Raw genomic sequence first — 57,671 nt, forward strand, 5'->3', positions numbered from 1 at the left:
CACAAACGAATGAAGGCAAAATTAAAAGACCTAAGCCCGGTGGAGTACCGAACTCAGGTTTTAGAAGTTGCTTAACTAAATATGTCTAACTTTTTTGGGTCAGATCAAGAAGGGCGTGTTTTTTTATTGACGTAATGGTGATAAAAATTCTGCGGGAAGATTTCCCTTATCAATTACAAAGCCCTCAGAAATATGAACTTCATGCATTTTGTCATTATAGGTGAATTTGAAAATACCGTTGTCAAAGTCGGTGCCAATTTCTTTGAAGAAAATACCTTCGATTGAAACATATTTAGGACATGTAAATGCCACCTTAAAGTCATCGTTCTCTTTAATTAAGTAAGCACGTACTCCTTTTTCATATGTATCATTTGCATCGTCTTCAGTTGGGCGTTGTACTGCAACGATGTGGAAATCTACAAAAGGTACTTCTTTTAAAAGAACGTTTAGGAAGGAGCCCTTCGTAATTTCTTCCCAGCGACTTTGAGCACTTTGACCTACAATGATTTGTGAAATACTGTAATTCTTTGCCACTTCTGCAATAACCTTTTGTATGGGACGTTTCTCATTATCTAACAAAATGAATTTTTCAACCTCAAGCTCTTCTGATAGATCTTTCCATTGATCAATGTAACTGGATTTCTCCACGTCAAATGCATCAAGGGGTTGCGAATCGACTGAAAGAATATAGAGCGGGCAATCGAGCATCGTTGCCATTTTATGGCCACGTCGAATTAAGCGCTCACCATTAAGTCCGTAGTAAACGCAAACTAAAATACTTTCGTCTAATCTCCCTTTTACATGTTTCATAAAAAAATCACACCTCTTATTCTGTTGTTATTTTGTTGTTTCTATTGCCGATTTCGAAAAAATTATCCTAAAACAGCTAAAACCGATGCAGTTACAGTGCATTATGCACATTTATAATGTATACTTATTAGTGTATAAAAATTATTTACGATATATCGGAAAACCTTTGAAGAAATAGGCTTATCTCCATGCTCTACAGTTATTTGATTTATGCATTACGTGCATTTAAACCAATTGCCTCTATATGCCACATTATTATGCAGTGAGTTAAATAGATAGTCAAGTGTCAGGATAAATAGAAACTTTAATTGATAAGGATTTGTGTCATTCCCATCATTTTCAGTTGAATTATCTGGTACTTACGGATGCTTAAACGTCCGTTTACTCTTCGTCTTGTAGTTTTAGTCTTACAACCATTAGTACGAGATACCAATCCAATTTTAAGAGAAATTCTGATATGTTAGTTCAGTTAGTAGGAGGTCTTCCTTTGGTTATAGTTCTCATTATGATACTTTTCCCATTTGTTTGTGCTGCCCTGATTCCACTGCTTTACAGGCGACTAAGGCGCGTAGCACATCTTGGCTGGTTTGTTTTATCCGTTCCAATCATATTGTTTCTTTTACTCGCACGGTATATTCCTCAAATTGCCGAGGGTAAAACGTTTATCCATACATATGAGTGGATTCCCTCTTTTGATATAAATTTCACAACGTACCTTGATGGACTCAGTATGATTCTTGGTTTGCTGATTACAGGTGTAGGTAGTCTAGTCATTTTATATTCTATTTTTTATTTATCAACGAAAGAATCACTTCATCATTTTTATTGCTACTTACTACTATTCATGGGCGCAATGCTTGGCGTCGTCTTTTCAGATAACTTAATGGTGCTGTATACCTTTTGGGAATTAACGAGTGTGTCGTCGTTCCTACTAATTGCGTTTTGGCATCATCGTAAAGCTTCACGAGCGGGTGCACGAAAAGCTATGACCATTACTGTTTTTGGTGGGCTTGCCATGCTAGCAGGATTCCTTATGCTTTATGTTTCATCAGGAACGTTTAGTATTCGTGAAATTGTAGCTAACGTAGAGGTAATACGTGAGCACACATTGTTTGTTCCTGCATTATTGCTTATTTTAATTGGGGCTTTTACAAAGTCTGCACAATTTCCATTCCATATTTGGTTGCCAGATGCAATGGAGGCGCCAACACCGGTTAGTGCGTATCTACATTCTGCGACAATGGTAAAAGCAGGGATATATATCGTTGCACGTTTTTCTCCCGTGTTTGGCGGAGAAGCGGTCTGGTTCTGGCTAGTAAGTGGCATTGGCCTTGTGACATTATTCTGGGGCTCTTTCAATGCGGTACGTCAAACAGATTTAAAGGCGTTGCTGGCCTATTCAACGGTCAGTCAGCTAGGTTTAATTATGAGTTTATTTGGTCTTGGCTCAGTCGGACATTATTTTGGTTATGCAGAAAGTTCCATTCTATATACACAAGCAAGTTTTGCGGCGTTGTTCCATCTCATTAATCACTCCACGTTTAAGGGTGCGTTATTCATGATGGTCGGCATAGTCGATCATGAAGTAGGAACACGCGATATTCGGCGTTTAGGTGGTTTGATGGCATTGATGCCAGTAACCTTTACAATTGCGGTCATCGGTGGCTTTTCCATGGCTGGATTACCACCATTTAATGGTTTCCTAAGTAAAGAGATGTTTTTTACTGCGGTTCTAGCCATCCGTGATGTCCAAGCCTTTTCAATTGCTGATTTGGGGCTATTATTCCCAATTGTGGCATGGGTGGCAAGTATTTTCACCTTCGTCTACAGTATGATTTTAATTGGTCGGACGTTTTTCGGAAAGTTACAGCCCGATAAAATAGACAAGAAGCCGCATGAAGCGCCACTTGGTATGCTGATTTCACCAATAATACTATGTTTGTTTGTTGTTGGTATTTTCTTTTTTCCAAACGTGCTGGGACATTATATTTTAGCGCCTGCAATGGCAAGTATTTATCCTACATTTCCTACCACAAGTGAATTAACGCCACATATTCACGCGTGGCACGGTATAAATGCAGAGCTGCTAATGACACTTGGTGTAGTTATTATCGGTATTATATTATTTAAAACTTTAGAAAAGTGGAAACCTCTATATCGAGTATTTTCGCAAAAATATGCATTTAATGCTTATTACAATCGAATGATTGATTTTGGCGAAAACAGCTCAACAAAGATTACAAAGCGTTATATGACAGGCAATCTAACGCATTATTTTGTTTATATTTATGTCTTCTTTGTAGCTCTTATTGCGGGCTACTTTATATGGTCGGAAGCATTTACTTTTAACTTTGTACAGGATTCAGCAGTTGAGTCGTATGAGCTTATTTTAGTATTTGTCATGATGTTTGCAGCAGTATGGATGATTTTCGCTAAAAGCCGTGTAACTGCCATGCTGTTAAATGGCGTGCTTGGGTATTCCATAGCGTTCTTCTTTGTGATATTCCGTGCACCTGACTTAGCACTGACACAATTAGTCGTTGAATCTGTGACAACAGCATTATTTCTTCTATGCTTTAAATATTTGCCTGATTTAATGCCTGAGTTCACGCGCAAGCGAGTTAAATGGTCGAATGCCATTATATCTATTTTTGTTGGGGCAACAGTGACATTAGTGGGCTTAGCAGTTGTGCATTATGACAAATTTGAACCAGTGTCTTTGTACTTTAATGATGCCTATAAATTAGCAGGCGGTTCGAATATCGTTAATACAATTTTAGGGGATTTCCGTGCATTTGATACGATGCTTGAGGTTGTGGTTCTTCTAATTGCAGGCTTAGGTGTGTATACACTGACGAAGCTCAAGCCGCGAAAGGAGGAGACAGATCATGAAAATCAATGATGTTATTTTACGCACGGTCACGAAATCTGTCGTATTCATTATTTTGACACTCGGTGTGTATCTATTCTTTGCAGGACATCATGCACCAGGTGGGGGCTTTATCGGTGGCCTTGTGCTTGCCTCAGGTATTGTTCTACTGTACTTAACGTATGACATTGAAACGGTGCACAAAGGGATGCCATTTGATTTTAAAAAAGTAGCGGCACTAGGGGTTTTGCTTGCTACAGGGACAGCAGTCGGTTCATTATTCTTCGATGTGCCATTTTTAACGCAGACCTATACGTATATTGATGTGCCGATTTTTGGGCAGATGGGTTTTTCGACAGTCACTATATTTGAAGCAGGGGTTGCTTTAACTGTGGTTGGTGTTGTTGTAACAATTATTTTAAGTATAAGTGAGGATGAGTAGCCTATGGAGTCGTTAATACTAGTTTTAGTTGGTGTATTAGTAGCTGTGGCTACTTACTTAATCCTCTCGAAGCAGTTATTACGTGTCATTTTAGGGACAGCTGTATTATCACATGCAGCGCATTTACTCATTTTAACGATGGGTGGTCTGAAAAAAGGTGATGTGCCACTGCTTGATGAATCAGAAGGTCCTTATACAGATGCACTTCCACAGGCATTAATATTAACAGCGATTGTCATTAGCTTTGCAGTGACGGCGTTCGTGCTCGTTCTCGGCTACCGGGCCTATAAAACGAATGGTTCGGGGAACTTTGATGAATTGAGAGGTACACCGGATGAGTAATATTATAGTTTTACCATTAATCGTGCCAGTCATTACGGCTATTTTATTAGTATTTATGCGAAAGAATATTTTATTACAGCGCATCATCAGCTTATTAACGCTGATCTTTGTCGCGATTATTAGTATTGTACTTTTGATGGAGATTCAGGTGCAAGGTGTGATGCGCATTGATTTTAGTGGCTGGCTACCACCATTTGGGATTTCGTTTGTTGCTGACTCATTTGCTGTATTACTGGTTTTAGTGGCCAATATTGTTGCAGCAATTTGCTTGTTATATGCATTCTTTACGATTGGTGAGCGTTATGAAAAAATGTATTTTTACTCATTTGCCTTACTAATGATAGCAGGGGTGAATGGTTCATTTTTAACTGGCGATATTTTTAACCTGTTCGTGTGTTTCGAAGTGATGCTACTCGCTTCTTACGCCCTTATAACTTTAGGTGGTGAGAAAATCCAGCTACGTGAGGCGTTGAAGTATGTGCTCATTAACATTGTCGCATCGTGGATTTTCTTAGTAGCATTGGCGTTTCTATATGGGACGGTCGGAACTTTGAATATGGCGCATATTTCGGTTCGTGTTATGGAGGCGGGCAATGATCCATTGATAACGACGGTTGCACTTATTTTCTTAATTGTCTTTAGCCTGAAGGCAGGTCTATTATTATTCTTCTGGTTACCAGGTTCATATAGTGTACCTCCGACTGCTATAGCCGCATTATTTGCAGCTCTTTTAACAAAAGTAGGAATTTATGCATTGGTACGTACTTTTACATTGTTATTCACAAATAATACAGAGGTGACACATACAGTCCTCGGTGTTATGGCAGGAATAACAATTATTGCTGGCTGTATGGGGGCACTTGCTGGTCGAGATGTGCGAACAATTGCTTCCTATAATGTTATCATTGGGGTTGGTTTTATAGTAGCAGGTCTTGCAATTGGTACAGAATCTGCCTTACAGGGCGTTACGTTCTATTTAATGCACGATATGGTGGCAAAGGCCATGTTATTTTTAGCAGTTGGCATGATGATATATGTAACTGGTGAGACTAGTCTGGATAAAATGAGTGGGCTTATTCGGAATTATCCAGTATTTGGTTGGATGTTCTTTATAGTAATGTGCTCGCTAGCAGGGATTCCACCACTAAGTGGTTTTTTAGGAAAGGTATTGATTGGACAAGGGGCTATTGAAGGCGGTAACTTTGTGCTATTAGGTCTTGGTTTCTTATCAAGCTTAGTTGTCTTATATTCATTACTACGTATCTTTTTGGCGTCATTCTTTGGCGAAACAATCATAAGTCTAGAGGATGAAAAGCCATTGCCAAAACGAATAGAGATGCCTGTGATATTGCTGGCAGCTTGTACAATAGCTTTAGGCATTGGGGCAGAGTGGATATCACCATATATTACAGATGCAGCTGACACACTACATACGCCTTCGATATATATAGATGCAGTGTTAGACGGTGCAACATGGCAAGGCGAGGTGAATGAGTAATGGCAATGCAATTTATATTGAACTTATTCATTGCAACACTTTGGTTACTGCTACAGGATGAAATTACACCACAATTTACAACATTTCTAATGGGCTTTATCGTGGGGATGGGTATTTTATATGCGATGCACCGCTTTTATGGTACGCAGTTTTATCTGCGTCGCGTAGTTTCTATTATTAAATTACTATGGCTCTTTAATTGGGAGCTCTTATTATCGAGCTACAGTGTGTTAAGACAAATTACGACACCGAAGTTAAATATTACGCCAGGCATTTTCACGTATAAAACAGAGCTCAAAGGAGACTGGGAAGTAACGGCACTTGCGCTCTTACTAACGCTGACACCTGGATCAGTTGTGATGGAGGTTTCTGAGGAGGGAGATTTGTTCTATATTCATGCTATGGATATTGAACAATCTAAAGATGCTGTCATTCGTTCAATAGGGAAGTTTGAACAAGCAATAATGGAGGTGACACGCTAATGATTGAAAATATTTTACTATTAGCTCTTGCTTTATTTAGTGTATCGATTGCGCTGTCACTGTACCGGGTTATTCGAGGACCATCGATGCCAGACCGTGCTATTGCACTTGATACGATTGGTATCAACCTACTTTCGTCAATCGCCATTGTCTCGATTATCTTACAAACGAAGGCTTATTTGGAGGCAATTCTAATCTTGGGCATATTAGCCTTTATAGGAACAATCGCCTTTACGAAATATATAGAAAGAGGTGTGATTGTTGAACGTAAATCAAATGATTGAATGGACAGCAGCCATCCTCATTCTAATTGGCTCGATTGTTAGTGTTATTAGTGCTTTTGGGATGATTCGCCTGCCTGATGTTTACACGCGTTCGCATGCTGCAACAAAAAGTTCTACATTGTCTGTTTTAACATGTCTATTGGGCACATTTATTTACTTTTGGGTGCATGATGGTTATGTGAGTGTGCGGTTAATTTTAGGAATTATGTTCGTCTTTGTTACGGCTCCTGTAGCAGGACATTTAATATGTCGTGCTGCCTATCGCTCACGTGTACCTTTAGCAGAGGGCTCTGGTGAAGATGAACTGAAGTCCAAACTGTTTTCAGATGAAAAATAAGTAACAGATCTCCCAATTCGGAGGTCTGTTTTTTTTTAATTTAGAATTATTTCAAAGCAAGGGAAGTATTGGAATTCACTTAAAGCAGGCATAAATGTTTAAGAGAAGGAAAATAGTATAGTAACGCTAATTTTCTGTAAATGGAGTAATGCAACATTAACGGAAAAATAAAAATAAATTGATTTGTTTGAAAATTTAGTTTACAATATTTTTTAAAAATTTTTAAAGTTAAGCTTGAAAATTATTTTGAAAGAGTATATCTTAATTAGCAGATAGATTTTTTATTCTGCAATGTGAATAAATATCCAATTTGCTATTTTGGAAAATTGGATTCTAATACACATTAAATACAAAGGAGTTTTGAATATGAAGAACAAATTTTGCATACTTATGTTTGTGCTAGTTATTGGTGTACTGGCAGCATGTGGTACAAAAGATGATAAAGCAAGTGATACAGGTTCAAACGCTGGTACAGGAACGGAAGAGAAACAAATAATAAAGGTGGGTACATCTGCAGACTACGCACCATTTGAATATGTTGATGCTGCAAAAGGTGAAGAAATTATTGGTTTTGATATTGATTTAATTAAATTAGTCGGTGAAAAAATTGGTGTAGAAATGCAAGTTCAAGATATGGATTTCAACAGCCTAGTGCCAGCTTTACAAGCAGGTAAAATTGATATTGTTATTTCTGGGATGACACCAAATGAAGACCGTGAAAAAGTTGTAGATTTCTCAGATAAATACAATCAAACAGAGCAAGTGATCGTTGTGAAAAAGGATAGCGGCATTAAAAAGGAAGCTGATTTAGCTGGTAAAAAAATTGGTGTACAAACAGCTTCGATTCAAGAAAATTTAGGAAACGCCATTGCAAAAAAAGTAGATGTAGCAGTAGAAGGACGTACGCGTATTCCTGAGATTATTCAAGACATGATGTCTAAGCGTTTAGATGGAGCAATTCTAGAAGGAGGCGTAGCGAAAGGTTATCTGAAATCGAATGATAAATTAGCAGCGTTTCCAGTAGAAGAACAACCTGAAGACTTTAAAGCAATTGCTGTTCAAAAAGGTAGTGACCTAAAAGATAAAATTAACCAAGCTTTAAAAGAATTAGCGGATGAAGGCAAAATTCAAGAGCTTGAAGAAAAATGGTTAGAAAAAGCTGAATAATACAATTGAAATGCGATAGCTCTATATAGGGCTATCGCTTGTACTTTTCATGTTAACTAAATTCAATCCAATTTTAAGATTTAATCGATAAAAAGAAAGGAGGGAACGCTGTGAATTTGGATTTTACAGCTATAATTCCCTCTATTCCTTACATATTAAAAGGAATAGGTGTTACACTTCAAATTACTATTGGTGCAACCATCATTGGTTTTATAGTAGGTATTTTATTAGCACTATGCAAAATTGGTAAGATTACAGCTCTTCGCTGGTTTGCCGATATTTATACGTCCATTTTCCGTGGGACACCGCTTGTCCTACAATTAATGATTATTTACTATGCAGTACCACAATTATTAGACATTCAGATTGACCCTGTACCAACCGCAATTATTGCTTTTGGTTTAAACTCTTCTGCATATATCTCTGAAATTATTCGTGCTGGCATTAATGCAGTCGATAAAGGACAGCAGGAGGCAGCAATGGCGCTTGGCGTACCTTACACAAAAATGATGAAGGACATTATTATTCCCCAAGCACTGAAAAATATTTTACCTTCATTAATGAATGAATTCATAACATTAAATAAAGAATCAGCAGTTGTAACAGTTATTAGTGCGCTTGATATTATGCGCCGTGCCTATATAGTTGGTGGAGCAACATATCGTTATCTTGAGCCATTATTAGTTGCTGGTTTAATCTACTATATTATGACGCTTGTTTTAACGTTCCTTGGTAAACGAATCGAGAAAGGAATGAGAAAAAGTGATTAAAATTGAAGATTTACACAAATCATATGGACAAAATGAAGTATTAAAAGGCATTTCTACAGGGGTAAAGGAAAAGGAAGTTATCGCAATTATCGGTCCCTCAGGCTCTGGGAAATCTACATTTCTTCGTTGCTTGAACCTATTAGAAGAGCCGACAAGTGGGACAATAACAATTGCTGGTGATGAGTTAACTAGTAAAGGGACAAACATTATGAAAGTGCGCGAAGAAGTCGGTATGGTATTTCAGCATTTTCATCTATTCCCACATAAAACGGTGCTTGAAAATTTAACGTACGCGCCAATTAACGTTAAAGGCATAGATAAGGCGACAGCAACGAAAAAAGCTGAAGATTTACTGACGCAGGTTGGCCTTTTTGAAAAGCGGAACGAATATCCAAGTCGTCTATCTGGAGGTCAAAAACAACGTGTTGCAATCGCTAGAGCACTTGCAATGGATCCAAAGGTAATGTTATTTGACGAGCCAACTTCAGCACTTGATCCAGAGATGGTAAAAGAGGTATTGGCTGTTATGAAAAACCTAGCAGATACAGGCATGACGATGTTAATCGTCACACATGAAATGGGCTTTGCACGTGAAGTAGCAGATCGTATTTTATTCCTGGATGGTGGTAAACTGATTGAGGATGCATCACCTGAAGAGTTTTTCTCGGCACCATCCACAAAGCGTGCAAAAGATTTCTTAGAAAAAGTACTATAAATCTATTTCAGGTATTCCCTATAGAGGCATAAAACGCATTTAGACTTGCTTATGAGAGCAGCTAAATGCGTTTTTTCATTGTTAATGATGCTTAATGTCCACAGTAGGTATATCAAATTGTTCTTCTAATACCTCAAGATTAAAGAGCTCCTCTATATGATATGTGCCTGATGGATGCTTTTGTTCAAGCATTTTCCGGGCGACTAATGCCGCTATTTTTGCCGTAACTAAGGATTCATCATTTTCAACAAAGGTTAACGATACTGAAATTTCTTCTTGCTGTTTTTTGCCGGTAGCTTCAATTTTGAGAGCACATATAGAAGAACCAATCTTAGTCTTTTGAATAAGAGAAGCAAGAATATTCTTCAGCCATTGCCATTTCAATACTATGGAAAGACGACTCTTTTGTATTAAGGATACAAGTAGATTGAGCCATTCAACATCAAATCCCAGCCTAGTAATGATACGACTAGAGGGTAAATGTTTAGATAGTATATGTTGATCAGAAAAATTAAATTGATACAAGCTACGATTACCTATACCCATAAAGTCTACTACACGTTTATTGGTAAAATTAGTTATTTCTTGTTTGTCATTTTGATGAGCGATGGTGTAGCTGTTATTTAATTGATTTAAAATCCAATGAATGGCAGTTGCACCATGGGAATCTCCTGCGCCAAGTAAAATAGAAATATGAAGTTTCTCCAGCGAGGAAAATTGTTGGGCTACATGCATGGCCATTAAATTTGTCAGTCCCGGAGCTAAACCCACACTAAGAACTGCTGTAGTGTTGTGTTTAACAGCTAGAGGATTGAGCAACTCTAACTTCTGCAAAAAGGAGTAGCTTGCTGAAATATCGATATACTTAATGCCTTCTTGGAGACAAAGTGCAGCAAATTGAGTGTTTTCTTGCTCTAAGCACATGATGACAAGGGCTATGTTGGTTAATTGATGACCATTGATTGCCTTCGTAACATCAAGTTGAATAGGCGTAGCTAAATTATTTTGCTGTGCACAAAATTGTCTAGCTTTTTCTATGCTTCTACCAGCGATCCATACTCTATTTTGGTATTTTGGAAGTAGTAATTTCGCAATTTTTCCACCGACTTCTCCATAACCGCCTACAATTAAAATATTTTCTTTGTGCATTTAAAAACCTCTTTTAGCATCTTCTTTAATAGCAACTAAAGCATCAATCATATGTGATTTAAAGTAAGGAATCACTGTCGGAAATCCAACTTCTTGTAATAAGTTAACAAGGGTTTCCATATCAATTGGATGGGTAGTCATGCCAAATGATTGCTCAAAGCGTTGCCAATCATCTTGAGAAATGCCATTTTGGCGCATCGAACTTTGCCAATAGCTTAGCTGTTGTTTAAAAGTAAGTGCAGTTAAATCAGCATTAATGGAGGATAGGAATAAAACAGAGCCATCCTTTAAATTTTCTGCGATTTTTTTTAGCAAAGCTTTCTTTTCATCAAAGTCTTCAATAAAATGCAACACTAAATGACAGGTAGCTATATCGAATGGCTCATCAATCTTTAGTGAAAGTAAATCTGTTGGATACCACTCCACATTGAGTGGAACATTTAACTGATTAATATGCTGTTCGGCTAATTGCAACATTGAGCTTGAAGTATCTACTGCTATAAATTTAGTGGATGGGAATGTGCTGCCTAGCGTTAAAAGCTCCTGCCCACCCCCTGCACCAACGATGAGCATGCGATCTGTACATGGGTGATTTTGAAGCATATTTGTCATTACATCATATATTAGGTCGTAGCCTATAATTTTTTGGCGAATGGTTTGTTGATATGTGTAAACAGTTGGATTATGCCAATTTTGCAATTGTTCCTTCATAAAATGACCTCCTAAAAATTTTTATTTCACAGCACGTGTATCGAACTGTATTTCTTCATGTGTACTCTTGTACAATATCATTAAGAACTATTCTCAATTATAGTTTGTTATCGAAAATGTACTATCCCATAAATCTGGGGGGCCTTGTCTCCTACGGTAAGCGTAAGTGACAAGGCGGCCCTGTACCAAGAAAATGGTTGAGTGCCAAATGTTGAAACGAATTATAAGTGATTTAATTTTGGATGTATTGGAGAGGAGGGATAAGTTGATGAAAGATATACAGTATTGGCGTAGAAAATCGAAACAATGTTTAAAGGAAAGTCAGAGTTCATTTACGTACAGACAATCGATGATTGAAGTGCTTCAACAGCATGTGAATTTTGATGCATACTGTTGTACATTAACAGATTGCCATACGCTTTTTTCAGTAGGTGCAGTAACAGAGCATTCAGTAGAAGCTATTCATCATAAAATAATGTCTTTAGAGTATGATTCGACAGATATAAACAACTATGAATATTTGGTACAAAGTGGACAGCTAATAGGCAGATTAAGTGACGCTATCAATAATCATTTATCGCAAAGTATTCGCTTTATAGAGGTACTTCAACCAAATGGTTTTAGTGATGAAATAAGAGCTGCACTGATGTTTCAAGGACAATGCTACGGCTTTTTAACGCTCTTTAAAAAAGCTAATAATACACAACCATTGTTTCAAGATGCAGAACTGGCACAAGTAACAATGCTGATTTCAGTGATGGGGGAGGCATTAAAGGCATATCATCATTTTATTATTGAGGAGCGGATTCTTTATGAAGATGGTGAAAAAGGCATTATTATTTTTGATAAGGAATTAAGTGTTATTTCCATCAATACCAAGGCTTCAAAAATGCTATCAATTTTAAGAAAAAATGAACGATTAACACAATGTCAAATACCTAAACCTATACAAGCGATTTGTGCGAAGCTCTTGGCTGACAAATTGCATGCTAATACATCGTTACTAGTACCAATCAAAGATACGGGTTATATTGCCATTCGAGCGTCCTTTGTGATGACAAGTAGCAATGAAAAGCAGTTAGCTATATTTTTAAATGAAGCCTCTTCTAAAGAAATGTTAGCCTTTTTAATTACTGCCTATAATCTTACTTTGAGAGAGAAGGAGGTAGTATTTGAAGTGATTAAAGGTATTCCAACAAAAGAGATTGCCCACAATCTTGCTATTTCAAACTACACGGTACAGGATCATTTAAAGCTTATATTTCAAAAAGTTAATGTTTCAAACCGCAATGAATTAGTATGGAAAATATTTTCACGATTTCAATTAGATTGTTAAATGGAAAATAAGTTTAGATTAGAAGTGGATAAACTCAATCCAGTTACATTTTGTGTACAAGCGCTTAATGTTCAATTGACAATTTGCACGTCAGGCGGTAACAGAAGTACTTACAATGAAGTTTTCACACATACCAAGTAGTCACGGGGCTTTCTTTGAGATTCAAGAAGCCCTATAGGCGAGGACTATAAGCTGGAATAAGTTGCCGATAATTGGAAGAAAAAAGCAAATGATGTGTAAATGATTGCATCCCGTCCCGGGAAATATGTTAAAACTAACTTCAAAGTCACTTCCTCAGATAGTCTTTTTCTGCAACCTATTGGATTTTCGGAGTATGTACTTACAATCGGGTTGGTTTTTGCTTATAATAGTAGATGCAGAAGATTTTCTGAATAACTAGCCACGAAGTGAGCGATTGCGATTGAAAAAATTATTATACTTAGGTTTTTTTCTTGTCTTTATAGTCATTTTTTTGTACGTAAACAATCACTGGCTGGTTGTAAGTGAGCATGTATTCGAATCCGAAAAGGTACCAGAAAGCTTTGATGGGCTACGTATTGTGCAAGTATCAGATTTACATGATGCCCTCTTTGGTGACAATCAAGAGAGGTTGATAGCAAAGGTTAAAGCGACGCAGCCAGACGTCATTTTTATTACAGGAGATGTCATAGATAGCAATCGCTTTGATTTGGAGCAGAGTTTGCAAGCAGTGCGAGGGCTAATTGAATTGGCGGATGTTTATTATGTACTAGGAAACCATGAAGTAGCGACGAATAAGGTTAGTGAAATTTATGAGGCGCTATCATCGGTAGGTGTACATGTGATGGCCAATGAATCGACCGTATTAGAGCGCAACGGGGAGCGCTTAGCGATTGTTGGCATTGAGGATCCGCTAATGGGTAGATCGACAGAAGAAATGCTGGAGATTGCGACAACTTATGTGCCGCAAGATATGTTTAAGCTGTTACTGGCTCATCGACCTGAAGTATTTAATGTGTATGTGACAAGCGGTATCGACTTGGCGTTCACTGGGCATGCGCACGGTGGACAAATACGTATTCCTGGGCTTGGTGGACTTGTTGCACCAGGGCAGGGCATGCTTCCGAAATATACAGCCGGTATTTACGAGGGACAGGAGACAAAAATGGTTGTAAGTCGAGGATTAGGCAATAGCTCGGTGCCATATCGGATATTTAATTTACCCGAAATTGTCGTAATGGAATTAAAGACAGAAAAGAGGTAGTCTCAGGATGAGACTACCTCTTTTCAGATGACGACAAAAGGTATTCGGAATGATCACATGCCGAATACCTTTTGACATTTTATCAGAAATATTCGTTACAAATAGCCCCTATTAACGGCAGTAGTACGCTACGAGCGACGTTTTCTACCATTTTTGGAGTTTGTGCTTTGCCCGTTATCTTTTACAGAGTAGCCACTCTAAGGGTCTGTCGTACTCACCTTGATATTTTTCGTCATCTATCCATCACCTCAATCATTTATAGACGTACACGAGTTGATGGGAGCGCAGGCGGCGACTTCTGCGGGAATAGCATGAGCTGAAGGCCCCGCAGGAGCCTAGCGACGAGGAGACTGAAGCCATGCCCGCGAAAAGCGTCCGCCGAAGCGGAAATCAACGGGTTCATATAGATATTTCTCTTTTACTTGAGAATTTAACACTCAATGCAATGAGCTTTTGCCTATTGAACAGCACTCTCTATTTGCTTGTGCTCCAAGCGTTTGACAAGGTAAATGCTTATTTCATATAAAATAATCATCGGAATTAATACAAGCAGCTGACTAATGAAATCGGGTGGTGTAATGACGGCAGAGCCCACGCCCATGGCGATATAGGACCAACCGCGTATTTTTTTCATGGAGTCAGCAGTTAATAGCCCAATGGATGATAAAAAGATTGCCACAATAGGCAATTCAAATAATAGACCAAGTGGCACTGTTGTCATAATTAAAAAATGCATATATTCGCTCGCCGATACCATGACATTGAAGTTAGCTGCACCAATGCTAACTAAAAAAGAATAGCTGAGTGGATTAACGACAAAATAGCCGAACGCAACACCTAAAACGAAAAGCAAAAACATAACAGGTGCATACAACCCAAGAAATCGGCTCTCGTCTTCCTTTAAACCTGGTTTAACAAAACTCCAAAGAAAGTGAACGAAAAATGGCATGGATAGTCCAAGTGCCAGTGTTGTGGAAATCGTCATATAAAATTTAACGACCTCAAGTGGACCTAAAATGACAAGCGAATGTCCACGGGTCACATATGGAAACCAAAAATTAATGGTCGAAAACACGACAATAAAAAATAATATAAATACAACGAGTGCTTTGATGATTTGCTTACGTAGTTCTGTAATATGCTCAAGCAAAGAGTCCACAGGAATGAGGGGCTCCTTCTTAACGATTTCCTGTGCAGTTGTAATGGTTGGAATTTCAATAGAGGCCTCCACAGATACGGGAGGCTCGCCTTGTTCTTTATCAAGCGGACTTAAGTATTTTCTCTCTTCATATGGATCCATAGGAACACCTCCTACGAAACGTCAGATTTTTTTTCTACCTTTTTTGTTGGTTCATCATCGTCATCGATTAAGCCTTTTGTAGACTTTTTAAACTCTGCAAAAGTTTTACCAACTGCACCACCAATTTCAGGTAACTTTTTCGGGCCAAAAACGATTAATACTATAACCAAAATGATAATTAAGCCAGGAACACCAATTGCACCAAGACCTCCCATAAGTCACGCCTCCTCTTAAATGTAATGTTAAAAATGTTTGACGAAAACGCTTTGAATCTTCAACATGGCCACCGTTTTGTACCACAATTGTGGCATGTCAAAAGATATTGACCGTGTAAGACGAGCTTAAACCAAAGACCCACCAGATTTGCTGTAGTTAATAATTCCTTCTGCACAACGATAGGCTAGCGCACCTAATGTACCTGTTGGATTATAGCCGCCATTATGTGGGAAGTTTCCGGCACTAACAGCGAAAAGATTCTCTACGTCCCAATGCTGTAGATAGTTATTGACAACGCCGTTTTCTGGCGTTGAACTCATAACTGTTCCCCCTGTATTATGTGTCGTTTGATATGGCACAATATTGTAATCTGTAATCTCAGCACTTGGCACAATTGTTTTTGCGCCCATTTCTTTCATAATGTCAGCGGCACGTGCTGAGATAAATTTATGAAGTGCGCGATCCTGTTTAGTAAAGTTGTAAGTTAACTGCATTAATGGCAAACCATAAGCGTCCTTGTATACCGTATCCAGGGACATATAGTTTTCTTTATGTGGCATAGAAGCACCTTGTGCACCAATCCCGAATGAACGCGTATAGTAATAAATCGATTGCTTCTTAAACTCTGGTCCCCATGTTGGTGTATCGGGAGGAGTTGGGTTTGAACCAATAGGACGAGTACCGGTTTGTGTTAATGCAATAGTTCCACCATGTATGAAATCTAATTCACTATGGTCGAAGTTGTCACCATTATAGTCGTCTACTGTCATACCAAGAGAGCCTGCACCCATAAATGTATTGTATTGCTCATCAAAGAATCCAGCAGCACCCGGTAAAATTTGATAACAATAGTTTCGGCCCAATGTTCCTTTTCCTGTTATTGGATCATATGGTTGTCCAATGTTGGCCATCATTAATAATTTTGCGTTATTAAAGACATAGCTTGTTAATACAACGACATTAGCAGGTTGAATAAATTCTTCACCAGATATAGTATCGATATATTTGACACCGGTTACTTTGTTCCCTTGCTTTAAAATTTCAACAACATTGGAATTAAAGCGTAGGTCGAAGTTTCCTGTTTTTAAAGCAGTCGGCACAACTGTAATTTCTGCTGAAGATTTTGCGCCATACTCACAACCGAAACGTTCACAGAATCCGCAATATTGACAGGCGTTAATCGTTTCACCATCAGGATTTTTATAGACTTCTGATACGTTAGCAGAAGGAACCATATAAGGTGATAATTTTAAATTTTTTGTTGCTTTTTCAAATTGCTCTAGCATTGGCGTCATTTTCATAGGAGGTGTTGGAAAAGAATTAGCTCGCTTCCCTGCAAAGGGATTCTTATCTTCCCCTGAAATGCCTGCCGTTTTTTCAAATTTATCGAAATAGGGCTCTAGTTGATCGTATGTTAATGCCCAATCCTGTAGTAAATAATCGGGTCCTAATTTATTTGGACCATAGCGTTCGTCAGTCAGTGTTTTAATCTGAAAATCATACGGCAAAAAACGATAAGACATACCGTTCCAGTGCGTCCCAGACCCTCCCAGACCCTCTCCAAGTAAAAAGGAACCAAGCTGGCGCATTGGTAAAGCTCTCATGTTACGGTTATTACGGAATGATATAGTCTCCTTGGAAAGGTTTTGCATGAGGTCATATCGAATTGCATAACGATACTCATCGTGGACATTCAAATAATCTTCAGTTCCACGTTTTTGCCCACGTTCCAAACCTACAACCTTTAGGCCAGCTTTTGAGCACTCCGCAGCAACAATGCCTCCAGTCCACCCTACACCGACTGTTACAACGTCTACACTTGGTAATGTTGTCACCATCTATAAAACCCCCTAGTGGTTGCCTAATGGATTAGGCTCAATTTTTTGGAACTTCGTATCTTCAATTTGTGTAATAAAAGCCATCTGATGTCCAGGGAAGCCTTTCATACGCCAGCCAGCCATATCTCGATTCCCACCATACATTGGATCTGCATAAGCGCCCTCTAATGTAGCCGCACGTAGTAAAGCAAAGAAGAATGCAGATGTGACACCGCTCATCTGAACTTCGCCTTTCTGGAAAGCAGTTAAAATTTCGTCCATTTGTTTGCCATCTAAGTCGTTAAAACTTTTTTTGAACCGATTTTGTGCTTCGGTCTCTATTTTTTGAATACCTTGCTTAAAGATTTCTGAGCGCGTTAAGCGACTTTGATAGCCCTGTGTCGGTGCACCTTCACCGAATGGGCCATGCATATATTCCTTGGAATTACTGCCATATTGTCCGGCTAATTGATGATCAATAAAATAGGGTACGTCTAAACCAATCGCACCTGGACCTAAATCATCTTCTGGAAATATGCGTTCTGTAGCATTCGATAAAACACTAAAATCTCGTTCGTTCATGAAAAACATTTTAGCTTTAGGTGTTCCAGTAGCTTCATGTGTAGTTCCATTACCATGATCTAAAGTGGAAGTCCCTTTGCCGTTCATGTTATAGCCTACAAGCCCACCTATTAATCCACCACCGACTAATGTACCAGCAGCAATACCTGTTGTTTTTAAAAAGTCACGACGTGAAACATGATTGTCAGTACTCATATAGATACTCCCCTCAAGAATATATAGATTATGTTCTATCATTTATAATCAGCAAAAAAAGTAAATAATAATCAATTTCACATGGGAAAAGTTTTAATTTTATCCAGTAGAAGAAAACCAATTTAAAGTACAATTACGAGGAGATAGAAAATTGCTAATACCTCGGTTATTTTAGGGGATTACATAAATAACATTTTTTATGTTACGTAATGTTTAATCTATAATTGAAATTAAAAGATGATAGATAAAAAATATATGAGAAGAGAATACTAATTAGAAATTAAAGAGGTACCTAAACGTTTGCATAGTGTCGCTAATAATAAAGAATTAGTTACTGGCATATACTTGCAGGTAGTAACAAGAGAATTTTATTTTGGACTTTTTTTCCTTTTGTGGTAACGTTTAAGTATATTGAAATAGGTAACATATAGATAATTTAGTGGCTTCTAATAGAAGAAATATTATTGCTGTAATCAATGCGATGACTTATCATGTGAGTTACCAAAAAAGGGGATTAGTCTGTTGAACATATACTTTACTATTTTATTAGCGGTTTTATTAGGTGTACTTTTATTATTCATAGGTTTTATACTATTGGGCTTTTTTATGAAAAGGAAGGACATAAACAAAACAAAAGATGACATTATTAAATTGATGGAAAAGAACCCTGAAATGTGGTCAATGTCAGTAATCCAAAATGATAATGAAATAATTACCTACAACAAAGATAAAATTATACCTTTAGCAAGTACCGTGAAAATTTTATATGCTGTTGCATTCATTAATGCCGTACGTAATAAATTTTTAAACCCAGATGAATTAGTCCCAGTTAAAGAAGTTGATTCACTTTATTTAAAAAACACAGATGGAAACGCTCATAATCTATGGAAAGAAAATGAACATATAGGTAGTGAAGTTACATTAAAAGAAATTGCAAAAGGAATGATGAAATATAGTTCGAATGCTTGTACTGACTTTATATATTACAGATTAGGAAAAGACAAAATTGATGCAGTAATAAAAGAGTATTCGTTGTTACAACAAACAGAAATCTACCCCATTAATTCAGCAATTTTAATTCCTAGTTATCTTTATATAGCGGAGAAAGTACCGAAAAAAAATATTGCTCAAACTATTAAGGACATGCCAATTAGTCATTTTAATTTATTAGCTACTGAACTGTTAAACAAAATTATTAAAGGCGAAGCAAATAGATTCATCGAAAATTTGCATATGATGTCTACAATGAAAGTTCAAAGAGAGCTAACAAAAAAACTCCCTGCAGCTTCAAGTTCTGATTATGCAAAATTAATGTATCAATTAGGGAAATCAGAAAAATTAACTACAGTAGATAAACAGTTATTGGATGATTTGATGGGGTTTACAGACTATGAAAAGAGTGGTAAACGCCTATGGTATAAAGGGGGGGCTACATTATTTGTCTTAACTTCCGCGGGTTTTAGAAGTAATGATTCTGAGAATATATCTTTTTCTTTTTTTATTGAAGATATGAGCGCTTTAGAGACTATTTGGATTGAAAAAAAATATAATGAATTTATTAAGGCTTTTTTAGAAGATAATCTATTCAGAACAAAGATACTAAATGTCATCGATGAAATTAATAATAAAAATGCTTAAATTTGTTTTTATTATTCTGTAATATCGTGGACTGTCGGTTTAAAAATTCCAGATTAATGAATACGTCATTAATATTATGTATGACAGTTTGTTTTATTTAGCAGAAAAAATGAAATGTGTACCGAAGCCCTTTCACTCGAGTCTAAGCTACCGGTACACATCACATAAATATGATCAACGAGTCTAATACGTCTTGATGAGTGTCATTCTAGGAAACAGAGAAAGCGTTGTTCCAAGTTGTCGAGGGATTTATCCTTCATTAACCCCACCTCAAGTTGAAAGATGACAACGAGTTAACTAGATGGCTGATCGTAAATGCCCGATCAGTTCAACAACAATCAGTGTGGGATGAAGAAAACCCCCACTAATTGAAGTCTCACTTTATTTTTATAATTTTCAACGTTGCCCAAAATATTCGGCACCTGTCCCCGATTGAACATCACTTAATATCCGTGAAAAAGAAAATCACCCTGTTCTTTATTCTTCAACTAGTGGCTTCTTGCATGGCAGTGAGCAACTGTTCTGTAGCGATGAGGCATTCGCCACCGCCTTGAACCATTTGCTCGCTACCACCGCCTTTTCCATTAATAAGCGGAAGTACATGTGTGGCGATGTCTTTCATGTTTTTTTCCACTTGTGCGCCTCGTGCTGCGACAAATTGTAGCTTGTCTTCATTTTCGGAAGCAAGTAGTGCGATTACTTCTGAACGTTCAGCCACAATGAATCGGGCTAATTTTTGAAGCTCTTGCACAGTACGATGACGAAAGGCGGCCGTAATGATATAGGCGTTGCTTGCAGCTAATGCTTTCGCTTCGAAGGCAAGCAGTTCTTCCCGTGCAGCGATGAGTGCCTTTTCAGTACCCTTCTGTGTTACTAATAGTTTCGTGAGAGCGTTTGCTGCGTCAACTTCAGGAACGCTCAGTTGCCGCGCAACATCAGCCAGTACAGTTTTGCGCATTGCCAACTCTGTCAATACACGTTGCCCACAGACGAAAGTGACACGCACATTGCCCTTCATTTTTTCGGTGCCAAGAATTTTAATAGCGTTGACTTGCCCTGTAGAGCTTGGATGCGTACCGCCACAACCGTTGTAATCATAATCAGGAATGATGACAAGACGAATATCACCTGTGACTGCAACCTCTTTTCGTAAGTTGTAATCTACAAGTTCTTTCTCTGTAATCCATTTCGTCTCAATCGGGCGGTTTTCTAAAATAATTTCATTTGCTCTCGCTTCGGCCGCAACAAGCTGCTCATCTGTCAAAACGTCGACGGCAATATCGATTGTGACCTGCTCACTTCCTAAGTGAAAGCTTACCGTTTGTGCATCAAATAATTCTACAAATGCTGCAGTTAAAATATGTTGACCAGCGTGCTGTTGCATATGATCGAAGCGTCGGTGCCAGTTCAATTTGCCATGAACTACACCTGTTAAAGCTGAAGCTTCGCACGTTATATAATGTCGGATTTCATCGTCAATTTTCTCGACATCAACGACCTCAATGTTGTTTAAGGTGCCAGTATCATGTGGTTGCCCACCACCTGTAGGATAAAAGGCAGTATTTGAAAGTACAACGTATTGACGGCCGTCTGTCTCAGTGCCTGTCCCTGCAATTGTTGCGTCAAATTCACGTAGCATCGCATCTTGATAATATAGTAGCTCTTTCACTGTAAAAAGCCTCCTTTATGTAAGTCATATAGTGTTCATTTTTGGGCAGAAAAACTACTCATGGCAAGGCTTATGGCAAAAGAGGGCTGATAAGTTACTGTATAAACTCTTTTAATCCAACTAGCCACCAAGGGCTAAGCAAAGCCTGCTACTGGGCGTTTCACTTTATTGTGGCATAATTGCTTAAAGGTGTATACGGGTTTTCTAGTTGACCCATGCTGAAATTGATTTATTATATAAAAGAACAGGTAAAGACAAAGGAGCTAGCACAAATGAATATTACACAATTTTCAATGGAAGAAATTTTAGATCCGACGAATATTATTGACGGTAAACGCTTTGAGTTCATTTTAGATGTTGAAATTGATGAAGAAGATGAGCTATACCATGAGGCAGGCATCGAGCTTCGTGTACTAATTGGTGAAAAAGATAGTGAGCCATTTATATTAAATTATTTCATCATGGAAAAAGCGAAGGGCGAGTATTTAGACTTCGCACTTGAGGATGATGAGTTAGAAGAGATTTTAACGTTCTGTAAGGAAGAAATAACAAAAGCCTAAATGCAATAGGAAGGCAGGTAAGGAAAACGAATCGTTTTTCTCTACCTGCCTTTTTGTTCTTCACAAAAGTTGGTGGGATACCATGCCACTAAGTAATTGTGCCATCTATATATATGGGTGAACTTACTGTACTCATACGAAGCAGAAGGGGTCTACCAACTTTTCAATTTAAGAATTTTTTAAGTTTGATGACATATTAACGTTGTCTTTGTAGGTTATGCTTGATAAAAAACGGGGATGTTAAACGGAGGGCACTGGAAAATTTTTAGTGTGCTCTTTTAAACAAAAGAGGTGCATGTATGTCAATTTATACAAATTCCATTTTGGTGGCAACGTTGATAACGATACTATTGTCATTTGTGTTATTTGTGCCATGGCTCATTTATACGTATCGCAAATATAATTTCTTGTCACTATCAAAAACAATCATTATGTTTTCATTTATTTTTTATTTTTTAGCGGCCTTATGCTTAGTGTTGTTGCCGTTTCCGGAAACACGTGATACCTGCTCACTACAATCAGCAGACACTGTCCATTATAATTTACGTCCGTTTCAATTCATTGCAGATATTATGAAAGATAGTGGTATTGTGCTGACAAGTCCGGCGACATGGCTCTATTTAACTAAACAGCCGGCATTTTTCCAAGCATTCTTTAACTTTTTATTGCTGATGCCATTTGGCGTTTACTTGCGATATTTTTTAAGAAATCGTAAGTACTGGAAACGTGCATTTATGTTCAGCTTTTTGTTAACATTGTTTTATGAGACAACACAAGTAACAGGTATTTATGGCATCTTTAATTGTGCGTATCGTATTTTTGATGTGGATGATTTAATGCTTAATAGTGTAGGCGCACTTTTTGGCTTCTTATTAGCGCCAATCGTGTGGGCTTTGTTTCCAACACAGGAGGCAGTCGAGGCAAAAGCTGCAGAAGTAGAGAAAAAAGATATTGTTAAGCCCTTATCTATTTTATTAGCTCTTGTACTAGACGTGTGTATGGCTCAGATTATATGGCTCATAGTAGGTGCTGTATTTAGTACTAGTGATATTTTTGAATTTATTGTAAAAATAGTTTTATATACACTGATTTTTGGTGTTGTACCGAGTGTCACACGAGGTGCAACGATTGGTATGAGGGTTATGCGTTTTATGATGACAAGCAGCGACAATACAAAAGACATAGTCGTGCAGTCTTGGCGCCGTTGTGTAGCCATTATAGCGACATTCACTATTTTTGAGATTATTCATATACTAAGCCAAATTAAATTAGATATGGATTCTCCTTTTTATGTACTGCAAATTGTGTTAACAATAGTAACTTTTATAACAGCGTTCTCTTTAAGGCTAGTTATCGCCGTACACGTTGTCCGAGTTATTGTGAGTGGAGGAAAACGCCGATTGTATATTGACGAATATGCAGACTTAGTAGCGACGAGAAAAAAATAAGGGGGTCTTGTACATGAAATACGTAATTATCGGGGGAGATGCGGCTGGAATGTCAGCGGCAATGGAGATTTATCGGAATGTACCGGGGGCAGAGATTACCTCCTTAGAACGTGGATTTATATACTCATATGGGCAATGTGGATTGCCTTATGTTGTAGATGGGCGTATTTCATCGACAAAACGTCTGATCGCTAGAGATGTAGAAACATTCCGTGATAAATATGGCATTGATGCACGCGTTGGGCATGAGGTGGAACAAATTGATGTAGATAAACAGCTTGTTTTGGGTACACAAGCTTCCGGAGAGCCGTTCGAGATAGCATACGATAAGCTGCTTATTGCAACGGGAGCTAATCCTACTATGCCTGTGAAAAAAGGAGCAGATTTAGCGGGCGTACACACCGTAAAAACAATTCCACAACTTGAGGATTTACTGTCAGATTTAACACCTGATATTGAACATGTGACAATCATGGGTGGGGGCTATATCGGACTTGAAATGGCAGAAACCATACATGCTTGTGGCAAAAAGGTGCGTCTTATTCAACGCGGCAGTCATGTTGCAAAAATCCTAGATGAAGAGCTAGCGCAGCATGTACATGATGAAGCAAAAAAGCAGGACATTGAGCTATTGTTAAATACAACCGTGCAGGCGTTTGAGGGCAATGGGCGAGTAGAACGTGTTGTGACAGAGGCTGAGGCGTTGGATACTGATTTAGTGATTGTTGCCACAGGTATTAAACCAAATACGCAATTTTTAGAGGGGACAGGAATTGCACTTGCTAAAAATGGTGCAGTTATCGTCAATCGTCATCTAGAAACTTCTGTTGAAAATATTTATGCCGCAGGTGATTGCGCGACGCATTTCAACATTGTTAAGGAACGCTTAGATTATATACCACTTGGAACAACCGCGAATAAGCAGGGGCGACTAGCAGGCTTGAATATGGCTGGGAAATTTGCGCCATTCCGTGGTATTGTCGGTACGTCTATTGTGAAGTTTTTTAATTTATCAGTAGGAACAACGGGTATTAATGAACGTATGGCAAAAAAGCTTGGCTATGAATATGAAGCATATAAATTATCAGCGCGTCATATCGCAGGCTATTATCCAGGGGCTCAACGACTGTATATTAAAATTGTTGTACGGAAGCGAGATCAGCAGCTGCTTGGTGTACAAATTGTGGGACCAGCAGGAGTCGATAAACGTATCGATGTCTTTGCGACAGCGTTATACAACAAAATGACCTTACCTGATTTACTAGATTTAGATTTAGCATATGCCCCACCATACAATGGCGTATGGGATCCATTACAGCAGGCAGCAAGAATGAATGGGCGTTTGTAGTTATCATGGCGCGTTATAAGGGTATAAGTTTTGAAGGATTCATGCACAATTTTGTGTGTGGGTCTTTTTTTAGTGTCCTCGGAAAGTTAGGCGATAAATTTTAAAAGTACGTCGATAAAATTCAAAAGTTAGGCGATAAAATTCTAAAACGTCGCGATAACTTGTTTTTGATTTAAGGTTGATGTAAGCTTGCGACAATTTTGCTGTAAGTTTGGGGCCGTATACTGTAGACAGAAGGAAGAGGTGAGCGTATATGACGCCATTATTAAAAGTACAAAATGTAGGGAAAAGATATGGCAAGGGCGCGAATACATTTACGGCGCTATCGAATATAACATTTCAAGTAGAAAAAGGTGAGTTTGTTGGTGTAATGGGGCCTTCGGGTGCCGGAAAATCCACTTTGCTAAATGTGTTAGCGACAATTGATACACCAACGACAGGCGATATTGTCATAGGTGATGTAAATTTAGCACGCATGAAAGATACAGAGCTCGCAGATTTTCGTCGAGACAATCTAGGATTTATCTTCCAAGATTATAATTTGCTCGATTCTCTGACGGTGCGTGAAAATATAGTACTACCACTAGCAATTGCGAAGGTACCAACGAAGGAAATAAACGAAAGAGTCAATCGTATAGCTGAGTTGTTTGGTATTCGTGATTTGCTCGATAAATACCCGTACCAAATTTCCGGTGGACAAAAACAACGTACAGCATCATCTCGTGCATTAGTAACGGAACCAAAGCTTATCTTTGCAGACGAACCAACGGGGGCGTTGGATTCAAAATCAGCGACAGATTTATTAGAAAGTTTGAGTGATTTAAATCAATCGCAGGCCTCAACCATTATGATGGTTACGCATGATGCATTTGCGGCAAGTTTCTGCCAACGTATTTTATTCATCCAGGATGGGCAACTTTCTAAAGAAATTCATCGTGGTACACAAACAAGAAAGCAGTTTTTCCAAGAGATTTTACAGGTGCTTTCTAGCATCGGGGGTGGAGTAAATGACGTTATTTAGCTTAGCCCGCAAAAATATACAGCGTAATTTGTCAAATTACTTTTTATATATTGCCTCGATGGTATTTAGTATCGTGATTTACTTTACATTTGTGACATTAAAATATAATGATGATATTTCAGCGTTAAAAGGATCATCGCAGCAAATTAAAGGGTTGATGAGTGCATCATCAGTTGTACTATTATTCTTTATTGTAATTTTTATTGCATATTCGAATTCGTTTTTTATGAAGAAGCGGAAAAAAGAGGTGGCGCTCTATTCGTTACTAGGTGTGCGTAAACAAAAAATTGGCCTAATGCTCTTTTTTGAGAATTTAGTTATTGGGCTGGTATCACTAGTGCTAGGCATTGTCATTGGATTCTTTATGTCGAAGGTTCTACTTACAATCTTGGTACGCCTCATGGGTTACGAGGTCGTAGCGAATTTAACGTTTTCAGCTGAAGCAGTGCTTAATACTGCAGGGATTTTTGCACTGTTGTTCTTATTTACATCATTACAGGGATACCGAGTTATTTATCAGTTTAAGCTGATTGATTTATTCCATGCAGAGAAGCAGGGAGAGAAAATTCCACGTGCTTCATTCGTAGCGGCTATACTTGGGACGGCGCTCATTGCATTTGGCTATTATACAGCGGCTTCGGATATTTTCACGAGTCCAATTTGGCGTTTATTCACAGTACTTGGTACGCCGCTTATGGTTATTGGGGTAACAATTGCGGGAACATATTTACTGTTCCATAGTGTCAGCGTATTTGTCCTTACAGCACTGAAAAAGGCAACGTCTTGGTCATGGCAAGGCTTGAATTTAATTGGCGTATCGCAACTATTGTATCGTATTCGAGCAAATGCAAAATCGCTGTCGATCATTGCGATATTGAGTGCAACGACTATTACAGCAGGTGGTGGCGTTTTTGGAATGTATTACAATACAGAAGCATCAGTACGCCAAATGTTACCAAATACGTTCATGTGGAAAGGCGAGTCTGTAGAGTTTTCGCAAAAGAATGTGCTGTACAATGAATCACTTACTGCGAAAAGCTTACGTGTTGATAATGAATTTGCGTATTTTGAATATACATTATTGAAGGAATCTGATTACAATCGTTTAGCCCAATTGCAGGGAATAGACCGCAAGTTACAAATTGCAGATGGTTCGACAATTTTACTGGATGCTAGTTATGATGAACGTTTTTCACATGATTTTACAGGTGAAAAATTTAAATTGGCAAACGGAGATTCCTTCCATGTCGATGAAATGTATACAGATAGTGTGTTAAACTTTATTGCAGCTGGTACGGTTCTTGTGGTCAATGACAAGGAGTTTGCAGCAGCAAATGCAGACAATATTAAGTTGCAGGTAGTGGGCATGGACAATGACTTAAAGCAATTGGACGTGTCTAATGAAATCTACGAACAGCTTCCAACAGATCAACAAGAGGGATTTTCAAGCGTACCGCAAAGTTATAAAGACAGTTTAGCTACAGTTGGCTCACTGCTATTTGTAGGAAGCTTTTTAGGGCTCGTATTCCTAGCAGCTACTGGAAGCATCATTTACTTTAAAATTTTAACTGAAGCGGAAGAAGATCAGGCAAAATATGCAATTTTAAATAAAATTGGTGTCAACAGCAAGCAAATATTGAAAACTGTTGCAGGGCAGGTTGCCGTGATATTTGGAGCTCCACTCGTTGTGGGCATCGTGCATAGTTCATTTGCGCTGATAGCCTTTTCAAAGTTATTCAATATGGATATGACCAAGCCGGTTATTCTATGGATGGTCGCATATTCAGCAATCTATGGTTTATATTATATCTTTACAGTACGATCATTTTATAAAATTGTGAAACAGGAGGCCAAATAAAATGAAAAAGGTTTTCTTTGGTATTGGAGCATTGTTTATATTGTTCGTGGCAGGTCTAATAGTGCTTATGACAGTTGATTTTAACCGTTTAAATAAAGACACATATTATGTTCATATTACTTCTGATGGTGAATTAGAGGAGTATAAGGCGAGTAACGGAGAGATTTTCGAGTCGTATTGGTACGAGCTTCCAGCTTTTAATGACAAGGGCGACGAAACGACACTGAAGTTTTCTGCGCAGAAAAATTTACGTCATGATGCCTATTTGAAGCTTTACGTGAAAAAAGAAAACGAAGTAACGTCATATGATGAAGTAAAGTTTGAAGATATGCCTGCAAAGGTGCAAAAACTACTAAAATAAAAACTAGCAAGGAGGTGTCTCAGAATTAATTACTGAGACACCTCCTTTCAGACTGAAGACAAACTCTGTTTTTTGAGTTTGTCTTCAGTCTTTTTTCTTTTCAAATAGAAGTATCTATATGAAGCCGTTGATTTCTGCTACGGCAGACGCTTTTCGCGGGCATGGCTTCAGTGTCCTCGTCGCTACGCTTCTGCGGGGCCTTCAGCTCATGCTATTCCCGCAGAAGTCGCCGCCAGCGCTCCAATCAACTAGTGGACGTCTATCAGTGAAAATTATGAACGTCGCTTTCAAAACTCAGCTATATTTGAACAGATTTTCTATCGCATCTTAAAAGAAATTACGGATTAAGGATTATGAGTCCTGACCATGTCTTTATTGATTCGACACATGTGAAAGTGGGTGCAAACAAGCTTAAATTTGAAAAGAAAATCGTGCGCAAGGAAACGCGTGCATATGAGGCAAAACGTCAAGAAGAGCTGAATCAAGAGCGAGTGGACCCATGGAAAATTGAACGTGTATTTGCTACCTTGAATTTGAAGAAGCTAGCTAATTGGATAGTAGAAAATAGTTGATCGTAGCGTACTACTGTCGTTAATAGGGGCTATTATATTTCTGATAAAATTTCAAAAGGTATTCGGAATGTGATTATTCCGAATACCTTTTGTGTGAATGTAAAGTGCACCAGCAACATCCAAGCTCTGTGCATAAGTGTTAGTGAAAGCATTGGCACGTATGTTTTTACTGCGTTTTTGCATCTTGGACAGTTTCTTTTAATTGAATGTTAACCGTTGTCCCTTTTTGTTCTTCGGAAGTAATGGTCACGGATCCTCCATGAGCTTCTATAATATCACGCGCAATAGCAGTACCTAGCCCAGTACCATGTGTTTGTTCAGTATTTGTGCCACGATAGTAGCGTTCAAAAATATGGGCAAGATCTTCAGCGGAAATACCATGGCCATCGTCAGAAATTATAATTGAATTGTCTTCGACAAGGACATGTACAGTTACATCTGGCGGATTGTGGAGCAATGCATTGTGTAAAAAATTCACAATAGCCCGACGCATAAAGTGTATGTCAATACTGTGCTCGATTATGTCAGTGCTGGCATCAAAATCGATTTTGGCCAGCTCGTACTGCGGCATATTGAGTGTATCAATAATGATTTCACGTATAAACTGAACTATGTTAACCTCGGTCAAAGAGAGCGGTAACTGCTGATGTCTTAGTCGCATCGTTAAGTTTAAATCATCGAGTAAATCTTGCATATGCAATGACTGTTTTTCTATAATGCGTACGTATTCGATCTGCTCGTTGGGCGTTAATCTCCCATCATTTAATAGCTCGGCATAACCCCGAATGGAAGCAAGTGGTGTTTTCATATCGTGTGAGACATTACTAATCCATTCCTCCCGCATTATCTCCAACTGTTTGCGCTCCTGCTCATGTGCAGCCAGCTCACTCGACACCTCATTTAAATTTTCAAAAACAGGCTGATAGACACCCTTCGGCATTTTAATGGGCATATGCTTGTGATTTTTTAAATGTTGAATGCGTTCAATCATGGCATAGAGAGGCTTAGTTAAAGCGCGGCCGAATAGCCAGCCAACGAGAGTCGCCACAAGTAAATCAGCCAAGACGATAAGTAGCCCGTATTTTCCGATAAGTTGTAAAGTCGACTCTCCAGAAAAGTGAGCAACATACCTTGAAACGCCGCTACCTTTAATACCAATTAAATAGTTGATATCGCTTTTACTTTTACTTCCTACATAAACTGTTGTGTCAATATCGTATTCCTTATATTTGTAAACTTGAATTAAATCCACAGGTGCATAATGAGAAAGAGCATTTTCAGGGGCGAAATGTGAAGCAATGACTTGGCCATTTGGATCAAGCAATTGTATCCATGCATTTCGTTGATGCAACTGTTGTAGCCCTTCTTTGTCGATATTACCACTTTCATCAATATACTGTTGGAATGCACGGACAAAGGTTTCGTCTGTAGCTGCAGTTGTACTATCAAATTTACTTGCCTGCTGATAGATAATGAGGCCAATCAGAATGGCAGTATTAACAAAAATAACGATGATGACAATGGATATCACTGAAAATAGAAAGCGAGCTGTTAGTCGCCACTTCATGTTTGCGCCACTTTCGGAATAATAAACTTATAGCCGAGTCCTTTGACGGTTGTGATGAAAACAGGTTTCGATGCATCGCTTTCAATTTTCTCACGGAGTCTTCGAATGTGCACCATGACAGTGTTGTCAGAGCCAAAGAAATCCTCCCCCCATACACGCTCAAACAGTGTTTCCTTGCTTAAAATGCGATTTGGATTGTGCAGAAAGCAGGCCATTAAACCAATTTCTTTAGCGGTAAGTTCTAGTAAAGTACCGTCCTTATGTACTTCCGTCTCATCACCATTTAGCAGAAAGGGTCCAACCTGTAAGGCTTGCAATGTAGTAGTTGCCGGAGCATCCTGTGTCTGGTAGCCAGCTCTGCGTAGCTGTGCCTTTACACGGTAGGCTACCTCCTTTGGGCTAAAGGGCTTTGTAATATAATCATCGCCCCCAATGGCAAGGCCTAAAATTTTATCTATTTCCTCTGTTTTAGCAGACATGAAAAGCACAGGTACATGTGATATTTCTCGAATACGTCGACATAAATCGTACCCTTCACCGTCTGGTAGCATCACGTCGAGTAACACGATATTTGGGGAATTCTGTTGAAAACTCGTCCAGGCTTCGGTAATTGAGCCAGCTGTATGGATGTGCTTGAAGCCCTCTTTTTGGAGACTCATCTTTAGTAGATTTGCTAAATCTGCCTCATCATCCACGACTAAAATAATTGGTTCCTGCATGCTTTCATACGCCCTTTCGTTTTTATAATTGATGTTCATATCCTATAGAACATAAAGAATAGCGCATAGCTTGAATTTTTGGAAGTAGCTAGCACATTTATTTATTATGAGCTTTATTATAAATGAAACTTGTTAGGAAGACGAAATGTGGTGGCATGTACACGGGTACTAAAAATAAATGAGAGTTTTAGCCAGTGAGCTTCGATATAGTTAGTGAAAAAGGATTTGAACAAAAATAAAGGAGGCGAGGATATGAAGTGTAATGCTAAAAATTTTATTCGTCGTTTACAAAATCAAAAGGAAGATGCCCTTGAATACGTTATTGAACATTATTCAGGTTTTGTGCACGCTATTGCCTTTAAAGTGTTGGCTGACATTAGTAAAGATGCTGTCGAGGACTGTGTGAATGATGTGTTTTTAGCAGTTTGGCAAAATGCACAGCACTTTAAAGGGGAGCCGATCGATTTCAAAAAATGGATGGGAATGCTGACAAAATATAAAGCCATTGACGTATTTCGCAAGCTGGAAAAACAGCAAGCACGTGAGCATAATGACAAGGAACTTGCTCAAAAACCAGATTTAGGAGACGTGCAAGAGGAACTTGTGAAAAAAGAGCAAAGAAACGAATTACTGTTGGCAATTAGTCATTTAGAAAGTATCGATCGAGATATTTTTATGATGAAATACTATTTACACTTATCCACTATGGAGATTGCAGAGGCCTTGCATTTATCGAAGGCAGCTGTTGAAAATCGACTTTACCGTGGGAAGAAAAAGTTAGCGAAGACAGTTCAGCTTAAGGAGGCGTTAACATGACGACGAAAAACCATAAAGATTGGTTAGATCTAGACGTGGACTCAATTGAACCGATGGAATTATCTCCAACGCAGAAGGTGCAGCTAAAACAAATTATTTTAAACAATAACACGAAAAAGCGTACAGCGAAATGGTTGCGCAATTTAGCGGCAGCGGCAATTATAGGTGTGAGTGCTGTGACAACTATAAATTTTACTTTTCCAACACTTGCCACGCAAATTCCATTTATGAAAAATATCGTTAGCTACTTTGATAATAACCATACAATGTTTGAGAATTTTGAGAACTACGCGACGGAAATTGGACAAGTGCAAACGAGTAACGGCATATCAATGATGATTGAAAGTGCTGTGTATGATGGGACGTCAGTTACGATTTCCTATGCGCTTGAAACAGAGATTGATTTAGGGCCAAATCCACGTTTTAGCATGCATGGATTAGATATAAAAAATTCGAAAGGTATTGGCGCTCACGGCACTATTCAAAAGGTGAGTGATACGAATTATGTTGGACTCGAAAAAATAACACCACATTTTGATAAGGAAGTGCCGGATGAAATTGAAATACTGTGGAGGCCTCAAGTTTTTACTGATAGGAGTAAAAAAGGAGATGTAACAGAAGTGAAGGGGGACTGGGCTTTCCAATTTAAAGTGCCAAAACTTGTAGAGGACTTACAGCTAGTAAATGAAACCGTTACAAATCATGGTGTTACAGCTCGATTTACAGCACTTGCAAAAAATGATTTGTCGACAGTCATTCATTACGAGCATAATGTTGAGCCAGAGATAGTAAAGAAATGGCCGTATATTGATATTCAATTTGAAGAAATACGTGATAATCTAGGCAACATTTATATAGTCGATTCAAATGGTAGTCAAAGCTCTGATTATGGTATTTATACGAAGTCGAGTGGCACTGTACAAGCGATCGACCCTGCAGCAACATCCATTACAATTGTGCCGGAAATCTACTTCTCTTTAGGCTCAGGAAAAGGTTTGGAGGGAAAAAAAATGGACCCTGTGACAATCCATTTACAATAATCTAATTTTAGGTCATTTGTGTATAAACGTACACAAAGACCTTTATTTATATGAAACTTTCCAGGGAGCCCAAGCGTAGTAATAGTAATAACAATCCAGGAGGAATGACGATGTTCAAAAAAATAGCAGCAGAAGCACTAGGGCTTTCAGATATTGGGGTAGTCGTATCTCATGAAGATTTTGACAAAACAGATGCAGATGATTTTATTCTGCATGAAATTGACGAGAAAATCTATTTTTTAATTAAGACAAAAGCAGATGAATATTGCTTTACAAACCGTGCCCTCATCCATGTAGATGGTGAAAATGCGATGAGTAAAAAGCGCTTATTGCGTCGCTATGACTATTCAATGTTTAAAATTAGTGAGGTTTTACTCGAAACAGCAGGAACTATTGATCTCGATGTCGAAATTAAGTTTACAATCGGCAATAATACACTTTCAATTGACATTCATAAGCGTTTTATTGACGAAATTAAGGATTTGTATAAGGCGTTACATGCCATTAGTTACGAGCAAAAGCAAGATGCATACAAGTTTAGTGTAGCTGAGCAGAGCCTTACTATTGCCTCAGCATCAATGGGACGCATTGGTAATGATAATATATCACCAGCTTCGTCATTCAAAGAAATTACAAGCTTCGCAAGTAAATGGATGATAGACCATAAAGAAAAGTATGTTAAGGAAGACTTCTCACATATTTTTGATTTGTACATTAATAAATAATGATTATAGCTCTCTGCTCGTTTAAGTAGAGAGCTCTCTTTTACCCTTATTCAGGGAGTAAATGACTACATATAAAAATTTTTGGAATTGGAGAGTGGTTAATCATGATAACCGAATTGCAAGTACATGAGAAAATGAAACAATCGGAAAATGAGGATATGGTACAGCAAGTGCAAGCTGTCGAAACATTATTTGTCAATGAGTTCATCGACGGTATTTTAGATCCGCAACAAAAAATGCTTGGCCCAGTAAAGAATGGGGGTACAATCATTGCAAATACAACCCCAGGATGTTGGGGACCAATGCTGACCCCTACGATTCGTGGAGGACACGAAGTAACGAAGCCTGTTTTTGTAGAAGGTGCTGAGGTGGGCGATGCCATCGTGATTACAATTAAATCAATTCAGGTAACGTCTCTTGCAACGGCTTCGGGGCATGATGAGGCAATCATCGATCGTTTTATTGGCGATCCTTTCGTGTCAGTAAAATGTCCAGGTTGTGGTAAGCTCCACCCAAGTACTGTAGTAAGAGGTGTTGGTCCACAGGCAATTCGTTGTTCAACCTGTGATACAGAAACCGCACCATTTAAAATGACCAATGGTTATACAATGGCACTAGATCAAAAGGGCAATATCGGTGTGACAGTTGGTCGAGAAGGCGCTCGTCGTATTGCACTCGATGCTAAAAACTATATGCGGACACCTGAAAATTCTGTGCAAAATCCAGTGGTAGCTTTGGCGCCAAGTGATTTAGTAGGTGTTATGGCAAGAATGCGTCCGTTTTTAGGGCAGCTTGGAACAACACCTTCGAAGGCGATGCCGGACTCACATAATGCTGGCGATTTTGGGACGTTCTTAATTGGTGCGCCGCATGAATATGCATTTACACAGGCTGAACTAGATACACATCGAACAGATGGGCATATGGATATTAGCCGCGTACGCGAGGGAGCGACAATTATTTGTCCTGTAAAGGTACCTGGTGGCGGTGTGTATATTGGTGATATGCATGCGATGCAGGGTGATGGAGAAATTGCTGGGCATACAACAGATGTAGCAGGCATTGTTCAGCTTCAGGTGAATGTTTTGAAGAAAGTGACATTAGAAGGTCCAATTATCTTACCGAACGAAGAAGATTTGCCATACACAGCGAAGCCTTTTACAAAAGAAGAAAAGCGACGAGCCCGTGAACTAGCAGAGGAATTCGGTGTCAAACAGGTGGAGGAAGCTTTCCCTGTAGCAGTTGTAGGATCAGGAACAACATTAAATGAGGCAACAGATAATGCAATTAGCCGGGCTGCACGGTTATTCGAGATGAGCGAGCCGGAGGTCATGAATCGTGCGACGATTACAGGATCTATTGAAATCGGTCGTCATCCTGGCGTAGTAACGGCAACCTTCCAAGTGCCGAAAACGGTGCTGAAGAAAGCGCGAATTTTTAAACCAGTGAAAAAACAATATGATTAATACAAAGCCTGCCTTTAGTGGTAGGCTTTTTTCTTTGAAAGTAGAAGTGTAGAATCTATATGAACCCGTTGCTTTGCGCTACGGCGGACGCTTTTCGCAGACTCCTCATCGCTCCGCTCCTGCGAGGTCTTCAGCTCATGCTATTCCCGCAGAAGTCGCCGCCTGCGCTCCAATCAACTAGTGTGCGTCTATCGGTAAAAATTATGAATGTTACTTTCAAGACTCAGCTATATTTGAACAGATTTCTATCTCATCTTAAAAGAAATTGCGGATCAAAGATTATGGAGCTCTGACCAAGTCTTTATTGATTTGACACATATGAAAGTGCATGCGAACAAGCGTAAATTTGAAAAGAAAATCGTCCGTATGAGGCAAAACGCCAAGAAGAGCGGAATCAAGATCGAGTAGACGAAGGAAAGAAACCTTTTTTCACCAGAGCAGTTTGAAAAAGAAGAAATGCAAGAAATCAAGGTGAGTACGATAGACCGAGAGTCGCTACTATGTAATTGCGTTGGACAGCCTTAAGAGGGATTAAAATTGTCCATGCATGCGATGCTTACTTTTGCTGCTATGAATTTGAAGAGGCTAGCTAATTGGACATGGCAAAGTCCAAAAATGGAAGAAAACTGTTGCTTGTAGCGTACTACTGTCGTTAATAGGGGCTATTTGTAACTAATATTGCAAAAGGTATTCGGCATGTAATCATTGCGAACACCTTTTGCATGTTGAACATGGATAAAAAATATAAGCACTGTAAGATATCTCTCGGGTAATTGATAGAGTTGCTCGTATAGTTTAATTTTGTCTAAAATATGACAAATGGAAATTGAATTCTATTTATTAGCTGATATAATAGGAAATGCTCAGAAAAGATTAAAAAAAGACTATGTTCGACAGAATTATTGTAAATAAAGGATGGCGGGTAATGGCAGATTTCGTACGTTTGCAGGAAAAAGAAGAAAAAGATCATCGAATAAAAACATACATATCCAAAATGAATGGAGGGGGGCATGCTCCCTCAAGAACAAATTTTGCTGATGCTGCAACAGGCGCGTTTGGTGGACTAATATGTATTTTTGTATTGCTTTGTTTAACAAACTACACAGGAGCACCATGGTTAATGGCGTCGCTTGGAGGCAGCTGTGTTCTTGTATTTGTTGTATGGAATGCTCCTCTATCGCAACCACGAAATATTATTGGAGGTCATTTTATATCGGCGGTTATTGGGTTGTCTATGTATTCTTTGTTAGGCTCAGGTATTATCTCCATTAGCTTGGGGGTGGGGTTAACAATCTTTTGTATGGCATTTTCAGGGGTAATACATCCCCCAGCTGGAGCAAACCCGATTATAATTATTTTAGGAGGCTACGGCTGGAGCTATTTAGTCATGCCTGTACTAATCGGCGCCCTAATTATTGTGATTTTTGGATTGCTGATAAATAATTTACGAGACACTCGAAAATATCCAATGTTTTGGTGAAATTTTTAAGAGGGAAGTGCGGTTTTGGTGTAGTAAAAAATTTTGCGCCTGCCACTTCGTTTTCGGTGCAGAAAAAAGTGTCTCAGCTGAGACACTTTTTTTGTAACTATTTTTTATGCTGTACGTCTACTGCTAGGAGAATGTGTTGTTCTCGTTTTCAATTGGGGATGTATAACTTTTTTGAAGTTATACATGTACATAGGCGATGAGCTATTTGTGACGATGCGATTGGGCTACCAACTTATGAGCGACTGTCCAATGGGCTCATTTGCCTTTTTTTCAATGGGGCCAAGAATGTAACAAGCCATCTAAGGGTGCATACGCATGCTTTTAGATGGTTTTTTTATGTTATTTTATTGATTTTGAACAAATGCTTGTGCACTTTTGTTTGGCATATCAAATATTTTTTAGCATATGTTGGATAGGATTTGTTATATTGGAGAAAGAGTGTTCAAGATTTATAGGAACGTATTTTTACATGACAGGGGAAGATCTTTGTTGGGAGAATTTGATGGGGGGCTCCGGTTGTATGCTGTTGGATTGTGATGAGCAGTTATTCATAACATATAGTGAAAGTGGCGAAAAGGGTGCAGAAAAATTACTTTCAAAATGGGCAGAAATCAACACACAAACGGATCCAAAAATACTAGGCACTACACTGTCGCCAAACTTATTTTTGGTTAATGAGGAAGCGGCAATGAATATTGCTTTTTCGACAGCCCGAAAATACTGGGGACGAGTATCTGCAGATCTGCAACTTTTTTTTGAAAAGCATGGCTTTGATGAAAAATTTGTACATGATCGACTCAATACTTTTTTTTATACGCAAAAAGGGAAAGAAACATTTTTTGAGCAACTTTTCGCACAGCATACAATGGACTTAGAGCGGTTAATCTGGCTTATTTTCGGAAAGCGTTGGCAGGTAACGTTGCCTGTAGATGACTTACAAACAATATTTTTATATAAATTTAAAGATGAATATTTTGTGCATATGATATATAAAGAAGAAGCTTTATTTTGGCACTGGCTTTTTACAAAAAAAGTTTATTCACTGCTTATCCACAGACCATTAGAACAATTCACATTTATCCACGAAATGATGCGCCATTTCGAACATTCGGCGCAAATAACTTATGCACATGTGAATAACTTTGTGCATAATTACAGAAAAAATCTGGATAAGTGCATAACTTATGTGGATAAACATAATGCAAGTTGTTTGGCAAAAAAACAACTGCGTCTTTATCAAATTGTGACTCACTATCGTTTGTCGTCAGGGGATTATCAAAGTGTGAAGGCATTGATTACTTCTTTTGAAGGAGATTGGCGCTATTCAATGTATGCATTAACGGAAAAAGAGAAAGTACTGATTGCGTACATTTTATTGCATATGGGGCATGAGGAGCAGAATTATGAGATGGTTATTCATTATGGAGAGTACTTATTAGAGGATGAACGACTGAATAATTACGCAATAGAAATTATGCTAGAATATAAGGATTTACTGCCTAATCGAAAGCCAACACCACCGGCTATTATAAAAAATTATGCACTAAATTATCTAGAAAATTTGTACGCTGTATTACTTGATAATTATGTGAAAATGGCACGTTATCAAGAAGGGCTAACGCTTATTAAAGAAAATGTGTTGGCATCCAATAAAAAAATACATGCAGCTTTAGTGCAACAAAACTTTAGTAATGAGCAATTTATCGCAATTGAGGCATCAGTTCAGCAAGATATTGCCCTACAAGTTAACAATTCGTTGCAACATATTGGTCTATCTGTCGAAGAATGGCGTCAAAATTACCGTAAGCCAGATGCACCTTATTATTTGGTAGCTCAGAGCGCATCTTTACACATGTTGAATATTTTGAAGGTTTTATTTGTGACTGAACAGTATGAGCTATTTGAAAAATTGATGGAAGTATATAAAAAATATTTACTCAATGATGATCATTTTGGGAAGTTACGAATGTTTATCAGTGCTTATGTATAATGTTACAAAAAAGAGTGCCTAATGCGTCATATAAAGACGTCATTAGACACTCTCTTTTTATTCTAAAACACCGTTTTCTTGTAGAGCAGCAATTTTCTCAGCACTGTAGCCTAGTGCTAACAGAAGTTCTTCATTATGTTCGCCAAGTTTAGCACCAACATGTTTATACACAGGCTTGTAACCATCAAATTTAAAAGCAGAAGCAATTTGTTTTTGTGTCGTGCCGTCTTTCTTTGGAATATCAACAATCATATCACGAGCTTGTAGCTGTGGATGCTTACATGCCTCTGGAAAGGTTAACACGGGTTCTACACAACCTTCGAAATTTTCGTTAAAAACTTCAAGCCATTCTTCATAGGTTTTTGATAAAAATGCATCGTGCACTGCCTCTTTAAAACGTATTTGTGTATAGTACGAATCATTAAAAGTGTTATCAATCAACTCAGGAATATCAAGTGCCTCGCAAAGTAGTTTACGGAATTGCGGCTCTAGGCTTCCTACTGAGAAAAAGCGACCATCCTTTGTTTTGTAGAAATCGTAATAGCTGCCGCCGTTTAAAATTTCTTGCTCAGGCTGTGGCACACGATCTCCACCTATATAAGCCGAACCATACATAGCATTAAGTGAAAAAACAGCATCAGTCATACTAATGTCGACATACTGCCCTTCTCCTGTTTTTTCACGGTGTAAGGCAGCTGCAAGTACCCCGATTGCTGCGTGCATCGTACCACCTGCAATATCTGCCAGCTGAACGCCCATTGAGACAGGCTTTTTGTCTTTATGACGAGAGTAATCGAGAACGCCTGCAAGTGATAGATAGTTGTTATCATGTCCTGGCCGATTGCTATATGGGCCAGTCTGACCATAGCCTGTAATAGCACAATAAATTAGCTTAGGATTCACTTCTTTTAACGCCTCATAGCCGATGCCAAGACGTTCCATCACCCCAGGGCGGAATCCTTCAATAATTACGTCGTACTCTTGTACAAGAGACTTTACGATTTCTACAGCCTCTGGTGATTTTAAATTCAAAGTAAGCGACTTTTTGGAACGGTTCAAATGTTGGTGAATATACGCCTCATGGTCTTCATCGTATGGAGGCATAATACGTGTTAAATCTACGCGCTTAGAAGATTCAACGTGAATGACCTCAGCGCCAAGGTCAGCAAATATCATTGTTGCCATTGGTCCTGGTAGTAATGCAGAAAAATCGAGAATTTTTAACCCCTTTAAAATACCCAAATCTCCCAACCCCTTTTTGTGTAGGCTACAAAAGTCCAAACATTTTGTAGCGCTTTTCTCATTATCCCCATATTGTGAAAAGCGTGTTTTACTACATTCTGTATTAATACAGAATATTATAAATTTATCAGTATTATAACAGAAATATAATTAGATTGACTATGTTAAATTTCATTATAAAATAATTTGTCAGAAAATTATATGTCAGCATAACAATAAAAGTAAAAAAATTTAGAATATAGATTTTCTGGCAAAATTCAGACAATAAATAGCCGTTATTTGAATATTCAGTCTCGAAATAGAGTTTGTCTTATTAAATATGAACCCGTTAATTTCCGCTACGGCGGGCGCATTTCGCAGGCACGGCTTCAGTCTCCTCGTCGCTACGCTTCTGCGGGGCCTTCAGCTCATGCTAATCCCGCAGAAGTCGCCGCCTGCGCTCCAATCAACTAGTGGACGTCTATAAATGATTGAGGTGATGGATAGGGTGAAGAAATATAAATAATGAACGACATCAATTAGAAGTGCTGACAGTTGACCAAATGGTGCCGGAAGATCATTTAGTACGCAAATTGTAATTTATATGAACCCGTTGATTTCCGCTACGGCGGGCGCTTTTCGCTGGCACGGCTTCAGTCTCCTCGTCGCTACGCTTCTGCGGGGTCTTCAGCTCATGCTAATCCCGCAGAAGTCGCCGCCTGCGCTCCATATCAACTAGTGGACGTCTATAAATGATTGAGGTGATGGATAAACATAAATAATGAACGACAACAATAGGCTTATGAAAAATCGATAATAGTACCTTTACTCGGAATAGAAATTAATGGTGTAATACGGAGCTCCATTATCCTTAAAAGAAACCCCAACAAAAACGTGTGTAAATTCTTTTCTTAAAATATTTCTCCGATGTCCTGCTGAATTCATCAACGCTTCATGGGCAAAGATGCTATTAAACTGACCGTAAGCAATATTCTCTCCATACCAATAGAAGTTTACCCCACCAGCCACTAGGCGATCATTGGAATGATTTCCTAGGTGATCCTCATGACTAAAGAAATTATGTGTAATCATATTACTACTATGCTGACGAGCAATATGATTATAATTTTTTTCATAGATAAGGGGCTGTAATCCTTCTGTTACACGATTGTGGTTAATGAGTGTAAACATCAATTCTTCCAGTCCTGTGCGCAGTGCTTCTGAAGGGGAATTATAATAACCAGGCTTGGACATTTCAGTTGTAGTGGATACCCACGTAACGGAACGAACAATACCGTTTTTATGCAAATCATAGAAAAACGTGACATAGTTTTGATTAATTAGATAAGTCCCATGGGTAAGGTTGCCTGCTTGATCATTATAATTAAGCAAATAACTCGTGTTATGTCGGTGAATTGCTGTGAGAGGCAAGCCGTATTTCTTTTCTACAGCGGTGCGATTAGCACCAATCTGAATCCCAAAAATGTTATACCCAATGCGTGTTTCATAGCCACCAACCTTTTTATCATGTTGTGTGCCAACAAGATAAAATTGAGCGTCATCATCATAAAAACGATTCCACACCATATCATATTCACTTTGGTAGCACGCAAGCGGTAGAGGCTTAAAAGGCGGAATTTTGTTTCCTGCCAATTTTGTAGACGACGCTTTCTTTTGAATCAGAGAAGCGTTCCCCAAAAAAGCCATGCTGAAGCTGAAAAGCAATGGAGCAGTTCTACGTAACATTTAAATCAAACCCTCTTGTGTAAAATTACAAATCATATCAAAAAAGTATCGAAAATAGAGTAGCTTTATAGATATAAAATTACTACATTTCTACCTGTTATACGATATAAAGATTTTGGTATTTCTCCTACTATATGACTTTGGTTATAGAGTTATCTGAGAAAAAACACGATTTTGACATATTCCCTTCTGAAAAAAACAAGGTAGTATGCTTAATTGGGAATATTTTGTGCTTTAATAGATGAATAGAGAAAATATTTGGTTTTTATCGTGAAGAGATAGTCGCGATGAAAAGAAATACTATAAATAGGGGTAAAGAATAGAAATGAAATCAAGACAAATAAAATTGAAGCATTTGATTATGGGTGTGGCGATGGCTGCATTCTTCTTCACTAGTATAGGTAGCATTTGGAGCGGCTATCGAATGAATGTCGATTCCATAAAGGAAAATTCTCTAGAAACGAACCGTGTATATGCGCAAAAGTTAGCGACAACTGCTAGTTCTTATTTAGAAGAGTCATTTCAGATTTTAGGATATAGTGCCGGAACCATCGTGTCTAAAATGAATGACGAAACTGCGTTAAATGAAGTAACCGAACGACTGAAAATGCAAAATAATATGTTCAATTCGGTGCTTGTAACCAATGCAGACGGTCTTGTGTTATCAGTTTCTCCTCCCTCTGTAGAAGTGAAGGGGGAAGTGTTAACCTCTGTAGGGGCTAAAGAAGCATTATCTAAGAAGATTCCCCTTGTGTCCAAGCCTTATGAGGGACTAACAGGACGACTCATCATTTTTATTTCGTATCCGATTTTTTCAGAGACGGATGAATACTTAGGGATGGTAGCTGGGACAATTTTTTTGAAGGAGCAAAACGTCTTTTATTCCCTCCTTGGGGAGCATTTTTATCATGATGGTTCATATGTGTATGTAGTGGATGCGGATGGTCGTGTTATTTATCATCAGGACCCTAGTCGCATTAATGATATCGCGATAGAAAATAAAGTTGTTCAGGCGGTTGTTGCTGGAAAGAGCGGGTCACGGTTAATTGTAAATACAAAAGGCGTTAAGATGCTTGCAGGCTATAGTACAGTTCCGTTAGCAGGGTGGGGTGTCGTCTCACAGCGACCATTAAATGTTGCATTAGAACCGTCATTCGATCGTGTACAGGATGTAGGAATAAAAGCGTTACCTCTTATGTTGGTATCTATTATTATTGTACTTTGGGCAGCCGCACGTATTGCACATCCATTGCAGCAATTAGCGACCTTAACAGAGGAGAGCTTGGATAAGAAAAATGTAGAAGGGTTAAAATCCGTTCGCAGTTGGTATTTTGAAGCCTATTATTTGAAAAGTGCGCTTGTCCGAAGCTTGTCGTTTTTACAGGGACAAGTGTCGTATTTTAAGGATCAATCCACGACTGATCCTTTAACAGGTGTCACGAATCGCCGGACAATGGATACCGTGTTAGCAAAATGGCGGGAAGAAAAATTACCACATGCAATTATTTTGTTGGACTTGGATTATTTTAAGAGTGTCAATGATACGTATGGCCATGCTGTGGGGGATAAGGTACTCCAATATTTAGCCAACAATATGAAGGCCGTAGCACGAGAGGGAGATATTTGCTGTCGCTACGGTGGTGAAGAATTTATTATGCTATTGCCAAATACAACATCTGAAGAAGCGGTACAAGTTGCTGAGCAACTACGTGAAACTTTAGCTAATTCCATTAGTCCATGTGGTCGTCCAGTGACGTTATCAGCAGGGATTGCCGTGTATCCACAAATGGCCAATACAACAGAAAGGCTTATCGAGGCTGCAGATAGTGCACTGTATCTCGCAAAACAAACTGGACGAAATCGAGTCTTAGTAGTACACCAAGAAAAAATATAAAATAATGAAGATAAACAGGCTTACATCTGTAATTATTGGGGTACATGATTAATGCGACGGACATTTGGGCAAGCTATTTTTAGTCATTCGCCATATGACTCAAAAACTTCGCTCAAATAATACGTAAACTCGGGACACATCTCTCGATCGACTTGGCAAGACGTAAGGTTATCCCCCTTTCCCTTATGACAACACAAGGACGACTAGATGTATGCCTATATATCGTAAAGGCCAAGAGAGCACCGATGCTTCTTGGCTTTTTATAATACATAAAAGTAATTTCAAGACAGCTCTTTCCGGTTTAATATAGGTTAAATTATATTTTTTACTTCAGATTGAATAAATTGAAATATGGGAAATGATAAGTGGTTGGTTAGTAGGCGGTTTGGATTGCTGTGACGTACAGTGTCCAAACTGTTTTTTTTGTTGGCTATAATCGACAGCTTTATTCCTCGAGTGCAGTGTGGGAGAAAACCTACTTACACTAAGGATAATATCAATGCTTTTCCTCTCATTATTTTAGAATTATCTATGAAGGTACGCTATCAACCTGTCGATATAAAGGGTATGATGAAAATAATATTGCACGCATCAATCTTTAATCGAAAGGAAGAGTGAGATGGATAAAACAAAAATCCAAAAAGTAAATAAGGCGCTTATTGCGACAGTTTTTGCTACAAGTGGAATTGCGGTTGTGATACCCCCACCGCAAAAGGTAGCAGCTGCTACTTCACCCTTTATAGATATTAATCAGTATTCTAGCCATTATGAAAATATTTTAAAATTATACTCTCAGGGCGCCATTAGTGGGTTTGCAGACAAAACTTTTCGTCCAAACCAAAATGTAACGCGAGGCCAAGCTGCTAAAATGCTGGCGACGGTTTTAAAATTAGATGTAAGAAACGTCGAAGACCCTTACTTTAAAGATGTTCCAAAAAGTAACGAATACTATAAGTATGTTGCTGCTCTTCAAAATGCAGGAATTATGTCTGGCTATTCAAACGGAACATTCATGCCAAATGAAGTTATAACGCGTGGGCAATTAGCGAAAATTTTAGTGCTGGGCTTTAAATTTGAAGTGGCTTCTAATTACAATCACAGTTTCCAAGATGTGAATAGTCAAACGAGTAACGCAGCCTATATTCAAACTTTAGTAGATTTACAGGTTACTGAAGGGACAACGCCTGTCACATTCTCTCCATTTAATGCGGTAACTCGAGGACAAATTGCGTCTTTCATTGTTCGTTCTCAAGACAAAAAGAGTAATGCAACATCGTACAAAGTTACAGGTGTTGAAGACGACATTATCTACATAAATGCTGAACCATACACAGTGCCAGAAAGTCTTTCTCATATTTTTAACGAGTATAATGCAGACGTGCTAAAGGGTGCCCTTATTGAGGGGGACCTCTCAGGTAAAACGCTGTACTCTGTATCCAAGTTAACGTTAAATGCGAGCGGAACCAGTTCCAGATTCTTAGAGCTAGATGGAGAAAACGGATCCTTTGGTGCGACAATCGTTGTTAATGGCAACTATATTGAATTTTCTAATGTAACATTGACTGGTACAATGCTTGTTAACGAAACAGTACGCCCACCTTTACATTTAGATGTTTCAAGCTATAAGCCATTATCCATTGGTCGTGTGGCAAGCAATAATGTCTCATTTATCAACTGGTCTAACCCTGAAAAACCAGAAGAGGATAATTCGACAAATAGTAATCCATCAACAGATCTTCAAAATTGGACAGATCAGAACCCTGATAAAGACAAGCCATTTGTCAACTGGTCAAAAGATAAAGTGACGATGAAAAATGTTGAAAAGCACATCGAATTTTACAATAGCTCGGTGTCACGCCTTGTCGTGTCTCAAAGTGGTACGAAAATCGAAACGAATACGAAATTACCACGTGTAGATATTATCGGGAATGTTCGTGAATTTGAAATTCAAGGAAATATTGGCACGCTCAACCTCGATACAGAAACAAAGCTGACAATATACGGTAATGGTAATATCGACTGGATCAATTACAATAGCTTTACGGATTTAGAGCTGTACATAGATGGTCGAGTAGGTACGTTATACGTTGATAATGCCTATGGTTGGGTTGATATTGGCGACTATACGTATATTGACAAAGTTATTATTCCGAAGGGCGAATCACCGAATAATATATTTGATGACTTCCTAGAAGACAAAGATAACGTAGGGAGTATTACAGACCCAGACGGCAAACCGATTGATAAGGACGATATAGACAATCAAAAACCGTCAGATAAAACGAAACCAATTATTAGCATCTCAGGTGTCAAGGTACTGAACGGCAGTGAAATTCAAGCAGACTTCCACTCCAACGAAGTCGGTACGTACTACTATATTGTCCGTGAAAAAGACGCTGAAACACCAACGAAACGAGAAATGGTGAACCGACATTCTGTTGAGAATGTGGCGAGTGGAACAGGTGCAGCAGTGAATGGCACGAATAGCATTAAAGTATCTAATTTAGGCGAGAAAAAAGAATATGTCATCTACGTGATGGTAGTCGACGGTGCGAAAAATGCTTCCGACATTGTATCGCAAGCATTCCAAATGAAGGATGCATCACCACCGAAAGTGAGTAGCTTAACCGTGTTACCTCTTCATGGTGGTAAACGGGCTGAAATGAAATTCGTCGCAAGTGAGCCTGGAGACTACTATTACTATGTACGTAAGAAAACAACCGCAGCAGATCCGACAACCGCAGATATCATTGCCAACCCATCAGGAAAAGGTAAGGCAGTTGCAGGTGAACTAGCAATTACAGAAATTCTAACAGGCTTAGAGGCTGAAACAGATTATCAACTTTATGTAGTAATGAAGGACAATTCTGGTAATAACTCGGTAGATCCGATTCCAAAAGAGGCTATAAAAGAATTCAAGACAGGTGCTTTAGATAACATTCCACCATATGTCGTAGGTGGAGAATTATATTTACTTGATGACATTAAAAATGAATTTTATGTAACAGTAAATGAAGAACTAGATCCTGTTTCTGCTGAAAATGTGGAGAACTATGAGCTTTCAGGAACAGGTATTATTAATGCAGGTTTACAAAAACCAATTCGTCCTGAAAAAGTAATTTATAATAAATCTCAAAAGAGATTAACTTTCACAATCCCCTCACTAACAGGCTTTGTGAATGGGGATAACTTAGTAGTAACAATTTCGCCAAATGTTAAAGATTTAGCAGACAATGAATTTGAAAACATTAATAATGTACTGCCAACAAATGTTCCAAGAAATACAGCTGAATATATTCATAAAGATGGCGAGTGGCCATATTTAACAATTATCGGTGAACCTGCCATTAATGCGGAAAAAGATCAAACAATTGTAGAGTTTAATGCTACAAAAGCAGGTACATATCATTATTTAATTATGGAGTCAGGCTTAGAGCTAACACGTGATGATCGCCTGCGTCTAATTGAAGCTGTTCAAACAAATGCAACAACATTTAAAGTAGCTACTGCAGATGTGGCTATTGTTGGTAGTGGGGGCAATCAACCAGCGCAATTAGGAAAACAAAAGAAACCAATCCCATTACCAAATACAACACCCCCTTTAGATCCATTTAAGAGCTATTCAATTTATATGGTGTTACGCGATCGTTCAGGGAACGTATCTGACATTCAAACAAAACATGTTATTGATGACCGAACATCACCGAAAATAGAAAATACTTCTATAAAAATAGCGGAGGATGACACGAAAGCTACTTTTAAATTCCTTTCAGATGAAGAGGGAACGTATCACTATATCTTAAGAAAATCTGACGATACAACAATACCCGTTCCTACAAATGCTGAAGAAGTAATCGCTAGTGGAAAGGCTAGCACTATGCGAAAAGATACAAATGAAATTAACTTTTCTCTATCACAACACCAAAATTACGAGCTTTATGTTGCTGTAAAAGACCGATATAATAACGCAACAATGCTGCAGGTGGGTACAGAATCGAAAGTTTACACATTTGATGAAAAACAAACCAAACCAATAAGTCTAACCCCTAGTGGTGATGGCAAAGGTATTATGAAATATACGTTCTTCTCGGATGGGACACCACCAAAAGTAGAAGACCCAATTTATAAACGCATCGATGGTAAAACATTTGAAGTAACATTCTCAGAGGCTATTAATTTAACAAGTACAGATTTCAAATTAGTTGAGAATGGGAAAACTACAGCTATTTCACCATCATATACATCGTGGGAGTGGGAAGATACTGCAGCTAAAAAAGATTGGGAACCACGGAAGATGATTATCAAATTTGCCGATGAAATAACTCAAAGCTTCGACTTAACCGTAAATGCAACGGTTAAAGATAAGGGAGGCTGGACATTCAGCAAGACTACAGCAGAGTACAAATATCCAACGAAAGTAAATACAATTACTTCGGCAACATTATTACCAGATGCTCAGTTCCCAAGTAATGTAAATATTTCGAAGGAAGTTCAAGTCGTAGCAAACTTAAATGCTGATATTACATGGGATCAACATTATTACTATGCTGTACTTTCAGATGGATATGAATTAACATTAAATGATGTTCAAGAAGTAATAACAAGAGCAGATAGTAATAATTTCACATATATTCCTGGTGGAGCAATTGTTTCTTATGGTAAAGGAATAATAAAAGCACCTAATGATGCAAGTTCTGCTAAAACGTTCCCTGCTATTCAAACAGGAAGTGATCCAAATTCAACAAATATTTTCCAAAAAGACCAACGTATATACTTATTTACAAAAGATAAGTATGGCAACATTGTTTATGCTAAAGAGTCAACAGCTCCAACAGCTCCAAACTACGTATTGATTAAACCAAGAACTCAATAAGTCTAAAAAGCGAAACACTAGCTATATTTGAAAGCTAGTGTTTTTGCTATATTTTATAATACTCACATAAATATAAAAAGACGCTCAACTTGTAATTTGACTTCATTAATTTTATTAGAATCAACCTACGTCCTTCTACATACTTTAAGTATAATTGATAATAATTATCAATTATAATGATGGAAAGGGGGGATTTATTATAATGGATGGAAAAGACCATATTTTACTTTGGGATAATGCCTCAATAAAAGTGTTAGATGTACGCCGTAAGATATTGAGATGGGATTTACGCAATTACAAAATGCCCTCTAATGGTTTTATTTTTATCTCGCGTGGTCAAGCACAAGTTCAGCTTGATAATATTGAATATATCATTCAACAGTTTCAGGTCATACATAGTGGAAAAGGGACTATTTTAGATATAATTCTTACAGAGAATGAACTGGAATATTATTTAATTTTCTATAAAGCATCGATTCCAAGTTCTAGTCATCAAGAGATATTGCGTCTGCTGGAAAAGAGTAATCCATTTCATTTACAGTACAGTTTTGTACCAAGCTATCCAATTTCTATTTTTCATAGGGTTAAGTTAATGGAGCAGGAATGGAAGCGGGCAGATGCCTTGGATCGTTTCTGTGTTAAAGCATTGTTTTATCAATTTATTCACAGTACATTACGGCAGCTCCATAGACAAGAAATCGACATCATAGAGCCTGATCTTGTAGCGCAAGTAGTCATGTATATACAAGAACATTATGTGCAATCGATTACACTGGAGTCTATTTCGGCAAGCTTGAATTACAGTGTTCCTCATGTATCTTCATTGTTCAAAAAGAAAACAGGATACAGTGTAATTGATTATTTAATCAGAACTCGACTTGATATAGCAGCAAAATTATTGGTAGAGTCAGATGCAACATTAAAGGAAATTGCCTTAAGTATTGGCTATAAAGATCCTTATTATTTTGGTCGTCTTTTTAAAAAGTATAAAGGGGTTTCGCCTTTACGCTTTAGAAAACGTGAAGTAAGCCGGCTGAAAGAAGTAGATAGTCCTCAAAATGCCATTGGAACGTCCATTGTTTGGCGTCATATTTGGCGATATATTAATAGTGATAATCATTATCAATATAATAGAGAGGAAGATTTACATATGCATAGAGGTTCAAAAGCATCATTCTCAGCAATGGCGCTGCTTTGCATGACATTATTGCTAAGTGCTTGTTCAGGAGGCACTGCAAATTTAAATAATGAAACGACAGGACAAAATCAAACTGTTTTAGAAAAGCAGGCGACTGGATCTTCTGCAAGAGTTTATAAAGATAGTCGAGGAACTGAAGTGGAAATTCCAACAAAGCCGGAAAGAATTGTGCTTCAGGGCAATGTCATTGGTGATTTACTTGCATTAGGCATAGAGCCAGTTGGGGTGGACCGCCGTTTTATCGATAGTGGTGTATTAGAAAATAAGGGGAAAATTAGTGCAACTGATATTGGCTTCCCAACCAATTTGGAGAAGGTGCTGTCGTTAAAGCCAGATATAATTATGCTGTCATACATTATGGATAAGGAAGTTGAAGAAGCCTCTAAAATCGCACCAACTGTTGTTTTCGATGGTATGCTCCCAGTAAAAGAACGTTTCCCTATTATTGCTGATATTGTTGGTAAAAATGCAGAAGGAGAGCAACAACTGAAGAAGTATGAAGAAGATGCAGAAGCTATGTGGCAGAAGCTTCGTACAGATGGTACAGTGGCTGAAGGCGAAACTGCTGTGGTACTTCAATATTTTTGGAATAAAAATATGTATGTCATGAAAACAGGAGGGGTAGCTGATTTACTGTATCAACCTGAAGGTTTTGCTATGGATGAAAAGGTACAAGCGTTACAGCCGAATAGCGGGCCGTATATTCAAATTTCTGAAGAATCCATGCATGATACGCTTGTTGGTGATTATTTATTTGTATTACTTTCTGCGGATAAAGAGGCGCAAAAAGCTTTTGAAGAATTACAACAAAAGCCTTTGTGGAACTCTTTGCCTGCCGTAAAAAACAATAAAATATATTTTATTGAGGATAAATGGAATTGTGATGATATGACAACGAGTAAAATGTTGTTGGAGGAATTTCCGAATATGTTAGTGAAATAGCGTTAGTCATACGCTATTTCCAACATTTTGATGCATAAAAAAACCCGGGTGGCGGTAACGCCACTTGGGTTTTGTCCTGTCATTAGGAATTTAAAAATCCAGGAAGCCTACTAAGCATGGCAGGGAGCACACTAACATGCTCTTCTTCAGCAAATTTCACATAGTACGTGTGAATGTTGTCGTCTGCCTGCCCCTTCATTCGCTCAAAAACCTGGTCTGCTCCATCTAGCATATCTGGTAGCTCTTCCGCACCGATCGTTAACAGCAGATTGAGTGGATACTCACTTTTCCATGTTTCCTTAAACATGTCTAATTCTTTTAGTATCTCATTGTCTCCCCACCAAACAGATGGGCTACCGGCTACATAGTGGGTAAATAAGTGAGGTCTTGCGAACAGTGTATGCAATGTGAAAAGCCCACCTAGTGAATGACCAACAATAGCTTGCTTACCAGCATTAATCGGCCATTCTTTGGCAATTGCAGGCTTCAATTCCTGTTCAATAAAGTTCAGAAAGTCCTCAGCTTTTCCACTAGTAGGCCATGGTTTGCCTATTGGACGAGATGGTAGACTGGCTTCACTTACCGGCATTGTGAAATCACAGCATCGTCGTTCCATATCAAAGGGTTCCCGTGATGGATAGCCGATACCTATGACTAGAATCGGATCAAAGCCCTTTGGTTTTCGTGTCTGTAGTTTGACTGCTTCTGCAAGCGTTTGAAAAAGGGCATCTCCGTCTAAGGCATAAATAACCGCATAGCCATTTGGAGGGGGCTCGTCCAATGGAGACGCAATCAAAATTCTGTAGTCAAGTTGTCTACTAGACGTCATATGGTATTCAAAATATCTCTCTGGCATATAAGGTACTTTTGTCAATTTACTCATTGCGCTAGGAACCCCACTACTTCTTCTAATACTTTCCCATGGGCGTGAACACCTCCGTTAAGCCAGTGATCACCTGAAGCTTCGTAAACTTGACCGTTTTTGACTGCAGCTGTACTTTGCCAAATACTACTTTCCTTTAATTCTTTTAAAAAGTCATCACCTAGATTACCGTCGTTAATGAGGAAAATATAATCTGCGTCCAATTCAGGCAATATTTCTAACGATACTTCAAAGGCCCCATTCTTTACTAAGTTACTTTGTTCAAATCCTAATTCATTCGTGAGAACATAGCCTCCAAAATAGTCATCACTCATAAAAAACATACCTTTTGCATTAAATCGAATTAACGCTACTTTTTTTCCTTCCATAACAGAAGTAAGCTTTGTCCTCGCAGCATGGACCTTTTCTTGATAACGCTGTAGAGCTTGTTCAGCTCTTTCTGGTTCATTTACTAGTTGGCCCAAAACTTTAATAGAATTGTATAAATCACTAGGTGCGTTTTTGAACACATAAGTTGGAGCAATTTTTGCATATTTTTCATAGACACCGCTGTCAGCATAATGAGAGTTGTGTAATAGAATAAGATCTGGCTTGTAAGACATAACTGCTTCTGCCGAAGGGGGACCGCTAGCAAAGCTAATCTCTGGTACATCACTTAGCTGATCTTGTAAATAGAGTTGCGGTTTAACACCGTTCGACCATTGTACAATTGGCTTAATTCCAATAGCAAGCAAGGAATCCTCCATCACTGGGGCGAAGATTTTTGTTGGTTTTGTTGTGAGTGTTATCTCGTTCTCAAGCTCGTCTGTAACAGTCATTGGATAAACATCTTTTTCTTCGGCATCGGTATCTAGTGATGCTTCCGTTGAGTTGGCGGTATCTTCCTTAGCAACCGTTTTAGAGTTGCAGGCAGTAAGGAATACGATTGCAAGTAACAGGGTTGCTAGAGTACAGACACCTCTAAAAATAGCCTTATATTTATTGCTTAAAATTTGCTTCATAAATAATTAAACTCCCTTCACTGATAATGATTCTCATATAGAATTATAATTCAGTGTCAGATAAGACTCCATGGACGGGAACAGGGAAGGGATTTGGATTTTTTCCGGTTAGCATCAACAGCATTTCGTCTAGCATCCGATTAATGGCAATGGCTGAATACTCGAACCAAGGATTAGACGGTATGAGATAAATATGACCATTTTTTACTGCCTTCAGTTTTTTCCAGTGAATAAGATGCTGTAGCGAAAGCCAATAAAGCCGAGTATCGGTGTCTGGGCAAAGGAGTATTAGTAAACGTTCAGGATTCAACTCTAGTAGCTGATCAATCGAAATTTGCTCATTACAGGGTTCCTTCTGTACGTCGATGATAGTAAGCTGTAAATCCTGAGAAATAACATCTCGGATGCCGTTATTGCTATATAAAAATAATTTATCTCCGGATAATCTTAGAACAACAAAAATATCTTCTCCAACATGTTGTTTAATCTCCTTTTTTGCTTGCAATGCTTTTTGTTCGTAAGATTGAATCAAGTTTTCACATTGGCTTTGTTTCTTTACTTCCAAAGCTATTTCTCTAAGCTGTGTTTTCCAATCTCCATTACCTATACTGATTATCTGGATACCCGCCGTTTCAAGCCAATTGACCATATCTATAGAAGTTTTTTCATGAACAATAACAATATCAGGTTTCGCAGACAAGAGCTTTTTAAAGTTATCCTCCGATTCAGCATCAAAAATATTTAGGTGAATGCTAATTTCAGAGTGGTAATAGTAGTAGTAATAGGGACTCCATTTAGCATTGAGTGGTGCTGCCACTGGTATAACTCCAAGTGCTAGTAAGTTACCGGTGGCTGACACGGAAAAGGTAGAAATTTGCTTTCGGGAAGCCTTACTATAAAAGGATGGGGAAACACCTACTTCTTTCTTAAATTTTCGACTGAAATAAAACTCGTCGTTATAGCCGACTTTTTGTGCAATGTCTCGTAACAAAAAATCCGTATCACGAAGCAACTGTTTCGCTTGTCCGATACGGAGTTCTGTTAAATAATCAGTAGCACTTTGTCCATAAGCTTTCTTAAACGCTTCGCCAAAATAGTTTGGGCTCAATCCGGTTATCAATGCTAGATAATCAATAGATAATGGCTGATCAAAATGGTTTGCCATATAATTTCGAACATCGTTTAGTGACATACGAGCATTGTCACAGCTTTTAGTACTATGAGTTTTTTTCTTATTCAATGTGAATCAACCTCTCAGCCAAAAATCTAAAAACAGTAAAATATTGTATAATCACCGAAATTAATTGAGTAATTTTTAAGTTCCAATCAATCGAGGCAATGCCCCAAGTAGCTTTTCCCTTGTATAGGCATCGCTATAATTCCATTTCCTCGCGTCTACTAAATAGAAATTACCTTTCTTAACTGCAGGCAGGCTTTTCCATAGGGAGCTGTTTATGAGCGCCTCTGTAGCTAGTCTTGATTCTAAATTGTCTGTCAGTAGCATAAAGATTCGATCACCTGCGTATGCAGCTAGTAAATCTAATGGTATTTCTTCATAGCCCTCGCCTGATTGAATTAAATTTTTAATTAATTCGTTTGGTTGAAAACCGTATGGATGATAAAGAGCAGTTGATAGACCCGTGCATCCCATCACAAAAAGGCGTTTCCCTCTGTCGAAAATAAAAACAGAGGCCGTTTCATCAGGTTCAAGAGTGATTTGCAGCTGCTGCCACATCATATCTTCCTTTTTCTTAAAACGAATCAGCCAATCTTCGGCCTCTGATTTCTTGCCAAGCCATTGACCTAATAGGGAGATACGCTCTTCAAGTGTTCCCCATGAATTATGTGTAACGGTAGGGGCAATTTCTGATAATACTCGATACTGCTGTTCGTCAGCATTCGTAAAGATAATTAAATCTGGATTTAGTTCAGAAGATTTTTCGAAATCGATTGGAAAGTTTACATCTTGAACAAGTGGGACCCGATTTTTATAGAACGATTTATTAATAGCGTTTTTATCTCCGCCAATCGGTTGTATATCAAAAATGAGCATATCTCCAAATGTCTCACCATGATAAATAACTCGGCTAGGAGACGAAGGGATTTCAACTTCATGACCGGTCCAGTCCTTTACAACAACCTTTTGCTTTTGCTTACGAGCAAACTGCTTTGGGGGCATACCAATAATTTGCTTAAAGCGTCGATTAAAATAATATTCATCATTAAAGCCCACTAGCTGCGCAATATCCTTTAACGGTTCATTGGTTTGTTGAAGCAGTACTTGTGCATGCTCTAATCGTAATTCAGTTAAATAATCAAGCGGTTTTTTACCTGTTAATGTTTGAAAGATTGTACTGTACTGCCATTGAGCAACGTGAGCTAAACTTGCTAATTGTTTAACAGTTAGTGGCTCTTGGTAGTGCTTATGTAGATAGTCAATTGTTTGCTCAACAGCTCTTGAAGCATCGAATGTCTGATTTTTTTGAAGCTGATACTCAAACAAAACACTCAGTAATTCGTATAAAAGACTTTGTTGTTTGATTGGATTTTGATGTAGCTGCGTTTTGTAAAGCTCCTCCGCCAGTCGAATTAAGCGAGCGTAAGGGTAGATTGTATACTCAATCTGATCAGAAAATAAACTTTCTTTGTATGTAGTAGGTATTTGTTGTTGTAATTGTATGGTCGTAAATGACATCTTATAAAAACTATAATTATATTTCTCTATATCTGAAAAATCCATGACGGAATCAGGCGGAAGGAGAAAAATTTTGCCCTGTGCAACAACGTAAGGAGTATCATCAATAGTTAGCGTTCCACTGCCAGTAATAAAAATAATGAACGTATGCTGCTTAACCAATATTTGTTGGCAGCTCCGTTGTGTGGAGCGAGTAATATAGTCAATGTCGGATAGATGAAAAAGCAATGCTGTTTCACAAGAAAGCGACTTCTTATTTTCCAACTTTGTCACACTCCTTTTGCAAATGAAAATGATTATCAATTAATAGTATTGTATAAAATATAAAGAGGCATTTCAACTATAGGTGAAATGCCTCTTTACAAATTTTTTATTTTTTTAACATAGTAGGGATTTCTTCTAGTAACCAATCTCTTGAAGAAGCATCACTATCACTTTTTTGAATATCAATCGTGTATACATGACCATTTTTTACAGCGGGTAAGTTTTTCCATATTTGACTTTCCATCATATCATTAGTCGACTGTTTCGCTTCATCATCTACTGGAGTAAGTATGAAGATTCGATCTCCTGCATACTCAGGGAGAAGTTCTGTAGAAATTTCAACAAAGCCTTTCTCTTCATCAAGAATTTGTTGAATATTTTTACCTGGTTTAAAGCCACCGTTCGATTCGTAAAGTACTTGTGATAGTCCAGCACGAGCCATGACAAATAAACGATCTCCAGGATAATAAGTCAAGACTGAAGCTGTTTCATTGGGTTGGAGAGTGCCGTCATCAACAAGTGATTTCCACATTTTTTCAGCTTTTGCATTATAGTTGTTTAACCATTCTGTTGCTTGCTGTTTCTTTCCAAATATATCGCCAAGCACGGATAAACGTTTTTCTAAAGGAGCGAATGTATCAATCACTATAGTTGGAGCAATTTTAGAAAGCTGTGTGTACGTTTTTTCATCAGTAGTTGCAATAATAATAAGGTCAGGCTTTAAAGCTAATGTTTTTTCCACATTAATAGGGAAGCCTACATCCTCTACATTTTGGACACGATCTGCCCATGCATAATTCGTAATCCATGAGAAGCCGGCACCAACAGTTTTTACATCTAAAGCAAGTAAATCACCATATCCTTCGCCATGATAAACCACTCTTTCCGGTGAAACAGGAATTTCAACCTCATGGCCTACAGTGTCTTTATAAACACGTACCTTCGCTTCTTCCACTGAGGTTTCTTCCTTATCTGTTGCATCGTTCTTTGAGCTGCAAGCAGTTAGCAATACCCCAAATATGAATAGTACGCTACAAATGAGCATATATCGATTTAGCTTTTTCATGTGAGTTCCTCCGTAATAAAAAATATGTAATAGATAATGATTATCATTATCGATATAAGCTAGAATAATGTACCCTATTCATTTAAACAATGGAGAAAATGAAGTAGTCTTATTGATTTTTATACAAAACGTTTAATAAAAGGTAGACGAACAACATTAACAATGGACTTTCCGCCTAAAATAGAAAAATCATATACTTAATTGATAACAATTATCATTATCATTTATAATAGTTGGTGTTAGTAATTGTAAACAAAAGAAATGAGTGACTGCAATGGACATTAATCATCATATTTTTCTGTGGAATCAGGCTTCTATTAAAGTGTTGGATGTACGTCATAAGAAAATGAATAAAGATGAATCTTTGCATGCATATAAGTTGCCTGCTAGTGTGTTTCTTTTTGCAACAAGAGGCAGTGCTGCTGTGAAACTGAATAACATCGAATATCTTTTTAAACAATTTCAAGTGATACATAGTGGCAAAGGGATTCAACTGAGCCTAACCTTAACAGAAGCAGAATTTGAGTTTTATATGATATTTTATCGAGCTACAATTCCACTACCATGTGCAAAGTCCATCATAGAGAAGCTGGAAAAGAGCAATCCGTTTCAAGTGCAATTCAGTTTTTTGCCGAATTTTCCTAGTTCCCTTTTTTATCAAGTAAAATTGATGAATCAAAGATGGCAACAACCAGAGCCGATTGGTCGATTCCATGTGAAGGCACTATTCCATCAATTTACGTATAGTGTTTTGGAACAGCTCCACGTTCAGGGTGTTGAGGTGAAGCAACCAGAGCTTGCCGACCAAGTCATTGTCTATATTCAAGAGCATTATGCTGAGTCCATCATGTTAGAATCCCTTGCAGAAGATTTGAATTACAGTGTGCCTCATTTATCTTCTTTATTTAAAAAAAAGACAGGATATAGCCCGATTGAGTATTTAATTCTTACAAGGATTGAAAAGGCAGAAATGATGTTAATAGAAACCGATGCGACAATCCGTGAGATTGCTGAAAGTGTAGGATATAAAGACTCGTATTACTTTAGCCGCCTTTTTAAAAAATATAAGGATGTTTCACCTGCAAAATACAGAAAAATAGCTTTAAGTCAGAGAACAGCACAAGATTATCCATATAACGTCATGGAATTATCCATTGTTGCACAACAATCTCAACGGTATATTGGTGATAATCATTATCAATATACTAAAAAAGGAGATTTACTAATGGTGAAACCTACTAAAACCCCCATGTTAGCATCTTTATTTTTATGCTTTACGTTGTTATTGAGTGCGTGTGGTGGGGGAGCAATAGATAATAGTTCAACAAACGGAAGC

The 57,671-nt window shown here is 38.2% G+C and carries 46 protein-coding genes and 1 pseudogene (1 of these 47 cut by a window edge); 30 read left to right on the forward strand and 17 right to left on the reverse strand.

Translation table 11 applies throughout. The features are described from left to right. Positions 1-123 precede the first annotated feature (123 nt). Positions 124-810 carry an adenine nucleotide alpha hydrolase family protein gene (locus tag H131_RS02995; RefSeq protein ID WP_010857570.1) on the reverse strand — a complete coding sequence of 229 codons (687 nt, stop codon included), beginning with the start codon at positions 808-810 and terminating at the stop codon, positions 124-126. Between the two features lie 487 nt (positions 811-1,297). Between H131_RS02995 and H131_RS03000 the strand changes: the two genes are divergently transcribed. The 10 genes from H131_RS03000 (at position 1,298) to H131_RS03045 (ending at position 9,716) form a co-directional block, all read left to right on the forward strand. Continuing rightward, on the forward strand, positions 1,298-3,712 hold the full coding sequence (locus H131_RS03000; RefSeq protein WP_010857571.1) for a Na+/H+ antiporter subunit A: 2,415 nt from the start codon (positions 1,298-1,300) through the stop codon (positions 3,710-3,712). After that, complete coding sequence (locus tag H131_RS03005) at positions 3,699-4,121, forward strand: Na(+)/H(+) antiporter subunit B (RefSeq protein ID WP_010857572.1); 423 nt, start codon at positions 3,699-3,701, stop codon at positions 4,119-4,121. The genes H131_RS03000 and H131_RS03005 overlap by 14 nt, the downstream gene beginning before the upstream one ends. Positions 4,122-4,124: 3 nt before the next feature. Next, a complete protein-coding gene (locus H131_RS03010; protein ID WP_010857573.1) occupies positions 4,125-4,463 on the forward strand; it encodes a Na(+)/H(+) antiporter subunit C in 339 nt (112 codons plus the stop codon). Next, on the forward strand, positions 4,456-5,961 hold the full coding sequence (locus H131_RS03015) for a Na+/H+ antiporter subunit D (protein WP_010857574.1): 1,506 nt from the start codon (positions 4,456-4,458) through the stop codon (positions 5,959-5,961). The genes H131_RS03010 and H131_RS03015 overlap by 8 nt, the downstream gene beginning before the upstream one ends. Beyond that, positions 5,961-6,443, forward strand: coding sequence for a Na+/H+ antiporter subunit E (locus H131_RS03020; protein ID WP_010857575.1), 483 nt, complete (start codon positions 5,961-5,963; stop codon positions 6,441-6,443). The genes H131_RS03015 and H131_RS03020 overlap by 1 nt, the downstream gene beginning before the upstream one ends. Continuing rightward, positions 6,443-6,727: a Na(+)/H(+) antiporter subunit F1 gene (locus H131_RS03025; protein WP_010857576.1), complete on the forward strand. Its 285-nt coding sequence runs from the start codon at positions 6,443-6,445 to the stop codon at positions 6,725-6,727. Before H131_RS03020 ends, H131_RS03025 begins: the two co-directional genes overlap by 1 nt. Continuing rightward, positions 6,705-7,064, forward strand: a complete 360-nt coding sequence (locus H131_RS03030) for a Na+/H+ antiporter subunit G (RefSeq protein WP_010857577.1) — start codon at positions 6,705-6,707, stop codon at positions 7,062-7,064. Before H131_RS03025 ends, H131_RS03030 begins: the two co-directional genes overlap by 23 nt. Before the next feature lie 366 nt (positions 7,065-7,430). Further along, positions 7,431-8,231, forward strand: a complete 801-nt coding sequence (locus H131_RS03035; RefSeq protein WP_010857578.1) for a transporter substrate-binding domain-containing protein — start codon at positions 7,431-7,433, stop codon at positions 8,229-8,231. 110 nt (positions 8,232-8,341) lie between these two features. Beyond that, a complete protein-coding gene (locus H131_RS03040; protein WP_010857579.1) occupies positions 8,342-9,001 on the forward strand; it encodes an amino acid ABC transporter permease in 660 nt (219 codons plus the stop codon). Beyond that, entirely contained in the window at positions 8,994-9,716 is a 723-nt protein-coding gene (locus H131_RS03045; protein ID WP_010857580.1) for an amino acid ABC transporter ATP-binding protein, read from the forward strand. Before H131_RS03040 ends, H131_RS03045 begins: the two co-directional genes overlap by 8 nt. A gap of 81 nt (positions 9,717-9,797) precedes the next feature. Here H131_RS03045 and H131_RS03050 read toward each other — a convergent pair whose 3' ends face one another. After that, entirely contained in the window at positions 9,798-10,865 is a 1,068-nt protein-coding gene (locus tag H131_RS03050; protein ID WP_010857581.1) for a saccharopine dehydrogenase family protein, read from the reverse strand. After that, entirely contained in the window at positions 10,866-11,576 is a 711-nt protein-coding gene (locus H131_RS03055; protein ID WP_010857582.1) for a class I SAM-dependent methyltransferase, read from the reverse strand. Between the two features lie 268 nt (positions 11,577-11,844). Between H131_RS03055 and H131_RS03060 the strand changes: the two genes are divergently transcribed. Next, positions 11,845-12,912, forward strand: a complete 1,068-nt coding sequence (locus tag H131_RS03060) for a helix-turn-helix transcriptional regulator (RefSeq protein WP_010857583.1) — start codon at positions 11,845-11,847, stop codon at positions 12,910-12,912. 421 nt (positions 12,913-13,333) lie between these two features. Next, entirely contained in the window at positions 13,334-14,155 is an 822-nt protein-coding gene (locus H131_RS03065) for a metallophosphoesterase (protein WP_010857584.1), read from the forward strand. Positions 14,156-14,612: 457 nt separating this feature from the next. On the opposite strand, the gene tatC is transcribed toward H131_RS03065, so the two are convergent. From tatC to H131_RS03085, 4 genes are all read right to left on the reverse strand, one after another. After that, entirely contained in the window at positions 14,613-15,455 is an 843-nt protein-coding gene (gene tatC / locus H131_RS03070; RefSeq protein WP_010857585.1) for a twin-arginine translocase subunit TatC, read from the reverse strand. Between the two features lie 11 nt (positions 15,456-15,466). Further along, complete coding sequence (gene tatA / locus H131_RS03075; RefSeq protein ID WP_010857586.1) at positions 15,467-15,670, reverse strand: twin-arginine translocase TatA/TatE family subunit; 204 nt, start codon at positions 15,668-15,670, stop codon at positions 15,467-15,469. A 126-nt stretch (positions 15,671-15,796) separates the two neighbouring features. Next, positions 15,797-17,509, reverse strand: coding sequence for a GMC family oxidoreductase (locus H131_RS03080; RefSeq protein ID WP_010857587.1), 1,713 nt, complete (start codon positions 17,507-17,509; stop codon positions 15,797-15,799). Between the two features lie 12 nt (positions 17,510-17,521). Further along, positions 17,522-18,265, reverse strand: coding sequence for a gluconate 2-dehydrogenase subunit 3 family protein (locus tag H131_RS03085; protein ID WP_010857588.1), 744 nt, complete (start codon positions 18,263-18,265; stop codon positions 17,522-17,524). A gap of 522 nt (positions 18,266-18,787) precedes the next feature. Between H131_RS03085 and H131_RS03090 the strand changes: the two genes are divergently transcribed. Further along, positions 18,788-19,903, forward strand: coding sequence for a serine hydrolase (locus tag H131_RS03090; RefSeq protein ID WP_010857589.1), 1,116 nt, complete (start codon positions 18,788-18,790; stop codon positions 19,901-19,903). Positions 19,904-20,387: 484 nt separating this feature from the next. Here H131_RS03090 and H131_RS03095 read toward each other — a convergent pair whose 3' ends face one another. Next, positions 20,388-21,572: a serine-tRNA(Ala) deacylase AlaX gene (locus H131_RS03095; protein WP_010857590.1), complete on the reverse strand. Its 1,185-nt coding sequence runs from the start codon at positions 21,570-21,572 to the stop codon at positions 20,388-20,390. A 272-nt stretch (positions 21,573-21,844) separates the two neighbouring features. On the opposite strand from H131_RS03095, the gene H131_RS03100 reads away from it, so the two are divergent. The 7 genes and pseudogenes from H131_RS03100 to H131_RS25180 form a co-directional block, all read left to right on the forward strand. Continuing rightward, on the forward strand, positions 21,845-22,132 hold the full coding sequence (locus tag H131_RS03100; protein ID WP_010857591.1) for a DUF6509 family protein: 288 nt from the start codon (positions 21,845-21,847) through the stop codon (positions 22,130-22,132). A gap of 299 nt (positions 22,133-22,431) precedes the next feature. Beyond that, positions 22,432-23,580 carry a VanZ family protein gene (locus H131_RS03105; RefSeq protein ID WP_010857592.1) on the forward strand — a complete coding sequence of 383 codons (1,149 nt, stop codon included), beginning with the start codon at positions 22,432-22,434 and terminating at the stop codon, positions 23,578-23,580. Positions 23,581-23,593: 13 nt separating this feature from the next. Then, positions 23,594-24,928 carry an FAD-dependent oxidoreductase gene (locus H131_RS03110; protein ID WP_010857593.1) on the forward strand — a complete coding sequence of 445 codons (1,335 nt, stop codon included), beginning with the start codon at positions 23,594-23,596 and terminating at the stop codon, positions 24,926-24,928. A gap of 253 nt (positions 24,929-25,181) precedes the next feature. Continuing rightward, positions 25,182-25,949: an ABC transporter ATP-binding protein gene (locus H131_RS03115; protein WP_010857594.1), complete on the forward strand. Its 768-nt coding sequence runs from the start codon at positions 25,182-25,184 to the stop codon at positions 25,947-25,949. Next, the gene (locus H131_RS03120) at positions 25,936-27,807 is read left to right on the forward strand and encodes an ABC transporter permease (protein WP_010857595.1); all 1,872 of its coding nucleotides are present in this window, start codon (positions 25,936-25,938) and stop codon (positions 27,805-27,807) included. Before H131_RS03115 ends, H131_RS03120 begins: the two co-directional genes overlap by 14 nt. Before the next feature lies 1 nt (position 27,808). Then, positions 27,809-28,168, forward strand: a complete 360-nt coding sequence (locus H131_RS03125) for a YxeA family protein (protein ID WP_010857596.1) — start codon at positions 27,809-27,811, stop codon at positions 28,166-28,168. Between the two features lie 252 nt (positions 28,169-28,420). Beyond that, positions 28,421-28,674, forward strand: a pseudogene (locus H131_RS25180) (IS5/IS1182 family transposase); the annotation flags it as partial. Positions 28,675-28,906: 232 nt separating this feature from the next. Here the strand turns inward: H131_RS25180 and H131_RS03135 are convergent. Together H131_RS03135 and H131_RS03140 are read right to left on the reverse strand one after the other, a co-directional pair. Beyond that, entirely contained in the window at positions 28,907-30,307 is a 1,401-nt protein-coding gene (locus H131_RS03135; RefSeq protein WP_010857598.1) for a sensor histidine kinase, read from the reverse strand. Next, positions 30,304-31,026, reverse strand: a complete 723-nt coding sequence (locus tag H131_RS03140) for a response regulator transcription factor (protein WP_010857599.1) — start codon at positions 31,024-31,026, stop codon at positions 30,304-30,306. The genes H131_RS03135 and H131_RS03140 overlap by 4 nt, the downstream gene beginning before the upstream one ends. A gap of 252 nt (positions 31,027-31,278) precedes the next feature. Between H131_RS03140 and H131_RS03145 the strand changes: the two genes are divergently transcribed. From H131_RS03145 to H131_RS03170, 6 genes are all read left to right on the forward strand, one after another. Then, the gene (locus tag H131_RS03145; RefSeq protein ID WP_010857600.1) at positions 31,279-31,842 is read left to right on the forward strand and encodes a sigma-70 family RNA polymerase sigma factor; all 564 of its coding nucleotides are present in this window, start codon (positions 31,279-31,281) and stop codon (positions 31,840-31,842) included. After that, positions 31,839-32,882, forward strand: coding sequence for a DUF4179 domain-containing protein (locus H131_RS03150; RefSeq protein WP_010857601.1), 1,044 nt, complete (start codon positions 31,839-31,841; stop codon positions 32,880-32,882). Before H131_RS03145 ends, H131_RS03150 begins: the two co-directional genes overlap by 4 nt. 110 nt (positions 32,883-32,992) lie before the next feature. Beyond that, a complete protein-coding gene (locus tag H131_RS03155; protein WP_010857602.1) occupies positions 32,993-33,607 on the forward strand; it encodes a PH domain-containing protein in 615 nt (204 codons plus the stop codon). Positions 33,608-33,711: 104 nt separating this feature from the next. After that, positions 33,712-35,073: an acetamidase/formamidase family protein gene (locus tag H131_RS03160; protein WP_010857603.1), complete on the forward strand. Its 1,362-nt coding sequence runs from the start codon at positions 33,712-33,714 to the stop codon at positions 35,071-35,073. A 925-nt stretch (positions 35,074-35,998) separates the two neighbouring features. Further along, entirely contained in the window at positions 35,999-36,553 is a 555-nt protein-coding gene (locus H131_RS03165; RefSeq protein ID WP_010857604.1) for an HPP family protein, read from the forward strand. Positions 36,554-37,082: 529 nt separating this feature from the next. Next, on the forward strand, positions 37,083-38,552 hold the full coding sequence (locus H131_RS03170) for a hypothetical protein (RefSeq protein WP_010857605.1): 1,470 nt from the start codon (positions 37,083-37,085) through the stop codon (positions 38,550-38,552). A 57-nt stretch (positions 38,553-38,609) separates the two neighbouring features. Here H131_RS03170 and H131_RS03175 read toward each other — a convergent pair whose 3' ends face one another. Both H131_RS03175 and H131_RS03180 read right to left on the reverse strand, forming a co-directional pair. Beyond that, positions 38,610-39,794 (reverse strand): CaiB/BaiF CoA transferase family protein, encoded by a 1,185-nt coding sequence (locus tag H131_RS03175; protein WP_010857606.1) that lies wholly within the window; start codon positions 39,792-39,794, stop codon positions 38,610-38,612. A gap of 804 nt (positions 39,795-40,598) precedes the next feature. After that, complete coding sequence (locus H131_RS03180) at positions 40,599-41,519, reverse strand: CAP domain-containing protein (protein ID WP_010857607.1); 921 nt, start codon at positions 41,517-41,519, stop codon at positions 40,599-40,601. 325 nt (positions 41,520-41,844) lie between these two features. Here H131_RS03180 and H131_RS03185 point away from each other — a divergent pair, with 325 nt between their 5' ends. From H131_RS03185 to H131_RS03200, 3 genes are all read left to right on the forward strand, one after another. Beyond that, positions 41,845-43,413, forward strand: coding sequence for a sensor domain-containing diguanylate cyclase (locus H131_RS03185; RefSeq protein ID WP_010857608.1), 1,569 nt, complete (start codon positions 41,845-41,847; stop codon positions 43,411-43,413). 619 nt (positions 43,414-44,032) lie between these two features. Further along, positions 44,033-48,286, forward strand: coding sequence for an S-layer homology domain-containing protein (locus H131_RS03195; RefSeq protein WP_010857610.1), 4,254 nt, complete (start codon positions 44,033-44,035; stop codon positions 48,284-48,286). A gap of 202 nt (positions 48,287-48,488) precedes the next feature. Next, complete coding sequence (locus H131_RS03200; protein WP_010857611.1) at positions 48,489-50,426, forward strand: AraC family transcriptional regulator; 1,938 nt, start codon at positions 48,489-48,491, stop codon at positions 50,424-50,426. Positions 50,427-50,508: 82 nt separating this feature from the next. Here H131_RS03200 and H131_RS03205 read toward each other — a convergent pair whose 3' ends face one another. The 5 genes from H131_RS03205 to H131_RS03225 form a co-directional block, all read right to left on the reverse strand. Next, positions 50,509-51,309, reverse strand: coding sequence for an alpha/beta hydrolase (locus H131_RS03205; RefSeq protein WP_010857612.1), 801 nt, complete (start codon positions 51,307-51,309; stop codon positions 50,509-50,511). Beyond that, positions 51,306-52,310: an ABC transporter substrate-binding protein gene (locus H131_RS03210; protein WP_010857613.1), complete on the reverse strand. Its 1,005-nt coding sequence runs from the start codon at positions 52,308-52,310 to the stop codon at positions 51,306-51,308. Before H131_RS03210 ends, H131_RS03205 begins: the two co-directional genes overlap by 4 nt. A gap of 43 nt (positions 52,311-52,353) precedes the next feature. Next, positions 52,354-53,550 carry an AraC family transcriptional regulator gene (locus tag H131_RS03215; protein WP_010857614.1) on the reverse strand — a complete coding sequence of 399 codons (1,197 nt, stop codon included), beginning with the start codon at positions 53,548-53,550 and terminating at the stop codon, positions 52,354-52,356. A gap of 75 nt (positions 53,551-53,625) precedes the next feature. Then, complete coding sequence (locus H131_RS03220; RefSeq protein WP_036129770.1) at positions 53,626-55,278, reverse strand: ABC transporter substrate-binding protein; 1,653 nt, start codon at positions 55,276-55,278, stop codon at positions 53,626-53,628. Positions 55,279-55,375: 97 nt separating this feature from the next. Beyond that, entirely contained in the window at positions 55,376-56,335 is a 960-nt protein-coding gene (locus H131_RS03225; RefSeq protein WP_010857616.1) for an ABC transporter substrate-binding protein, read from the reverse strand. Positions 56,336-56,609: 274 nt separating this feature from the next. On the opposite strand from H131_RS03225, the gene H131_RS03230 reads away from it, so the two are divergent. Further along, positions 56,610-57,671: the 5' portion of an AraC family transcriptional regulator gene (locus H131_RS03230; RefSeq protein WP_010857617.1), read on the forward strand. The gene runs 864 nt beyond the window's last position; only the first 1,062 of its 1,926 coding nucleotides appear in the window; its start codon is at positions 56,610-56,612; its stop codon lies off the right edge, out of view.

Origin of the sequence: Lysinibacillus sphaericus OT4b.31 (genome assembly GCF_000392615.1) — a bacterium.
Classification (GTDB): domain Bacteria; phylum Bacillota; class Bacilli; order Bacillales_A; family Planococcaceae; genus Lysinibacillus; species Lysinibacillus sphaericus_B.

Excerpts from the sequence above, each read along its gene's own strand:
- tatC (WP_010857585.1), bottom strand. The coding sequence starts at position 15,455 with ATGGATCCATATGAAGAGAGAAAATACTTAAGTCCGCTTGATAAAGAA.
- H131_RS03080 (WP_010857587.1), bottom strand. The coding sequence starts at position 17,509 with ATGGTGACAACATTACCAAGTGTAGACGTTGTAACAGTCGGTGTAGGG.
- H131_RS03200 (WP_010857611.1), top strand. The coding sequence starts at position 48,489 with ATGGATGGAAAAGACCATATTTTACTTTGGGATAATGCCTCAATAAAA.
- H131_RS03015 (WP_010857574.1), top strand. The coding sequence starts at position 4,456 with ATGAGTAATATTATAGTTTTACCATTAATCGTGCCAGTCATTACGGCT.
- H131_RS03195 (WP_010857610.1), top strand. The coding sequence starts at position 44,033 with ATGGATAAAACAAAAATCCAAAAAGTAAATAAGGCGCTTATTGCGACA.
- H131_RS02995 (WP_010857570.1), bottom strand. The coding sequence starts at position 810 with ATGAAACATGTAAAAGGGAGATTAGACGAAAGTATTTTAGTTTGCGTT.
- H131_RS03185 (WP_010857608.1), top strand. The coding sequence starts at position 41,845 with ATGAAATCAAGACAAATAAAATTGAAGCATTTGATTATGGGTGTGGCG.
- H131_RS03020 (WP_010857575.1), top strand. The coding sequence starts at position 5,961 with ATGGCAATGCAATTTATATTGAACTTATTCATTGCAACACTTTGGTTA.
- H131_RS03105 (WP_010857592.1), top strand. The coding sequence starts at position 22,432 with ATGTCAATTTATACAAATTCCATTTTGGTGGCAACGTTGATAACGATA.
- H131_RS03150 (WP_010857601.1), top strand. The coding sequence starts at position 31,839 with ATGACGACGAAAAACCATAAAGATTGGTTAGATCTAGACGTGGACTCA.
- H131_RS03160 (WP_010857603.1), top strand. The coding sequence starts at position 33,712 with ATGATAACCGAATTGCAAGTACATGAGAAAATGAAACAATCGGAAAAT.
- H131_RS03135 (WP_010857598.1), bottom strand. The coding sequence starts at position 30,307 with ATGAAGTGGCGACTAACAGCTCGCTTTCTATTTTCAGTGATATCCATT.
- H131_RS03165 (WP_010857604.1), top strand. The coding sequence starts at position 35,999 with ATGGCAGATTTCGTACGTTTGCAGGAAAAAGAAGAAAAAGATCATCGA.
- H131_RS03060 (WP_010857583.1), top strand. The coding sequence starts at position 11,845 with ATGAAAGATATACAGTATTGGCGTAGAAAATCGAAACAATGTTTAAAG.
- H131_RS03085 (WP_010857588.1), bottom strand. The coding sequence starts at position 18,265 with ATGAGTACTGACAATCATGTTTCACGTCGTGACTTTTTAAAAACAACA.
- H131_RS03100 (WP_010857591.1), top strand. The coding sequence starts at position 21,845 with ATGAATATTACACAATTTTCAATGGAAGAAATTTTAGATCCGACGAAT.
- H131_RS03225 (WP_010857616.1), bottom strand. The coding sequence starts at position 56,335 with ATGAAAAAGCTAAATCGATATATGCTCATTTGTAGCGTACTATTCATA.
- tatA (WP_010857586.1), bottom strand. The coding sequence starts at position 15,670 with ATGGGAGGTCTTGGTGCAATTGGTGTTCCTGGCTTAATTATCATTTTG.
- H131_RS03025 (WP_010857576.1), top strand. The coding sequence starts at position 6,443 with ATGATTGAAAATATTTTACTATTAGCTCTTGCTTTATTTAGTGTATCG.
- H131_RS03005 (WP_010857572.1), top strand. The coding sequence starts at position 3,699 with ATGAAAATCAATGATGTTATTTTACGCACGGTCACGAAATCTGTCGTA.
- H131_RS03210 (WP_010857613.1), bottom strand. The coding sequence starts at position 52,310 with ATGAAGCAAATTTTAAGCAATAAATATAAGGCTATTTTTAGAGGTGTC.
- H131_RS03140 (WP_010857599.1), bottom strand. The coding sequence starts at position 31,026 with ATGCAGGAACCAATTATTTTAGTCGTGGATGATGAGGCAGATTTAGCA.
- H131_RS03110 (WP_010857593.1), top strand. The coding sequence starts at position 23,594 with ATGAAATACGTAATTATCGGGGGAGATGCGGCTGGAATGTCAGCGGCA.
- H131_RS03205 (WP_010857612.1), bottom strand. The coding sequence starts at position 51,309 with ATGAGTAAATTGACAAAAGTACCTTATATGCCAGAGAGATATTTTGAA.
- H131_RS03155 (WP_010857602.1), top strand. The coding sequence starts at position 32,993 with ATGTTCAAAAAAATAGCAGCAGAAGCACTAGGGCTTTCAGATATTGGG.
- H131_RS03120 (WP_010857595.1), top strand. The coding sequence starts at position 25,936 with ATGACGTTATTTAGCTTAGCCCGCAAAAATATACAGCGTAATTTGTCA.
- H131_RS03180 (WP_010857607.1), bottom strand. The coding sequence starts at position 41,519 with ATGTTACGTAGAACTGCTCCATTGCTTTTCAGCTTCAGCATGGCTTTT.
- H131_RS03010 (WP_010857573.1), top strand. The coding sequence starts at position 4,125 with ATGGAGTCGTTAATACTAGTTTTAGTTGGTGTATTAGTAGCTGTGGCT.
- H131_RS03050 (WP_010857581.1), bottom strand. The coding sequence starts at position 10,865 with ATGCACAAAGAAAATATTTTAATTGTAGGCGGTTATGGAGAAGTCGGT.
- H131_RS03035 (WP_010857578.1), top strand. The coding sequence starts at position 7,431 with ATGAAGAACAAATTTTGCATACTTATGTTTGTGCTAGTTATTGGTGTA.
- H131_RS03125 (WP_010857596.1), top strand. The coding sequence starts at position 27,809 with ATGAAAAAGGTTTTCTTTGGTATTGGAGCATTGTTTATATTGTTCGTG.
- H131_RS03055 (WP_010857582.1), bottom strand. The coding sequence starts at position 11,576 with ATGAAGGAACAATTGCAAAATTGGCATAATCCAACTGTTTACACATAT.
- H131_RS03145 (WP_010857600.1), top strand. The coding sequence starts at position 31,279 with ATGAAGTGTAATGCTAAAAATTTTATTCGTCGTTTACAAAATCAAAAG.
- H131_RS03115 (WP_010857594.1), top strand. The coding sequence starts at position 25,182 with ATGACGCCATTATTAAAAGTACAAAATGTAGGGAAAAGATATGGCAAG.
- H131_RS03170 (WP_010857605.1), top strand. The coding sequence starts at position 37,083 with ATGCTGTTGGATTGTGATGAGCAGTTATTCATAACATATAGTGAAAGT.